This window comes from Peptoclostridium sp., from assembly GCF_009881055.1.
In the GTDB taxonomy this organism is placed as follows: Bacteria; Bacillota; Clostridia; order Peptostreptococcales; family Peptostreptococcaceae; genus Peptoclostridium_A.
Genome location: NZ_WXFG01000005.1, coordinates 1 through 57,671, shown reverse-complemented (window position 1 = coordinate 57,671; position 57,671 = coordinate 1). Strand labels below are relative to the sequence as shown.

53 protein-coding genes and 1 pseudogene (1 of these 54 running past the window's edge) are annotated in these 57,671 nt (G+C 45.8%); 45 read left to right on the top strand and 9 right to left on the bottom strand.

Features of this window, described 5'->3' with window-relative positions:
- The 3 genes from GT589_RS00955 to GT589_RS00945 form a co-directional block, all read left to right on the top strand.
- On the top strand, positions 1-392 hold the 3' portion of the coding sequence (locus GT589_RS00955; RefSeq protein WP_293394600.1) for a DEAD/DEAH box helicase. It extends 1,054 nt beyond the left edge of the window; only the last 392 of its 1,446 coding nucleotides appear in the window; its start codon lies off the left edge, out of view; it ends in the stop codon at positions 390-392.
- Positions 393-461: 69 nt separating this feature from the next.
- Positions 462-2,198, top strand: a complete 1,737-nt coding sequence (locus GT589_RS00950; protein ID WP_293394597.1) for an ATP-binding cassette domain-containing protein — start codon at positions 462-464, stop codon at positions 2,196-2,198.
- Positions 2,199-2,218: 20 nt separating this feature from the next.
- Complete coding sequence (locus tag GT589_RS00945) at positions 2,219-4,462, top strand: U32 family peptidase (RefSeq protein ID WP_293394595.1); 2,244 nt, start codon at positions 2,219-2,221, stop codon at positions 4,460-4,462.
- A 107-nt stretch (positions 4,463-4,569) separates the two neighbouring features.
- Here the strand turns inward: GT589_RS00945 and GT589_RS00940 are convergent, their stop codons facing one another.
- Together GT589_RS00940 and GT589_RS00935 are read right to left on the bottom strand one after the other, a co-directional pair.
- Complete coding sequence (locus tag GT589_RS00940) at positions 4,570-5,685, bottom strand: 4Fe-4S binding protein (RefSeq protein WP_293394592.1); 1,116 nt, start codon at positions 5,683-5,685, stop codon at positions 4,570-4,572.
- Between the two features lie 210 nt (positions 5,686-5,895).
- Positions 5,896-6,621 carry a serine/threonine protein kinase gene (locus tag GT589_RS00935; protein WP_293394589.1) on the bottom strand — a complete coding sequence of 242 codons (726 nt, stop codon included), beginning with the start codon at positions 6,619-6,621 and terminating at the stop codon, positions 5,896-5,898.
- Between the two features lie 445 nt (positions 6,622-7,066).
- On the opposite strand from GT589_RS00935, the gene GT589_RS00930 reads away from it, so the two are divergent.
- Together GT589_RS00930 and hcp are read left to right on the top strand one after the other, a co-directional pair.
- A complete protein-coding gene (locus GT589_RS00930; protein WP_293394586.1) occupies positions 7,067-7,846 on the top strand; it encodes a Mut7-C RNAse domain-containing protein in 780 nt (259 codons plus the stop codon).
- Positions 7,847-7,989: 143 nt separating this feature from the next.
- Positions 7,990-9,699 carry a hydroxylamine reductase gene (hcp, locus tag GT589_RS00925; RefSeq protein ID WP_293394583.1) on the top strand — a complete coding sequence of 570 codons (1,710 nt, stop codon included), beginning with the start codon at positions 7,990-7,992 and terminating at the stop codon, positions 9,697-9,699.
- 154 nt (positions 9,700-9,853) lie between these two features.
- On the opposite strand, the gene guaD is transcribed toward hcp, so the two are convergent.
- Positions 9,854-11,140 carry a guanine deaminase gene (gene guaD, locus GT589_RS00920; protein ID WP_293394580.1) on the bottom strand — a complete coding sequence of 429 codons (1,287 nt, stop codon included), beginning with the start codon at positions 11,138-11,140 and terminating at the stop codon, positions 9,854-9,856.
- Between the two features lie 237 nt (positions 11,141-11,377).
- Here guaD and GT589_RS00915 point away from each other — a divergent pair, with 237 nt between their 5' ends.
- The 4 genes from GT589_RS00915 to GT589_RS00900 are packed head-to-tail and all read left to right on the top strand — an operon-like array spanning position 11,378 to position 14,531.
- Positions 11,378-12,718, top strand: coding sequence for a GAF domain-containing SpoIIE family protein phosphatase (locus tag GT589_RS00915; protein WP_293394577.1), 1,341 nt, complete (start codon positions 11,378-11,380; stop codon positions 12,716-12,718).
- Between the two features lie 44 nt (positions 12,719-12,762).
- Positions 12,763-13,332: a SiaB family protein kinase gene (locus tag GT589_RS00910; RefSeq protein WP_293394574.1), complete on the top strand. Its 570-nt coding sequence runs from the start codon at positions 12,763-12,765 to the stop codon at positions 13,330-13,332.
- Positions 13,333-13,350: 18 nt separating this feature from the next.
- Positions 13,351-14,127 (top strand): GGDEF domain-containing protein, encoded by a 777-nt coding sequence (locus tag GT589_RS00905; protein ID WP_293394571.1) that lies wholly within the window; start codon positions 13,351-13,353, stop codon positions 14,125-14,127.
- 20 nt (positions 14,128-14,147) lie between these two features.
- A complete protein-coding gene (locus GT589_RS00900) occupies positions 14,148-14,531 on the top strand; it encodes a DUF1987 domain-containing protein (protein WP_293394568.1) in 384 nt (127 codons plus the stop codon).
- 90 nt (positions 14,532-14,621) lie between these two features.
- Here the strand turns inward: GT589_RS00900 and mprF are convergent, their stop codons facing one another.
- Both mprF and trhA read right to left on the bottom strand, forming a co-directional pair.
- Positions 14,622-17,195 (bottom strand): bifunctional lysylphosphatidylglycerol flippase/synthetase MprF, encoded by a 2,574-nt coding sequence (gene mprF / locus GT589_RS00895; RefSeq protein WP_293394565.1) that lies wholly within the window; start codon positions 17,193-17,195, stop codon positions 14,622-14,624.
- 25 nt (positions 17,196-17,220) lie between these two features.
- Positions 17,221-17,856, bottom strand: a complete 636-nt coding sequence (gene trhA / locus GT589_RS00890; protein WP_293394562.1) for a PAQR family membrane homeostasis protein TrhA — start codon at positions 17,854-17,856, stop codon at positions 17,221-17,223.
- Between the two features lie 253 nt (positions 17,857-18,109).
- Here trhA and GT589_RS00885 point away from each other — a divergent pair, with 253 nt between their 5' ends.
- From GT589_RS00885 to GT589_RS00860, 8 genes and pseudogenes are all read left to right on the top strand, one after another.
- Positions 18,110-19,546, top strand: coding sequence for a DEAD/DEAH box helicase (locus GT589_RS00885; protein WP_293394559.1), 1,437 nt, complete (start codon positions 18,110-18,112; stop codon positions 19,544-19,546).
- Between the two features lie 200 nt (positions 19,547-19,746).
- Positions 19,747-20,583 carry an amidohydrolase family protein gene (locus tag GT589_RS00880; protein WP_330582827.1) on the top strand — a complete coding sequence of 279 codons (837 nt, stop codon included), beginning with the start codon at positions 19,747-19,749 and terminating at the stop codon, positions 20,581-20,583.
- Positions 20,576-20,812, top strand: coding sequence for an adenine deaminase C-terminal domain-containing protein (locus GT589_RS10055; protein ID WP_330582826.1), 237 nt, complete (start codon positions 20,576-20,578; stop codon positions 20,810-20,812). The genes GT589_RS00880 and GT589_RS10055 overlap by 8 nt, the downstream gene beginning before the upstream one ends.
- A 101-nt stretch (positions 20,813-20,913) precedes the next feature.
- Positions 20,914-21,264: a DUF1622 domain-containing protein gene (locus GT589_RS00875; RefSeq protein ID WP_293394556.1), complete on the top strand. Its 351-nt coding sequence runs from the start codon at positions 20,914-20,916 to the stop codon at positions 21,262-21,264.
- Between the two features lie 262 nt (positions 21,265-21,526).
- Positions 21,527-22,429: pseudogene (locus tag GT589_RS10095) on the top strand ([Fe-Fe] hydrogenase large subunit C-terminal domain-containing protein); the annotation flags it as partial.
- A gap of 45 nt (positions 22,430-22,474) precedes the next feature.
- Positions 22,475-23,449 carry a methyl-accepting chemotaxis protein gene (locus tag GT589_RS10090; protein ID WP_442952073.1) on the top strand — a complete coding sequence of 325 codons (975 nt, stop codon included), beginning with the start codon at positions 22,475-22,477 and terminating at the stop codon, positions 23,447-23,449.
- A gap of 136 nt (positions 23,450-23,585) precedes the next feature.
- Complete coding sequence (locus GT589_RS00865) at positions 23,586-25,325, top strand: ABC transporter ATP-binding protein (protein WP_293394550.1); 1,740 nt, start codon at positions 23,586-23,588, stop codon at positions 25,323-25,325.
- Positions 25,315-27,126: an ABC transporter ATP-binding protein gene (locus GT589_RS00860; protein ID WP_293394547.1), complete on the top strand. Its 1,812-nt coding sequence runs from the start codon at positions 25,315-25,317 to the stop codon at positions 27,124-27,126. The genes GT589_RS00865 and GT589_RS00860 overlap by 11 nt, the downstream gene beginning before the upstream one ends.
- Positions 27,127-27,198: 72 nt before the next feature.
- Here the strand turns inward: GT589_RS00860 and mscL are convergent, their stop codons facing one another.
- A complete protein-coding gene (mscL, locus tag GT589_RS00855; protein WP_293394544.1) occupies positions 27,199-27,597 on the bottom strand; it encodes a large-conductance mechanosensitive channel protein MscL in 399 nt (132 codons plus the stop codon).
- Between the two features lie 188 nt (positions 27,598-27,785).
- Between mscL and GT589_RS00850 the strand changes: the two genes are divergently transcribed.
- The 13 genes from GT589_RS00850 to saoB all read left to right on the top strand — a co-directional run bounded on the left by GT589_RS00850 (position 27,786) and on the right by saoB (position 40,325).
- Positions 27,786-28,814 (top strand): LCP family protein, encoded by a 1,029-nt coding sequence (locus GT589_RS00850; RefSeq protein WP_293394541.1) that lies wholly within the window; start codon positions 27,786-27,788, stop codon positions 28,812-28,814.
- Positions 28,815-28,829: 15 nt separating this feature from the next.
- Complete coding sequence (locus GT589_RS00845; protein WP_293394538.1) at positions 28,830-29,696, top strand: hypothetical protein; 867 nt, start codon at positions 28,830-28,832, stop codon at positions 29,694-29,696.
- Positions 29,697-29,755: 59 nt separating this feature from the next.
- A complete protein-coding gene (locus GT589_RS00840) occupies positions 29,756-31,141 on the top strand; it encodes an NAD(P)/FAD-dependent oxidoreductase (RefSeq protein WP_293394535.1) in 1,386 nt (461 codons plus the stop codon).
- 4 nt (positions 31,142-31,145) lie between these two features.
- Positions 31,146-31,940: a hypothetical protein gene (locus tag GT589_RS00835; RefSeq protein ID WP_293394532.1), complete on the top strand. Its 795-nt coding sequence runs from the start codon at positions 31,146-31,148 to the stop codon at positions 31,938-31,940.
- Positions 31,937-33,199, top strand: coding sequence for an alkaline phosphatase family protein (locus GT589_RS00830; protein ID WP_293394529.1), 1,263 nt, complete (start codon positions 31,937-31,939; stop codon positions 33,197-33,199). Before GT589_RS00835 ends, GT589_RS00830 begins: the two co-directional genes overlap by 4 nt.
- Positions 33,200-33,719: 520 nt before the next feature.
- Positions 33,720-34,622: a phosphate ABC transporter substrate-binding protein gene (locus GT589_RS00825; RefSeq protein ID WP_293394526.1), complete on the top strand. Its 903-nt coding sequence runs from the start codon at positions 33,720-33,722 to the stop codon at positions 34,620-34,622.
- An 85-nt stretch (positions 34,623-34,707) separates the two neighbouring features.
- Positions 34,708-35,565: a phosphate ABC transporter permease subunit PstC gene (gene pstC, locus GT589_RS00820; protein ID WP_293394523.1), complete on the top strand. Its 858-nt coding sequence runs from the start codon at positions 34,708-34,710 to the stop codon at positions 35,563-35,565.
- Between the two features lie 18 nt (positions 35,566-35,583).
- On the top strand, positions 35,584-36,417 hold the full coding sequence (locus GT589_RS00815) for a PstA family ABC transporter permease (RefSeq protein ID WP_293394520.1): 834 nt from the start codon (positions 35,584-35,586) through the stop codon (positions 36,415-36,417).
- A 1-nt stretch (position 36,418) separates the two neighbouring features.
- Entirely contained in the window at positions 36,419-37,168 is a 750-nt protein-coding gene (locus tag GT589_RS00810; protein ID WP_293394517.1) for a phosphate ABC transporter ATP-binding protein, read from the top strand.
- Between the two features lie 519 nt (positions 37,169-37,687).
- A complete protein-coding gene (gene saoT / locus GT589_RS00805) occupies positions 37,688-37,942 on the top strand; it encodes a thioredoxin-like (seleno)protein SaoT (protein WP_293394515.1) in 255 nt (84 codons plus the stop codon).
- A gap of 6 nt (positions 37,943-37,948) precedes the next feature.
- Positions 37,949-39,046 (top strand): efflux transporter SaoE, encoded by a 1,098-nt coding sequence (gene saoE / locus GT589_RS00800; RefSeq protein ID WP_293394512.1) that lies wholly within the window; start codon positions 37,949-37,951, stop codon positions 39,044-39,046.
- A gap of 15 nt (positions 39,047-39,061) precedes the next feature.
- Positions 39,062-39,538 (top strand): Cys-Cys-COOH (seleno)protein SaoC, encoded by a 477-nt coding sequence (saoC, locus tag GT589_RS00795; protein ID WP_293394509.1) that lies wholly within the window; start codon positions 39,062-39,064, stop codon positions 39,536-39,538.
- Position 39,539: 1 nt separating this feature from the next.
- Positions 39,540-40,325, top strand: a complete 786-nt coding sequence (gene saoB, locus GT589_RS00790; RefSeq protein WP_442952072.1) for an ABC transporter substrate-binding (seleno)protein SaoB — start codon at positions 39,540-39,542, stop codon at positions 40,323-40,325.
- Positions 40,326-40,724: 399 nt separating this feature from the next.
- Here saoB and gap read toward each other — a convergent pair whose 3' ends face one another.
- Positions 40,725-41,741 carry a type I glyceraldehyde-3-phosphate dehydrogenase gene (gene gap / locus GT589_RS00785; RefSeq protein WP_293394503.1) on the bottom strand — a complete coding sequence of 339 codons (1,017 nt, stop codon included), beginning with the start codon at positions 41,739-41,741 and terminating at the stop codon, positions 40,725-40,727.
- Between the two features lie 326 nt (positions 41,742-42,067).
- Here gap and GT589_RS00780 point away from each other — a divergent pair, with 326 nt between their 5' ends.
- Positions 42,068-42,316, top strand: coding sequence for a hypothetical protein (locus GT589_RS00780; RefSeq protein ID WP_293394501.1), 249 nt, complete (start codon positions 42,068-42,070; stop codon positions 42,314-42,316).
- 87 nt (positions 42,317-42,403) lie between these two features.
- Here GT589_RS00780 and GT589_RS00775 read toward each other — a convergent pair whose 3' ends face one another.
- A complete protein-coding gene (locus tag GT589_RS00775) occupies positions 42,404-43,729 on the bottom strand; it encodes a L,D-transpeptidase family protein (protein ID WP_293394498.1) in 1,326 nt (441 codons plus the stop codon).
- 278 nt (positions 43,730-44,007) lie between these two features.
- Here GT589_RS00775 and GT589_RS00770 point away from each other — a divergent pair, with 278 nt between their 5' ends.
- Both GT589_RS00770 and GT589_RS00765 read left to right on the top strand, forming a co-directional pair.
- On the top strand, positions 44,008-44,433 hold the full coding sequence (locus tag GT589_RS00770) for a universal stress protein (RefSeq protein WP_293394495.1): 426 nt from the start codon (positions 44,008-44,010) through the stop codon (positions 44,431-44,433).
- 186 nt (positions 44,434-44,619) lie between these two features.
- Complete coding sequence (locus GT589_RS00765; protein WP_293394492.1) at positions 44,620-44,910, top strand: YkuS family protein; 291 nt, start codon at positions 44,620-44,622, stop codon at positions 44,908-44,910.
- A 66-nt stretch (positions 44,911-44,976) separates the two neighbouring features.
- Here the strand turns inward: GT589_RS00765 and trpS are convergent, their stop codons facing one another.
- Positions 44,977-45,972, bottom strand: a complete 996-nt coding sequence (trpS, locus tag GT589_RS00760) for a tryptophan--tRNA ligase (RefSeq protein WP_293394489.1) — start codon at positions 45,970-45,972, stop codon at positions 44,977-44,979.
- 355 nt (positions 45,973-46,327) lie between these two features.
- On the opposite strand from trpS, the gene GT589_RS00755 reads away from it, so the two are divergent.
- The 12 genes from GT589_RS00755 to GT589_RS00700 all read left to right on the top strand — a co-directional run bounded on the left by GT589_RS00755 (position 46,328) and on the right by GT589_RS00700 (position 57,505).
- On the top strand, positions 46,328-47,758 hold the full coding sequence (locus tag GT589_RS00755) for an aminotransferase class I/II-fold pyridoxal phosphate-dependent enzyme (RefSeq protein ID WP_293394486.1): 1,431 nt from the start codon (positions 46,328-46,330) through the stop codon (positions 47,756-47,758).
- A 38-nt stretch (positions 47,759-47,796) separates the two neighbouring features.
- Positions 47,797-48,651 (top strand): agmatinase, encoded by an 855-nt coding sequence (gene speB, locus GT589_RS00750; RefSeq protein WP_330582825.1) that lies wholly within the window; start codon positions 47,797-47,799, stop codon positions 48,649-48,651.
- Positions 48,652-48,784: 133 nt separating this feature from the next.
- Positions 48,785-49,324 (top strand): helix-turn-helix domain-containing protein, encoded by a 540-nt coding sequence (locus GT589_RS00745; RefSeq protein WP_293394480.1) that lies wholly within the window; start codon positions 48,785-48,787, stop codon positions 49,322-49,324.
- 31 nt (positions 49,325-49,355) lie between these two features.
- Complete coding sequence (locus tag GT589_RS00740; RefSeq protein ID WP_293394813.1) at positions 49,356-50,393, top strand: threonine aldolase family protein; 1,038 nt, start codon at positions 49,356-49,358, stop codon at positions 50,391-50,393.
- A 292-nt stretch (positions 50,394-50,685) separates the two neighbouring features.
- The gene (uvsE, locus tag GT589_RS00735; RefSeq protein ID WP_293394477.1) at positions 50,686-51,942 is read left to right on the top strand and encodes a UV DNA damage repair endonuclease UvsE; all 1,257 of its coding nucleotides are present in this window, start codon (positions 50,686-50,688) and stop codon (positions 51,940-51,942) included.
- 420 nt (positions 51,943-52,362) lie between these two features.
- Positions 52,363-53,574: an efflux RND transporter periplasmic adaptor subunit gene (locus GT589_RS00730; protein WP_293394474.1), complete on the top strand. Its 1,212-nt coding sequence runs from the start codon at positions 52,363-52,365 to the stop codon at positions 53,572-53,574.
- A gap of 2 nt (positions 53,575-53,576) precedes the next feature.
- A complete protein-coding gene (locus GT589_RS00725) occupies positions 53,577-54,785 on the top strand; it encodes an ABC transporter permease (protein ID WP_293394471.1) in 1,209 nt (402 codons plus the stop codon).
- The gene (locus GT589_RS00720; protein ID WP_293394468.1) at positions 54,778-55,566 is read left to right on the top strand and encodes an ABC transporter ATP-binding protein; all 789 of its coding nucleotides are present in this window, start codon (positions 54,778-54,780) and stop codon (positions 55,564-55,566) included. Before GT589_RS00725 ends, GT589_RS00720 begins: the two co-directional genes overlap by 8 nt.
- Positions 55,567-56,068: 502 nt before the next feature.
- Positions 56,069-56,209 (top strand): hypothetical protein, encoded by a 141-nt coding sequence (locus tag GT589_RS00715; RefSeq protein WP_293394466.1) that lies wholly within the window; start codon positions 56,069-56,071, stop codon positions 56,207-56,209.
- A gap of 38 nt (positions 56,210-56,247) precedes the next feature.
- Positions 56,248-56,721: a SixA phosphatase family protein gene (locus tag GT589_RS00710; RefSeq protein WP_293394463.1), complete on the top strand. Its 474-nt coding sequence runs from the start codon at positions 56,248-56,250 to the stop codon at positions 56,719-56,721.
- Positions 56,722-56,807: 86 nt separating this feature from the next.
- Entirely contained in the window at positions 56,808-57,053 is a 246-nt protein-coding gene (locus GT589_RS00705) for a DUF1292 domain-containing protein (protein WP_293394461.1), read from the top strand.
- An 11-nt stretch (positions 57,054-57,064) separates the two neighbouring features.
- The gene (locus GT589_RS00700) at positions 57,065-57,505 is read left to right on the top strand and encodes a DUF6762 family protein (RefSeq protein WP_293394458.1); all 441 of its coding nucleotides are present in this window, start codon (positions 57,065-57,067) and stop codon (positions 57,503-57,505) included.
- Positions 57,506-57,671 lie beyond the last annotated feature (166 nt).

Genomic DNA, 57,671 nt, shown 5'->3' with positions numbered 1-57,671 from the left:
AGTTTTTAAATGAAATCCACAGCTATATAGGCAGAGAGATCGCTTTGAAGGAGAGACCTCAACAGGAAGCCGTGGACAGCTCCAGGCATGAGTTTGAAAAGAAAGCGAGCGCCAGCCCTGAAATAAAGGAGACAAGAGGCGCGCAGGTGAGCAAAGAAATCATGAAGCTCCATGTCAATGCAGGCAAGAAAACTAAGATGAGGCCTGTAGACATTGTAGGCACGCTGTGCAACATAGAAGGCATGAGCGCACAGGACATAGGAATAATAAGCATACTTGATGTCTCCACATTTGTGGAGATACTCAACAACAAGGGCGAAATGGTGCTTGAAAAGCTCCAGAGCACCCCAATCAAGGGCAGGCTGCGCAACGTTAGTAGAGCTTGTAGATAGCAGTGTGAATTGTTATAATTCTACTGTGACAGATTTAGACAAATTTTTTTAGAATAGAGGATAACAAAAATGATTCAAATAGAAAAACTTTCCTATGGTTTTCCCGCAAAAGATTTATATAAAGAGGTTTCGTTTACATTGGAAATGGGGCAGCACGCTGCTTTTATTGGAAGCAATGGCGCTGGAAAATCAACTCTTGTTGATATGATTATTCATCCTGATAAGTATTGGTACGATGGAAAGATAATCAAAGATGAAAGTTGCCGTATTGGGTATGCCAGCCAGTTTGCTGTGAGAGATAAAGAGCAGGAATGCACTGTTTTTGAATATCTAAGTGAGAGATTCGTGCAAAATCAAAAGGCGACACTTGCTGTGTGTGACGAAATGGCAGTGGCTGAGGATGTGGAGCCCTTATTTGAGCAATATCAGGCTCTTGTAGACGCCTTTGAGGCCATGGACGGAGACAATTATGAAAACAATATCCATAAACAGCTATATGTAGCCGGTATGCGTGAATTAAAAGAAACAAAGCTATCGCAGCTTAGTGGCGGAGAGTATAAATTACTTCAGATTATGAAAGAAATGTTATTATCTCAAAATCTTCTTGTTTTGGACGAACCGGATGTATTTCTCGATTTTGGCAACTTAAATGGACTTTGTCAGCTGATTAATGGCTACAAGGGCACATTATTGGTTATTACACATAACAGATATTTATTGAATCATTGTTTCGATAAGATTTTACATTTGGAAAACGGTGATATTCAGGAATATGAGGGTAACTATGCTGAATATCGTTGTTCCCAGCTAAAGGAAAAATTAAAACTTAAACTGCAGAGTATTGAAGAACAGGAAGAAATTGAGCGTACCGAGAAAATGGTTGATAGTCTGCGCACAAGAGCTACGCTGGTTGCTAATCCTGTTATTGGAAGCGCCGTAAATGCAAAGCAAACACAACTGGACCGTTTACTTGCAAGACAAATTAAGGCACCTTTTATTGAACTTCGTGAGCCAAAGATTGAATTGCAGTCAATAGAAGTTGAAACAGGGCATACTGTTTTAAGCATTACAGATTATAATGTTTCATTTGATGAAAGCTTATTGGAAAATATCAATTTTGAATTACTATCTGGCGAAAAAGTAGCCATCGTTGGTGCAAATGGTACAGGAAAAACTACTTTGGTGCGCGATATCTTAAAAAATAACCATCCTTCCATCCATATAGATGAGAATACAAGCCATGCATGTTTGTCTCAGCTTAAGGACGAGAATATGGATGAAACAAAAACGCTATACGAGCTTATGGAAAACTTGGGTTTTGGGACAAGTGAAAGTATCCGTGAGTATCTCGGGAAATATTGTTTGGAAGGTGACACCTTAAAGCAGAAGGTAGGCCAGTTATCAGGCGGAGAAAAGAATTTGCTCCAAATTGCGATGATTGCAAATACAAATGCAGAATTTCTTATTCTTGATGAACCGACTAGCCATTTGGATATTTACGCACAAATGGCTCTGGAAAAAGCCATTTCCGAATATAAAGGGGCCGTACTCATGGTAAGCCATGATTTCTATCTTGTAGCTAATTGTGCGGATTATGTTTTACTTGTAGAAGACAATACGATTAGACGTATGCGTACACGTACTTTCCGTAAAATGGTGTATGATAAATATTTCGATCAGAAGTATTTAGAAATAGACAAGAAAAAACAAGAATTAGAATCCAATATCACATTAGCCTTTAAAAAAAATGAGCTGAAAACTGTAGAAAAACTTTGCAATCAGTTAGAAGTACTTAGCGTCAAGTAGCGAGTAGTATGGAGGGGAAAATGACTGAATTATTAGCTCCGGCAGGAAGTATGGAAGCTTTAAAAGCGGCAATTTCTAATGGCTGTGATGCCATATACCTGGGAATGCAAAAATTTGGTGCGCGTGCATACTCATCTAATTTTGATTTGGAATCGTTAAAAGAGGCTGTTAGGTATGCGCACCTGAGGAATGTCAAAATCTATGTTACAATGAATACCATCGTTTTCGAAAACGAAGTTGAAGAGATGAAAGAGCAGGTGGACGAATTAAATGAAATCGGTGTTGATGGAATTATAGTCCAGGATCTGGCTGCTTTCGATTATATAGTTAAAAACTTTCTTGATATGGAAGCACATTGTTCAACTCAAATGGGAATAGACGATTTAGACGGAACTTTATTATTTAAAGAACTTGGCGCTAAAAGAGTTGTTCTGTCCCGTGAGCTTGAGATTGAAAAAGTAAAAGAGATAAAAAGAATAGCCAAAATACCTTTGGAAATTTTTGTTCACGGCGCTTTATGTGTATCTTATTCCGGAAACTGTCTAATGTCTGGATTAATCGGCTATCGAAGCGGAAATCGTGGAAGATGTGTTGGTTCATGTCGTAAGGAGTATGAACTAATTGATAAGACAACAGATACATCTTTAGGGAAAAACTATATTCTATCTACCAAGGACTTAAACACAATCGATTATATCAATGATTTAAAAGAAATTGATTCTTTAAAAATAGAAGGTCGAATGAAAGAGCCTGCGTATGTTGCTAATGCTGTATCAAAATATCGCATGGCCTTAGATAATAAAATAACCGAAGAAGATAAAGAAAATCTGAGCAAAACATTCAACAGAACATTTACTAAGGGATATTTGTTTCACGAAGATATAAAAGATATTACAAACATCTTAAGACCTAATAACGCTGGTTATGAAATTGGTAGAATCAGCAAGACTGTTAAAGACATGTATGAAATAACACTTACACGTCCTTTAAATCAAAACGATATAATCAGAATAAGTCATAAAAATGAAGATGTTATTTTAACTGTTGTAAAACTCTACGATAAAGATGGCAATTTAATCAACAAAGCAGATAATGTCTGCTATATCAAAATCAAAGAAAAGCTGTCCAAGGGTGATTTAGTATATATAACGAAGGATTATTTCTATTACAAAGAGTTAGAATCATCACTGGAAAAAGAATTTAAACGCTTTAACCTAGATATTAGAGTGTATGCATATCCAGATTCAAAGCTTATCATAGATGCGGAGGGCCTAGGCTTTAATTATTTATATGAAAGCGAGGAAATACTAGGCGAAGCAATTAATAATCCAACTACAAAAGAACAGGTAATAAAGCAATTCTCAAGATTAAATGATACTATATTCGAACTTAAGCATGTAGATTTCAAGGAATGCAATGCATTTATTCCAGCCAAACTGTTAAATGCAGCAAGAAGAGATATTGTACAGGGCTTATATGACTTAAAGCTTAACAGCCAAAAGAAAAGAACCAAAGCTTTGAAAGCAAAAGAAAAAATAAGCTTTGCCCCGCAAAAACCATACCTTACAGTCTCTGTAACGACCAGGGAACAGTATGATGCTTGCGTGAGCTGTGGAATTAAGGAAATTTATTTTGAAAACGTGGTTAGAAGAAACCAGAACGATTATAAGGAAAAAGAAGGGCAGCTGTTAATCGGAGGATATGGCGGAATTTACCACTACAGAAAAACTAATCCTTTTGTTGCGGACTATTCTCTAAATGTTGTTAATTCTACTAGCTGCTATGAATTATATAGATTAGGCGCGAAACGAGTAACTTTATCTTATGAATTGAATAAGAGACAAATTGAAGATTTAATTAATGCCTATTATGAAGAAAATGACGGCTATCCTGCGCTGGAAATGATTGTATATGGCAAGGCTCCTTTGCTGTTTACAAAATATTGTCCGCTGAAAAAAATGAATCAGTGCGGTATTTGCAAAACGAAGAGCTATGAGTTAAAAGATGAGCACGGAACCTTCCCTATCATTTCTCATGATGATTGTACAACGACTATCCTTAATGGGAAGACGCTTAATCTTTTAGATGAGCTACAAAGCATAAAAGGAATAGAGGCATTCAGATTAAGCTTCACAATTGAATCAAAAGAGCAGGTTGTGAAAACCATTAATGAGGCCCTAAGCAAATTAAAGGGCGGAGTGAATAAAGCTGTCTTTAATCAGGACACAGACTCAAGAGGACATTTTAATAAAGAGATTTTGTAGGGAAATCCCAGTTCAAATCTGGGTGTCGCCTCCAAGGACAAAAACCCCCAAACTCATTGAAAATCAATGGGTTTGGGGGTTTTTCATGGCGGTTTCCAATGGAATGGCTACTGTCTTGCATTTTCAAGAGCATTTTTCACGGCATCTCTAATTCCAATTGAAGAATAGGTAGCCCCGCTCACAAGGTCTATGTCAGTGCTCTGGGCTTGTATTATACTATCGGGTATTGCCGAATTGGCTCTGTCAAACCACGGTTTATCATCACGGGTCTGTGTAACTTCAATAGATGTAATCATCTGATTTTTTACTGTCACTTGAGCCACAGTGGTACCTTTGAAGCCAACCCCTTCTCCGATATAGGTGCCGTCAGCGATTCCATGCGCATCGGAAAAAGCGTCACCGCCGCCTTGAACTGAATTAGACTCGCCTGCAGCCGGAGTAGTGACTTCCTCTGATACACCTTTTTTTCCGCCGAAAAAATTGTAAGCGGCAAAAGACCCAAACAGCACAAGTGCTGACAATGCAATTGCTATATATTTTCTCTTTTCCTTTTCATCGGTGCTCATAGGTCCAAATGATAGAGCCCCTTTGAAAGGACAGACTGAAATACACTGGAAGCAGTTTATGCACTGGGGTGATCGCAGATTTGTTGCTTTTGAAACTTTTATGTTCATAGGACATGCCTTATCGCACTTTTTGCAATTCACACATAAGGACTGGTCCCTTTTTATAGTGAATATTCTAAGGATTCCCCGCAGGCCGTATCGGGCACCTTCAGAGCAAAGGTAGTTGCAAAAAGGCCTTTCGAAAAGCAGTGAAACTATTAGAAAAAACGCTATGACTGATATTGCTGCAAATCCGGCAACGCTTCCAACTAGCATATTCAAGAAATTAGCATGTGGGTCAAAGGCCATCAAGCCGAATACAAAGTTGGAACCAATTAAGAGCACAAGGGCAAGCAGAACATATCTGCTAAAAACAAGAATCCTTTGAAGTGAAGATGGCATTTTTATCTTTTTAATTCCCAAAAGGCTTCCGAACTTGCCGAAAAGATCCTGCATGAAGCCATAGGGACATATCCAGCCGCAGTAAAAGACCCCGGCAAACACTGTTAGAACTGCAATGGCAATCATGGCGATTTTGAAGTTTATGAAGAATGAGGTGACGGTCAGAACAAGGCATATAGCCTGGACGGTAAAACGTAATTTTTGAATTTTTTCCAATGGGATACTCCTTTCATAATATATATATAGTGGCCGCTAAATTCAGTGTTGCTAAAAGTTTGTGGAGGATTCAAACATTAACAATAGCAGCAACTTATATATGATTATAATTTATAATTTATCACAAAATTGTTTTGAAAATGTGTTCAAATGGTGAAAAAAATTCAAACAAAAGAGCATGGAGAAAGCTCCATGCTCTTTTGTTTGTTTTTATATAGTTTTCAGGTCGATAAAATCATTTTCAACTTCGCAGATACTCTCATACTTTCCATCGATGCCCATCAGTTTTTTCAGAATAAGCATTTCCCTGTCAGGGAGTTCAAGTTCATCATACCAGGGCCTGCTTTTTTTGCCGGATGGCTTGAAGGAGGTATAGTGGAGGTGAATAAGGAAATCTCCCAGATATGAAAAATCTACATCAGCTGTGTACTTCCTGCCGTCAATGTGTCTTGCAAGCCCGAAGTCGACAAGGTAGACACGGCCTGCGCTGTATACAACGTTGGGAACTCTTATGTCCCTGTGCACTATGCCAAGACCGTGGAGATGCTTGAGTATGTCGATAAGCTGGAGGGCGATATCGTGAATTTCGCCGACGGAAAATACTCGTCCGTCAGCGAATATAATTTCCTCGAAGGTCTTGCCATCTATGAAATCCATGATGTATATGCTGGAATCGCATGTTTTTATATTCTGTATGAAGCGAGGTATTCTTTCATGGCTTACGCACGAGAGGATTTTCTCCTCGAACTCGGCTTTGTGGCCGATTTTTTTGAACATCTTCAGCTTAAGCTGCTTGAGTACGTATTTCTTGCCGTCCTTTTCGGCAATATAGCAAATCCCATAGCGTCCCTCTCCAAGAATGCTGAGTATCTCATAACCGAAGAGCTTATGATGTACGGGATACAGCTTGTCCTTCCTGAAAATATCTAGGACCATGAGCTGGAGTATCGTTTATGCCTTCTGTGAGAATGGTGCTCGTTGTGATGGTGGTGGCCGTGGTGCGAGTGAGAGCTGCGGGACATCAGCTTATTTACGAGGGCCCCGAGCAATCCCGAATGGTGCCTCTTGTAATAGCTGCTGCCTTGATTATGCTTGCGGTGATGGCCTTTGCTTGATGACCTGGAGAAAATTGAAAACAAACCCATTGAAAAACCTCCCGAAATATCAAAAGTGGTGTTATATGCCAACCTAATATCAATTGATAATGCATATGACATATTATACAGTTGTGGTTTGAACGGTTCAAGTAAATATGAAAAATAATAAATGAGAATTTGATGAGAAAATTGTGAGGGCATATTGAACATAAAAATATACATTTGGCAGATTTAAATTAGAAAATTAAAGCTATTTCGGGTATATAAATTATGAGGTGGTAGGCGTGAAAAGCCATGTGACGATAAGATTCTACGGTGAGTTAAATGACTTTCTGGATGCAAAGAGCAGGCAAAAGGAGCAGGACTGCTATTTCTATGGCATAAGGTCAGTAAAGGATCTAATAGAGAGTTTCAGCGTTCCGCATGTGGAAGTCGACCTCATTCTTGTAAACGGAGAATCCGCAGGGTTTGAGCATATAGTCGGTGACGGCGACAGAGTGAGTGTATATCCGGGATTTGGAGGCATTGAAATAGGCGAAGTAACGAAGATTCAAAGGAGCGAGCAGGGAGGAAGCCGATTTGTGCTTGATGTGCACCTTGGGACGCTTGCTCGATATCTCAGAATCATGGGTTTCGACGCTGACTACGACTCACAGCGCGACGATCCTGAGATAGCCAGGATTGCATATGAGGAAGATAGGATACTTCTTACACGTGACAGGAGGCTTCTGATGAGAAACAGCGTTGAGCGAGGACGTATAATAAGGAACAAAGATCCATTGCTCCAGGCCTCCGAGGTGCTCGAACGGTTTGGACTTTGCGGAAATATTAACCCCTTTACTCGCTGCATACAGTGCAACGGAACCATTGAATCGGTTCCATTTGATTCACAGGAATACAAGGAGCTTCAAGAACATATTCCGCCTGGAGTAAAGTCCTGGTGCAGCGAGTACCAGCGTTGCATAAGGTGCGGAAAGATATACTGGAGAGGAAGCCACTACGACAACATGGAAAAGCTCATAGACAGAATAATGGAGGTATGCGCAGAGAGCCGCAAAATCTGAAAAGATTTTTGCGGCTTTTGTTATTATATTCCCAAAACCGTAACTCAAGTTACAACTCGAAGGCCGGCCTGATAATATAATTAACTCACAAGTTGAAAATAACATTTAAAAAATAAAACAAATAAAACGCGGAGGTATATATTATGGGTATGTTTTGTTATCAGTGCCAGGAAGCTGCTGGCTGCAAAGGCTGTACATCAAGAGGAGTATGCGGAAAGACAGAGGACGTGGCAAAGGCTCAGGACCTGCTTGTATATGTGGCCAAGGGAGTGGCGGTATACAGTGACATGGCAAGAAAAGCCGGCATAGTAGACAAGGCGGCTGACAAATACGTAATGAACAGCCTGTTTGCCACAATAACAAATGCGAATTTCGATAGGGAAGGCATAATAAACAGAGTAAGAGAAGGGCTTGCGCTCAAAGAGTCTCTAAGAAGCAAGCTCGAGGTTGCAGGCAAGCTTCCGTCGTCTAATGCAGATGGTATTTTCGACAAGCTCAAAAGACTTGTTGGAATGGAGGCTCAGGGAGTTTCGCTTCCTGATGCGGCGGTATGGTTTGCTTCAAGCGTGGCTGATTTCGACAGCAAGGCTGAAAAGGTAGGCGTGCTTGCGACTGAAAACGAAGACATAAGATCGCTAAGAGAGCTTCTTGTATACGGAATAAAGGGAATGGCTGCCTACATGCACCATGCCATGAACCTAGGACACGACAGCGACGAGATACACGGCTTCATGCACAAGGCTCTTGCGGCAACGCTTGACGATACGCTTTCTGCAGACGACCTTGTAGGTATAATAATGGAGGCTGGAAAGTTCGGCGTGGACGCGATGGCTCTGCTTGATTCGGCCAACACATCGACATACGGCAATCCTGAAATAACAAAGGTAAACATAGGCACAAGAAACAATCCAGGAATACTCGTGAGCGGACACGATCTCAAAGATTTCGAGGAGCTGCTCAAGCAGACAGCAGGTACAGGCGTGGACGTATATACTCACAGTGAAATGCTTCCTGCAAACTATTATCCTGCATTCAAGAAATACGACCACTTTGTAGGAAACTACGGAAACGCATGGTGGAAGCAGGACAGCGAGTTCGAAAGCTTCAACGGACCTATACTTATGACTACAAACTGTATAGTGCCTCCGAAGGATTCATACAAGGGCAGACTATACACTACAGGCGTTACAGGCTTTAGCGGCGTAAAACATATTGAAGACGGCAAGAGTGGCCAGCCTAAGGACTTCTCGGCTCTGATAGAGCAGGCGAAGAAATGCTCTCCTCCTGTTGAAATAGAAAAGGGAGAGATAATAGGGGGATTCGCCCACAACCAGGTAATGGCCCTTGCAGACAAGGTGGTTGACGCCGTGAAATCGGGCGCAATAAAGAGATTCTTCGTAATGGCGGGCTGCGACGGAAGAGCTAAGAGCAGAAACTACTATACAGAATTTGCGGAAAAGCTTCCAAAGGATGCAGTGATACTGACAGCAGGCTGCGCAAAGTACAAGTACAACAAGCTTAATCTGGGGGACATAGGCGGAATACCAAGAGTTCTGGATGCAGGACAGTGCAACGACTCTTATTCGCTGGCAGTAATAGCGCTTAAACTGAAAGAGGCATTTGGACTTGAGGACATCAACGAACTTCCTATATCATACAATATAGCATGGTACGAGCAGAAGGCTGTAATAGTGCTCTTGGCCCTGCTTCACCTTGGCGTGAAAAACATACACCTTGGACCTACACTTCCAGCTTTCCTTTCGCCAAACGTAGCCAACATACTTGTTGAGACTTTCGGCATAGGCGGAATAGGCAGCGTGGACGAAGACATAAAGATGTTCATGGGAGAATAACGAGATAACGAGTAAATATAATCCCTTTTGAAAATCATATAAATGGCCCCCGGCAAAATACAAATGCCGGGGGCCATTGTAATACTCAGATTTAACAGGATTTAAAAATGTACTAATGCTGCCTGGCAGATTGCAGGTCAAATTGGCGTATTGCTTATATGGCAGGCTCTTCTATCAGTTTGCCCTGCACATACCTGTGGAGTATGTGCCTGTCATCGCCTACATATATGAATCTTTCGAGCCTCTGCTCAAGTGTGTAGCCAAATCTGTTCAGCTCGGAATCGTCTATTATGAGGGCATCGAAATCATATCCCTTCTCAAAGCTCCCCACCATGCCAAAGAAGCTACCTCCGCCCTTTGTGGCCATGTAGAACGCCTCAGAATTCGAAAGAAATGCCGTCTGTTTTCCGGAATCAGCCCACAGCAGCTTCGAAATCTGTATCGCATATACCATAGTCTTGAATATTGAGCATGTGTGTCCTCCGCTTATGTCTGAGCCAAGGGCCACTCGTATGCCGGCATCCAGAAAATTTCTAACAGGCATCATGCCGCTGCCCACATTCATATTCGAGGTAGGGCAATGGACAGCAATGACGCCCCTCGAACGCATGAGAGACATCTCCTGCTCGTCTGAATAGACGCAGTGGGCCATGAGCGTAGGAGTCTGGCCGAAAAGCCCGTACCTGTCGTAAACTTCCCCGTAGAAGCTTGAATCCGCATGCAGCTCTTTTACCCACTCGATTTCGCCCCTGTTCTCTGAAAGGTGCGACTGCACGGGAGTGCCGTATTGTGTGGCCAGCTTGCCAAGCCCATCAAGCAAATGATCGCTGCAGCTTGGTACAAAGCGGGGCGTTATTATAGGCTTTACAAGGCTGTCTTTGTTGGCCATGGCTTCAAGCAGCTCCCGGGTGTCTGCGAGCGAGCCTTCGGCAGATTCACGTATGGAATCAGGGCAGTTGCGGTCCATATTGACCTTGCCCACGTATGCGCCAAGGCCCGCATTCTCGAAGAGTTCCATAAGCTGCAGGGCTGCGCTCTTGTGGACTGTAGAATACACTGCTATTCTTGTTGTGCCCTGCTTCCATATCTCGCGTACGAATTCTGAATAGACGCTGTGGGCGTATTCCTCATCTTTGAACCTTGACTCCTCAGGGAATGTATAATTGTCAAGCCAGGGAAGCAGCTCCTTGTCCATTGCCATGCCAAGATTTCTAAACTGTGGGGCATGGCAGTGAAGGTCATTCATGCCGGGAATTATGAGTTTGTCGCTGTAGTCGGTTATTTCAATTCCTGAGTACATACTTGGAAGCGACTTGTATACGCCCTCCACACAGCCGTCTTGTATCACTATGAATCCCTGCTCTGTTATCATAAATTCCTCGGGGGTTGGCGTGAATATTATGTTGCCTTTAATTATTTTTATTGAATTTGATGTAGTCATCGAAATTTCTCCTTTAAACTTTAGCTGAAGATTACAATGCTGCTTGATAGGGTATAAATTTAAGGTTTGTATTTATATAAATAATATACCACAGAATCGATATTAACCTTCACATTGTGAAAAAACATGAAAAATTGCATAAAAAAAATAAATGGTATGGTATTATTTTATATGATAGTACAATTCTGTCAAAGTTAGTACATATGAGTGACTGAAAACACTTGAAAAAGCTGTGATTTGAGCATAAAGGAAGGGCTTGCGATGGATATCGATTTGAAATACATAGAGGAGCTTCAGGAACAGAAGGCCATGACCTGGCTTTTGGGAGAGGTCATAAAAATTTCTTCCAGCCTGGATTCGTTCATAGGTCTCATGGAGGTCACAACAGACATGTTAATGGGTGTCATGGGTCTTGACACGTGCACAATCTGGATGAAAAGCGACGACGGCTTTAAGTCATACTCAAGGGGCATACAAAATGAGAATAGATTTTTAGCTGAAGAATCGAGCGATTTCCCAACGCATATAATACACGTCAAAGACACCTGCGTATTCGACAGCAACGGCGAGAGTCATTGGTTCATACAGGGCAGGAATACAAAGTCAGTGCTCATTTCGCCGCTGAATGACTTCAAGAACAAAGAAAGGGTGGGAGTCATAATAGCGGAGCACAGCTCGGAAGACTATTTTACGAATTCCAAAATAGACTTTTTCGGCTCGCTCTCAATTCAAATATCAATAGCGTCTGAGAATGCAAAGCACTTTGAAGAAGAGAGAAGGAAAGCTCAGGAAGAAGTGAGGCAGAAGAACGAGCAGATAGTGGAAAGCGTCCAATATGCAAGCGTGATACAAAACTCACTGCTGCCTGATGTGTCTTTCATAAAAAAACATGCAGCCGACGCTTTTGCTATATGGAAGCCCAAGGACATAGTGGGTGGCGACTTTTACTGGTTTGCGCCGACACAAAAGGGCTTTTGCACTGCAGTCATGGACTGCACAGGACACGGAGTTGCAGGAGCCTTTATGACAATAGCCCTGAACCAGATGCTTTCAGGAGCTTTCGAGGATTCAAGCCACGAGAGCGCAAGCGAAATACTCGACAAAATCAATACAATGGTAAAGGACACATTTTACAAATTCAACAAGTTTGACGGTTTTCATGCAGGGCTCGACATGGGGCTGTGTATATTCGACCAGGATTCAAGGCGGCTTGTATACTCAGGGGCTCGCATGTCTCTTTTCACACACAGCCAGGGAGTCACAAGGGAGCTCAGGGGAGCAAGCAAAAGCCTTGGTTATAGCGATGAAAGAAGGAAAAAATGTCACGCGTTCGAGGATAAGGTGATTGAATATCTGCCGGGAGACTCATTTTACATAACAACAGACGGCTTTTTAGACCAGAACGGCTATGAAGACATATATCCATTTGGCGCCGAGAGATTCGCTGAAGCGATAGACACCGTGGCAAAATACGACTTTGAAAAGCAAAGAAGTGAGCTTATAAAGCGTTTTTCAGCGCACAAGGGCAGCGTAGAGCAGCGTGATGATGTAACGGTGCTGGCAGTAAAGCCATTATAACAAGCGCGGGATACGCTCGAAATACTATTGGAGGAGCATAACTTATGATAAAAGAAAAGATGAACTCAATGGTCAAGGAACTGAGTGAAAGTGGAGTAGTCATAAGCTTTAACGGCTCATTCACCCAGAATATAATCGAAGACATAGGCGAAGCCATAAAAAAATACATAGAAAAAGACATGAGCGGGCAGGAAGATAATGAAAGTGTCAGCTACAACGTATTTTCAATATATATTGAGCAGTCTCAAAACATCAAAAATTACATACAAAAAAAATTAGAGTGCGAAAGCAACTTGGAATTTTTCAAGGCGGCTTTTGAAAGCATAATCGTAATAGGCAAGGAGGAGGGTGGCTACTATGTATGCTCTGGTAATGTGCTGAGCAACGAGGACAGAAACATGTTAAAGGACAGCATAGACCATATCAATTCCCTTGATAAATCGGAACTCAAAAAGCTATACAAGGAAAAACTGAGATCCGAAAACTGTGACGGCTCGGGAGCAGGACTAGGACTTATAGAGATGGCGAGAAGATCAAGCAGCAAGCTCGAATATATGTTCATAGAAAGGGACGAAAAATATTCTTTCTTTACGTTGAAGGCGGTAGTGTCATAGGAGATGTGAAAAATAGATATGAAGGTGAATAATATGAGTGAAAGCACAAGAGCCCTTTTCAGGGAAGAGCTTGAAAAGCTGGAAACGGCGAAAAAAATCTGCAGCGACCATAAAAACCGTAAAAATGAGCTGATAGAGGAGTTCGAGGAGCTGGTTGCCGTTTTCGAGCGCAACCTCAAGACCACCATAAAGCTCACAAGCATAAGTGACGGACAGCAGGTTTATCTGAAAGAAGTTCAATCGGAGCTGGCGAGGGAGATAGACGAGCGAAGGCGCCAGCAGGAGCTGCTTGAATATTACGCATTCACAGACATGATGACTGGAGTGCCCAACAGAAGAACAGGGTTCATGGCTCTTGACAGAGAGCTCAAGAGACTGCAAAATAATGAGGACACATATTTTTCGATATGCTTCATAGACATAGACGGGCTCAAGACTATAAATGACGGCTATGGGCATGTCGAAGGTGACTTCATAATAAAGACGATTGCAGATATAATACGGGATTCCATAGAAGCATCCGATGTTGTAAGCAGAATAGGGGGCGACGAGTTTTTGCTCCTTATGCCCGAGCGCACAGAGCAGGATGTAGAAGCTGTGATGAAGCAGATATTGAAAAAAATCGAGAGCTTTAAAAACAGCCAGACAAAACCATACGCTGTAGATTTCAGCTATGGAATAATGGAGATTAACCGGGAACTTGGCATGGACTGCATGGACAAGATTATAAGCGCAGCCGACAGCCTTATGTATAAAAACAAGACCCTCAAGAGGGAAATCGGCTTGTGCGAATAAAACTATAAGCGGAGGAATATATGTTTGACATTTGCATAGAAAAAACAAAGTCATCGCCTGAAGTGAGCTTTGAGAGTGAACTAAACAGGTTGAATATAAAGGGAGAATCATATCCTGAGAATGCATTCAAATTCTATGAGCCGCTATTTGGCTGGATGGATGAATATTTCAAATCTGAATCCAGAAAACTTCAGGTGGACATAGGACTTGTATACCTCAACACGAGCAGCATAAAATGTATAATGGACTTAATATACAGGCTTGAGCAGGAATCCTGCAAGGGACATGACATAGCGGTCAACTGGCATTACGACAAAAGAAACAGGAACATAAAGGAGTGCGGAATTGAGCTGCAGGAAGACCTCGAATCTGATATGACATTCAACATAATAGAGCAGGCATAGCCTAGGCATAATAATGCCTTTTTATATAATGCCGTTACTGGCTCTTGAGGAATTAAAGCCGCACCAAATACGGCTTTAATTCCTCAAGAGCTATTTGTTTTTGAAAAGATTTATCCCCGAGATAAGCATGAATATCTCGGCAAGCAGAATATAAATATTGAGCCCGGAAGGATATGCAAGGTATTTTGGCTGCCATTCAGGGCCGAATTTCTCTTTGTATTTTCTGAGTCCGGAGAACCTGTAAATGCTGCCGCCGTATCTGTATGCGAAGCTTGCAAGTCTCTCCTCGCGCATTGAATAAGGGCTTTGGCCCACGTTGGAAAGCGGCGACATGCCAAGATTGAACTGGCGGTAGCCGTTTTGTCTTGCCCAGTCCATTGTGCTGACAAAAAGCATGTCCATTATGCCGTTGGGAGCATCACCACCAAAGCGCATCAGATCAACAGAAATAGCGGATTTGTCATACAGCGGCATTATGCTTGCAAATGCCAGAGTCCTTCCGCTTGCATCCTTTATTGTGGCAATAGGACTGAGGCTGAGATAGTGCTCATCAAACCAGCCAAGGGAGAATTTCTTTTCCCTTTTCCCGGCGAGCCATTGCTTGCTTATGAGATCTAGCTCTTTTATTAAAGCCTTGTCAAAAGGAGGATGCATGATTTCAAAGTTCAGCCCATCCTTTTCAAATCTATTCATGGCGAGGCGCAAATCGTGTTTTTTCTTGCCTGATAGGCTAAAGTTGACTATGTCTATAACCGCCTCCTCACCCATCTTGAAAAATGTGTATCCATAGTCGTGATATACGTGCAGGAATTCATGCGAGACCTCGTAGAATACCACCTTGAGTCCATACACATCCATGAAACTCATGAACTCGAGCAGGGCGCCCCCAAAACGGCTCCTTTCGCCTATCGGATCGCCAAGTACTATCACCTTGTCTCGTATCCGTGAGTAGCCGATTACTACACTTTCCTCCTGAGCAAAGAAGAGTTTCTTGTCTCCAAGGAAAAAGAGATGGGTCATGATATTTCCAGGATGTATTTCCAAGAATTTACGGAGGCGCTCATAGTCGCCTTCTGATGGACTTTCAATGGGGAGCTTTTCAAAGTATACAAGCTGCAGCATGCCAAGTATTAGCCACGATGACATAAATCCGTAGGCTATATTTTGCCAGAATGCATTGGAGCTAGTATACAGGAGATTGCCAACGCCCAGATATCTAGCAAAACCCGTATGGACAAGAGCACCTGACTCGCCGTAGAAAAGAGCTATACAAAGCGTGATTACAAATGTCTCCGTCAGTGATTTTATGCTGAATGTGGCGTTCTTCCTGAAAAATGCGTTCTTTGAAACAACCGTAAGCACAGTTATCACTACTAGTATAAATGCCTCCTCGTAGTCAAATCCTTTGATAAACGTGGATATGGCTCCAAGCACAAGGCAAGCCACGGTTATCTTCCATGAAGCTCTTGTCCTGTTTCGTATCCCAAAGGAAAGCACTATCAGCATGAAGCCGAAGACAAGGGATATCCTATTTGACATTTGTAGGACTGGCAGTGAAAGCAAATCCTTCATCAGTCTCAATCTCTCGACGACCGGTGGAGTGTGTGAGGATACGATAAGTACCAAACCGGAGAAAAATACGAGTGCTGCAAGCGAATGTACACCGAGTTCTTCTATGAATGGAGGAAGCTTGATTTTAAGCTTCGACTGCTTTATCAGGAATTCGTCGACTGCAATAAAGCCAGATATAACCCACGGTATTATATAATAAAATATTCGGTATACTATGAGGGCGGCGCTTGCGCTGTCTATATCCATGCCCATGGTTTTGAGTCCAAATAGGACTACCATGTCAAAGGAGCCAAGCCCGCCAGGGACCATGCTCGCAATGCCCACGGAAACGCCAATGGCGTATACAGCTATTATCGCAGAGTAGGAAGGCGCCGACTGGAAGTGGCCTATTACAAAAACAAAAAAAAGTGCGGCGGCTGACCATTCCACAAACGACGCGGCAAGCAGCTGCAGCCTGAATTTCATATGATCGCTGTCATCTCCCGAAGCATTCAGGATTTTCCTCACGGCCCTGAAGCGGGGCACAAATAGGTATGCAGGAAGATATAGGGCGAAGCCATAGACTATAGCACTGTATACCAGACCCTGCCTTGTCCAAAAGCCTACATCGTATCCTCCGAAAAGGCCTATAACAAATAGGCACGAAAGACCGGTGACATTTGCAATGGCAAGCACAAGAGAGCCGCTGAGTATCTTCGAATTGTCAACGCTCGCATTCCTGAAAAAAAGATTCCTTAGGCCGACACCCACTGCGCCTCCAAATCCTATGAAGTTGTTCATGCAATTTGTTATCCATGAAAGCTTAAAGAGCCTCAAGGGTTTTATGTCAGCCTGCAGATGGCTTCTCAGCGTGAAGTCGTAAAGCGTCGTGAATGAAACGGCTGCAAGACCAAGCATAAAGAAGGCCAGAATCTGCGCCGAAGGTATGCTTCTAAACAGGAGCACTGTTTTGGCATAGTCTATGCTTGCTATCTCACTTTTTAGCTTTGTAAAAAGTACTGCAACGAAGACAACTGAAATAATATATTTAAGATACTTGCGGTATTGTGTGTTCCAGAAGCCGTTTGTTTTTTTACTGCTAGTATCCAGCATGCATAACCTCCGTGAAAATCAATTATTAAACCAGGTATTTAAACAATCCTATAAAATGAAGCGTGCTGCCTGCGAGCACAAAGGAGTGCCAAATGGCGTGGCTGTAAGGTATCCTCTTGGCCGCATAAAAAATCGTGCCCAGGGTGTATACAATTCCGCCGGCCAGCAGCCATTTGAAAAAGCCAACCGGTACTGTCTGCAGCATTGGTTTTACTGCTATTACGACAATCCACCCCATGGCTATGTATATGGCCAGCGAAACCACCTTGAGGCGGTCCATTTTTTTATATGTGCAAATCTTGAATACAATCCCCAAAACAGCTATTATCCATACGCTTGACAGTATTCCGATTCGCCAAGCGCCCTCGAGCGTAAGCAGCGCTACAGGAGTGTATGTGCCTGCTATGAACAGGTATATCGAAGAGTGGTCGAACACCCTGAAAAGCCGCTTTAGTTTCTCTTTCCGGAAGCTGTGGTAAAGCGTTGACGAGAGGTAAAGCAGTATTGAGCATAAGCCGTATATGCTGAATGCGACTATCGAAACCGCGCTCTTTTGCCATATGGAGTATATGAGAAGTATGGTGAGGGCGACAACGCTAAATAGCACTCCTATTCCGTGCGTGATGCTGTTTGCTATTTCCTCTCTTGTGGAGTAATCCATAATATCACCTCATTCACAAATTTTTTTCCCTATACTATTAATGATATCAGATATTTTTGGATAATGCAGGCGAATATATTACTGGTATCTGCAGACTAGATACGAATAATAGTTTACTCTTCATGATTTTTTTGTGATACAATAGATTAGTTGACCGCATAATATGCGATAAGTGTGCAGGAATCGGCGCACGTTTGTTATATTTTGAAAGAGAACAAGGTCGAAATAACATATAAAAGAGGTAATTAAAATAATGAAATTGGATTTTAAAGCGCTTGGCATAGGTGCCGAGCTTAATGAAGCACTTTTGCAAAATGGAATCACAGAGCCCATGCCTGTTCAGGAACAGGCAATACCGGCAATACTACAAAGCGACGACGTTATAGCGCAGGCGCAGACAGGAACAGGAAAGACGCTTGCATTTTTGCTGCCAATAATGGAGATGACAGACACGCAAAGCCATGATGTGCAATCTCTTATAGTTGCGCCAACACGTGAGCTTGCAATACAGATAACAGCAGAGGCAAAGAAGCTGGCGGAGGCCAGAGGGGTAAGCATACTTTCCGTTTACGGAGGGCAAGACGTCGAGCAGCAGCTTAGAAAGCTCAAAAATGGGGTCCACATGGTGATAGCAACTCCAGGAAGACTGCTTGACCACATAAGAAGGAAAAGCATAAATCTTAAAAAGCTCAGGATGCTTGTGCTCGACGAGGCGGATGAGATGCTCAACATGGGATTCCTAAGCGACGTTGAAGCAGTCATTCACCAGACGCCAAAGGACAGGCAGACGCTTCTTTTCTCAGCTACAATGCCAAAGGACATACGTGCTCTAGCTTCTAGATATATGAACTCTCCGGCTCACATAAAGGTCCAGGGAAGCGGAGTGACACTTGATGGAATAACGCAGCTTGTAGTCGAGACTACAGACAGAGGCAAGCAGGAGGCGCTGTTGAGGATAATCGACGAGCACAAGCCTTTTATGTCGATAATATTCTGCCGCACAAAGCACCGAGCAAAGGCGCTCAACGAGCTGCTCAGCAGCAAAGGCTTCAGCTGCGATGAGCTGCACGGAGACATAACCCAGGCCAAGCGTGAGAAGGTAATGAAAGAGTTCAGGAAAACAAGGCTTCAATTCCTTGTTGCCACGGATGTGGCCGCAAGAGGTCTGGATGTCGAGGGCATGACACATGTATTCAACTACGATATGCCTTTTGACGCCGAAAACTACATCCACAGAATAGGGCGTACTGGCCGTGCGGGACAGACTGGAGTAGCAGTAACGTTTGCAACGCCAAGGGACGCTCAGACACTTGCTCTTATCGAAAACGAGATAAAAATGGTCATCAAAAAGCGCAGAATGACTGACGATAAAGATATGAATTCGAAGAAAAAGGGTTCAGGCGCAAGGGGCGAAGCTTTTGTAAAGCGCGAAGGCCATAAGGAAAGGCACGGCGAATCAGGCCCGAGGGGTGGCAGAAGAGGCGGCCAGGGTGAGTCGTCCAGATTCGGCAAACCGGCAAAGAAAGAAGGCGGCTTCAATGCGAGAAGCGCTTCAGGCAAAAGCGGTGCTAATCCAAGGGGAGCAAATGCTTCGAGAGAAGCAGGACCTTCAAGAGGAGCAAGCTCGTCAAGAGGACAGGGCTCTTCAAGAGGCAGACAAGGTTCTTCAAGAGGAAGACAGGGCAGGTAACAATTGCAATGTGGACTCAAAAATCCGCAGAGTACGCAGAGTAAGTAAAGGAATTTAATATATGAACATTTCGAGGCTCCTTTAGCAAACCGGAACAAATGCCGGATGCGTAAGGAGCCTTTTGCTATATAATCTATAAAACGATTGTTTCCATTGCTGGAGTGGGTATCATATCCAAAAGCGAATTAAAGGAGACATGTATGACAATGGAACTCAGAAAAACAATAGATATAGCTTGCGCAAGGGAGAAGGCGCAGCTGGTGCTCAAAAACTGCAAAATAGTATGCGTGTTTACGGGGGATATAATAGAAGGCGACATAGCAGTTGAAAACGGATATATCGCAGGTGTTGGAACCTATGAAGGCAGCAAGGAGCTTGACATGAAGGGCATGTACGTATCGCCCGGCCTGATAGACAGTCATGTGCACATAGATAAGCCAATTGACGGCCACAGCCCGGGACTGACCGGCAACGCTCTGAGCGCATATGCAGCGGCCGGGGTAAGGACTGACCACGAGTGCTCAAGCACAGACGAGATGAGAGAAAGGCTCAGGCTGGGAATGTATGTCCACATAAGGGAGGGCTCCGCGGCCAGGAACCTCGAGGCGCTTCTAGAGGGTGTAACACTGCGCAACAGCTCAAGATGCACCTTCTGTACGGACGACAAGCACCCGCATGAGCTGCTCGAAGAAGGTCACATAGACAGCATAATAAGAAAAGCTGTGAAACGGGGGTTGGATGTCGTGGACGCGATAAGGATGGCCACAATAAATCCAGCCCTGTGCTATGGCCTTAAGAATACGGGTGCGATAGCCCCCGGCTATAAGGCAGATATGGTGGTATTTGCTGATTTGAAGGATTTCAGGCCGAACATGGTATTCAAGGATGGAAGGCTTGCAGCAAGGGACGGCGTGCCGCTGTTTGAAGTCAAGCCTGGAACAAGTGAGTGCATGAAGGCTAGGATGGACATAAAGGCCTTTACCCCCGAAGACATGCAGCGGAGGCTTGACAATCTGCTCGGGAGGAAGGGTGATTAAGACTCTTCCCCTTCCAGTTGCAGGCTTGATGTCAGACAGAGGAATACGCGAAGTCGCAGCTGACCTTAGAGAGATGCTTAAGATTTGCAGGGAGCACGGCGTGCAAGAGGGCATGGATCCGTTCATGACGCTTTCATTTCTGTCGCTGCCCGTAATACCGGAGCTTAAGCTTACAGCAAGAGGCCTCTTTGACGTGTCGAGATTTGAATTCACATCAGTTGAAGACTAAGCCGCGAACTCTTGTGACTTTAGTAATTAAAGCTACCATATTTGACAATCTCAAAAGCTTTTGCCATGTAGAGGCTTTTCGACCAGCAATGAATTTTTGGGATGATTAGAAAGGCAGGGATTGGATTGAGAGAAATACTTGAAAATATTTCATCTGTAATAGGCCTGACAGCCATGGCCATAATAATCTGGGGAGTAGTAGTTGCAGTGTCAGGATTTTTGAAAAATGAAATCGCCAGAAATACACCCGAGGACAATTTCAAAACAAGAAAGGAGATACGCCAGAACCTGGGAGGCTATCTGCTGCTGGGCCTTGAGGTGCTAATAGCTGCCGACATCATAGAGACCGTAGCAAATCCTACGACACAGGAAGTCCTCATACTTGCAAGCATAGTAGTAATGAGGACATTCATAAGCTACTTCCTTGATAAGGAAATAAAAGAATTGAAATAATTTTTACTCATAAATATTCACCGCAGATGTATAACTCAGACACACAACCATTGGGGATGCATTGCTGTATGCATATATACATGTTTAAAATGACATTATATTCATAATTCAATTGCGTCAAGTGGCAGGACGTCAATAAATGTAAACATAAGTATGTAAAATTGTTAAAAAATTTGATATCATTAAACTGAGGGAAATCGTTAAAAAAATAGCTATACATGACAAGAACAGGGATGAAAATACCTTAAAACGAGGTGGAAAAATGATTCAGGAGACTATGTACATAGTAGAAGAAAAGTGCACAGGCTGCAACAAATGCATAGCCGTATGCCCGGTGCATGAAGCCAACATAGCATATTTTGACGAAAATCATCAAAACAAGGTCAAAGTGAATCAGGAACAGTGCATCAACTGCGGCTCATGCATGAAGGCATGTACACACGATGCGAGGGTGTATGACGACGATACGGAAAGATTCTTCAGCGATCTCAAGGCAGGCAAGCCAATATCAGTAATGGTTGCACCGGCCATAAGGGTCAACATGCCGGAGTACAGGCAAACGTTTGCATGGCTAAAAAGCCTGGGAGCCAGGGGAATATACGATGTAAGCTTCGGCGCTGACATAACCTCTTATGTGCATCTTAAGCTCTACACGGAAAAAAACGTAAAGACACTTCTATCGCAGCCATGCCCCGCAATAGTCAATTTCATAGAAAAGCACCACCACGAGCTGCTGGAACATCTGTCGCCTGTACACAGCCCTATGAGCTGTATGGCGATATACCTTAAAAAATATAGAAGCTGCAGCGACAGGATTGCATTTTTAAGCCCCTGCATTGCAAAAATAAATGAAATACGCGACTCCAGGGGTCTCATAGAATACAACGTAACCTTCGGCAGGCTGGCTGAATACATAAAGCGCAACAACATAAACATCGGAAGATATGAAAAGAAGGATTGGGACAACGTCTCGCCTTCGCTGGGCGTTCTCTACTCCATGCAGGGAGGCCTAAGGGAGAACATAGAGGCGGAGGTAGAGGACGCCTGGATAAAGCAGATAGAGGGAATAGGACACGTTTATGGCTATCTGAAGGACTACTGCAGGAACATAAAGCTGGGCCGACCGGTGCCTTTGCTTGTGGACGCGCTCAACTGCGAATACGGCTGCAACAAGGGAACTGCAACAGACAATGAGCTCACACTTGACGAGATGGACTACATATTCAAGGAATTAAAGCGCAGCAAGATGAAGGCTGTCAAAAAGAGCCCGGGGCTGTTTGGCAAAGGGAAATTCAAAAATCCACTCTATAACGGCTTTGAAAAGGAGCTTTCGTATCAGGATTTCCTTAGGACATACAGCAAGAAATCTGTAAGGATATACGGCGAGCCATCAGCTGAAGAGTACGACAGAGCATACGAACTCATGCTAAAGGACGGCGAAGCCGACAGAAAGATTGACTGCAATGCCTGCGGCTACGGAAAATGCCGTGAGATGGCAAAGGCCGTGCATTACGGACTAAATGTACCTCAAAACTGCATATCCTTCAACAAGAGGGCAGTAGACCTCGAAAAAGAGCTGAACCACAAGCAGGATGAGCTCCTGGCGACAATGACAGAAATAGAGCAGCTAAACATTGAAAAGGAGGCCAGCTACAATAGCCTCAAAGAGAATGTTAATTTTATAATTGACTCTATAAACGAGGTTTACAAGGGCAATGAAGACATATCGGAGAATGTTGAGACAATCTCGCTCAAGATAAAGGAGCTGCTTGATTCCGCGAGAATACTCACTTCAGACATGGGCACAATACAGGACAAGATACATGAGTTCATACAAAGCTCCATACAGATAGTAAAGCTTGCTGACCAGACCAACATTGTGGCGCTTAATGCCGCAATTGAGGCCGCCCGCGCAGGCGAGCAAGGCAGAGGGTTTGCTGTCGTGGCAGACGAGGTAAGAAATCTGGCGGGCAGCTCCAAAAAAATAGCATATCAGACTCAAAACGAAGAGAATATAATACTCGAGCATATAGAGGCTGTAAACAAGGTTTCGCAAGAGCTTGAGAGCAAGACGGACATGATAAACAGCGCAGTGCTCAACATAAGCGCGGCGCTTGAGGAGCTTGCAGCCAAGAACCAGGAGATTGCAGACACTGCATCGGCTCTTGTGGAAAAAACTGAATAGAGCAACAGTAGGGAATAAAAAAAAGCGCATGCCATTTGCATATTTACAAGGCATGTGCTTTTTCACATTGAAAGTGGGATATATAATATATCTAAGCAGCTGCTTTGGTGAATATAGGCTTATTTTGGAGGAAAACATGGTCAAGCTTTTAAAATATATAAAGCCCTACTGGAAATCAGCCCTGCTGGCGCCGCTGCTCATGCTTGTCGAGGTGGTGGCAGACCTTTTGCAGCCAAGGCTCCTGGCAAGCATAGTAGACAAAGGGATAGCATCAGGCGACGTGGATTTGATAATCAGAACAGGTGCAGTAATGATAGGGATTGCCATTTTGGGCTTCCTCGGAGGATTGGGCTGCATAGCGGCTTCAAGCCATGCGAGTTTGAATTTTGGAACAGACCTGCGCTCGGCGCTTTACAGGAAGATACAGAGCTTTTCATTTGAAAACATAGACAGCTTCCAGACAGCGACGCTCATAACGAGGCTTACAAACGATGTCACACAGATGCAGAACGTAGTGATGATGTCGCTGAGGATACTTGTCAGGGCACCTCTGCTTGCAGTAGGAGGCCTTGTAATGGCAATAGGCATAAATCCAGGACTCGCTCTCATAATGGGGGTGTCAATTCCGGTGCTGATAATGGCGCTTTCGGCCGTAATAAGAAAGGGTTTTCCGCTGTTTGCAAAGCTTCAGCAGAAGCTGGACAATGTCAACCTCGTTACAAGAGAGAATCTGGTGGGAGTCAGGGTGGTAAAGGCCTTTGTAAGAGGGGCATTTGAGAGAGATAGATTTGCAAATGCAAACGAGGAGCTCGTCGATGTGACGGTAAGGGCATTGAGGCTTATGGCGCTGACCATGCCTCTGATGATGCTCATAATGAACCTCAGCATCGCCGCTGTGCTTTGGTTTGGCGGAATACAGGTAAGGGGCGGAGCAATAAAGGTAGGGGAGATAATGGCTTTCATAAACTACATGACCCTCATACTGTTTTCCCTGTTAATGGTAACCTTCGTGCTCATGATGTTTTCAAGGGCGAAGGCCTCGGCACAGAGAATAAGCGAAGTGCTCGAAACGAGGCAGGACATAGCTGAGATTGAAGGTGCAAGCAACGAGCCGGTATCGGGAGGGGATATAGTTTTTGAAAACGTATCATTCAGGTACGAAGGAGCCAGCGGAGACATGGTACTAAAGAACATATCCTTCGAAATAAAGTCCGGAGAGACGGTGGCAATACTCGGTTCGACAGGCTCGGGCAAGTCCACGCTTGTGAGTCTTATACCGAGGCTTTATGACGTGACGGAGGGCAGTGTTATTGTGGACGGCAGGGACGTGCGCAGCATGCGGCTCGCAGCTCTGCGAGGAGGAATAAGCCTCGTCCTCCAGGAGTCGATACTGTTTTCGGGCACTGTGGAGGAAAATATACGCTGGGGCAGGCGGGATGCCAGCATGGGTGAGGTGATTGAGGCTGCAAAGGCTGCTCAGGCTCACGATTTCATAATGAATTTTGAAAACGGCTATGATACGCTGCTAGGGCAAAGAGGCGTCAACATATCAGGCGGCCAGAAGCAGCGCATATCCATTGCAAGAGCTCTGCTAAAAAAAGCGCCAATACTAATACTCGATGACAGCACAAGCGCCATCGACATGGGGACTGAAGCAAGGCTCCAAAACGCGCTGAGAGCAATGCTCAAGGACACCACCACCATAATAATAGCTCAGAGGGTGAGCTCGGTTATCGACGCCGACAATATATTGCTGCTCGAGGACGGTGAGATAGCTGATCAGGGTACGCATTCCCAGCTTCTTTCAAAGAGCGCCATATATCAGGATATATGCAAGTCTCAGCTTGGCGGGGAGGCGTGCGCAAATGGAGAATAGGCCAATGCAAAGACAGCAGCCAAGATTCGGAGGAGCTCACGGAGCCAGGATTCCGGGAGAAAAGCCAAGGGACAGGAAGGCCGTCATAAAGAGGCTCTGGCCTTACATGTCAAGAAAAAAGGGGGCGCTTGCGGTTTCGGCGCTGCTTGTCGCGCTAAGCTCGTCCTTAATGCTTGCCGGACCCCTCCTGATAGGCATAGCAATCGACAAGTACATAATACCGGGAGACTACGGGGGCCTTCTTGGCATAACATTGCTAATGGCTATGCTATACATCCTGGGAGCGGCAGCAACATGGCTTCAGAACTACGTAATAATAGGCATGGCTCAGGACGCAGTCCGAAATATAAGACTAGATGTCTTTGTCAGGCTTCAGGAGCTGCCGCTGAAATTCTTTGACAGCAGACAGCATGGAGATGTGATGAGCAGGCTGACCAACGATGTTGAAAATATAAGCAGCACACTCAACACGAGCATAACGCAGATAGCATCAAGCGTGCTGATGCTGGCAGGAACAGTAGCCATGATGCTTTATCTGAGCCCCTTGCTGACATTGCTGACACTGACCATAGTGCCGCTGATGCTTTATACGACTGATGCCATAGCCAAAGCGACTAAGGAGCGCTTCCTCGAGCAGCAAAGGGCTATAGGGGAGCTCAACGGCTACATAGAGGAGAGCATATCCGGCATAAAGGCAGTGAAGGTGTTCACACGCGAGAGAGAAGGTCTTGAAGCATTTGAAAAAGGGAACATCAGGCTCAGAGACTGCGCCATACCTGCTCAGATATTCTCAGGAGTAATTCCACCGCTTATGAACCTTCTGAACAATATGGGTTTCGCCATAGTTGCGGGAGCAGGAGGCTACCTGGCGGTGAAGGGAACAATAACCGTGGGAGTCATAGCCAGCTTCATAAACTACTCAAGGCAGTTTTCCAGGCCTCTAAACGAGCTTGCCAATCAGTTCAACACATTCCAGACAGCAATAGCGGGGGCGGAGAGGGTGTTTGAAATAGCGGATGAGCAGCCGGAGCCCGAGGACGCTCCGGACGCAATAAAGCTCGAGCGCGTAAGGGGCGAGGTGACACTCGAGGGGGTGGCGTTTGGATATGAGGAGGGGCAAAGCGTGCTGAGGAACATAAGCATGCACGTGCCGCCAGGGCACTCGGTGGCGCTGGTAGGTCCGACAGGAGCAGGAAAGACGACCATAGTAAACCTGCTAACCCGCTTTTACGATGTCAGCGAGGGCAGAATACTAATAGACGGAATTGACATTAGAAATATAAGCCGCGACAGCCTCAGGTCGTCTCTTGGAATAGTGCTGCAGGACACCTATTTGTTTTCAGGCACGGTAATGGACAACATAAGGTATGGAAGGCTTGATGCGACAGACAAGGAAGTCGAGCTGGCAGCAAGGCTCTCAAACGCTCATTGCTTTATAAGAAGGCTGCCTCAGCGCTATGACACCATCCTCTCGGAGGATGGAAGCAACCTGAGCCAGGGACAAAAGCAGCTCATAGCCATAGCAAGGGCTGTGCTGGCAGACCCGGCAATACTCATACTGGATGAGGCTACAAGCAGCGTGGATACGCGCACGGAGATGCACATACAAGAGGCCATGCTTAAGCTAATGAAGAACAGGACGAGCTTTGTAATAGCCCACAGACTGGGTACAATAAAGAATGCTGACACCATACTAGTGATAAACGGAGGAGAAATAATAGAAAGAGGCAGCCACGAGGAGCTTCTCAGAAAAGGCGGGTTTTATCACGACCTTTACAATAGTCAGTTCAGAAGAGAATAGCAAAATTTGAAAATCAACACAAAACCGAGTGAAGAGGAGTGGTAAAGCGCCTCGGCACTCGGTTTTTAAATGTTATCTTTGTTCCTTGAGTATGTCCCTTATCTCACCAAGCAGAACCTCCTCTTTGCTTGGTTCAGGAGGAGCGGCAGGAGCTTCCTCCTGTTTCTTTTTCATTCTGGAGAGCATTTTTATGAACATGAAAATGGAGAACGCAATTATCAGGAAGTCAATAATGGACTGCATGAAAGCCCCGTACCGAAGCGCGAGCTCCGGGATATCCCCCTGTGCGGCCTTGAATACATACTTAAGATCTGCAAAATTAACGCCGCCTATTACGAGGCCCAAAAGTGGCATAAGCACATCATTCACAAAAGATGCAACTATCTTGCCGAAAGCGCCGCCTATAACAAAACCGACTGCAAGATCTATTACATTACCTCGGAGCGCAAAATCTTTGAATTCCTTGAGCATAAAAGCCACCTCCGAAAAATATATTGTATGAGATATTTCTACCCCGAAAAAATGTGAAGGCAACAAAATTGAAATTGAAATAGTTCCGAATGACTGCACCGGCAGTTTCAAATGCCCGCTTTGAGTGTATAAACTCTATAAGAAAACTGAAAGGAGGCTGGCAGGGTTTTGCTTGCCGGACATATGGCATGGAAAAGGCGAAAGGGAAAAACACCAGACGAAAATTTGCACCGCTGCTTATAGCAGCTATACTTTTGGCCATCACAGCATACATTTTTTTGCAGTGGAAGCCTCTCGAGGAGAGCCGGGCCATACAAAAGCCGGAGCCCACTAAGAAGGAAAAGCTGATGGCTAAGGCAAACAAGGACATCCAGCTGCCTGCGCAGAGCGGTAAAACCATAAACATACTGCTACTGGGGATTGACGACAGAGGCATGGAGTTCAAGGGAAGAACCGACTCCATAATGGTAGTCACGCTTGATTTCAAAAACAAAACCACGAGGCTTACTTCAATAATGAGGGATTTGTATGTAGACATACCCGGCAAGGGATATTCCAAAATAAATGCAGCCTATACATACGGCGGACCCGAGCTCCTGATGAGGGCACTCAAGTACAATTTCAACATAGACATAGGGCACTATGCGGTCATAGATTTTTACGGCTTCCAGAAGGTAGTAGACATGCTCGAGGGAGTCATAGTCGATGTCAAGCCGTATGAGGTGGACGAGCTCAACAACTACATCAAGCAGGGGCCGCAGAACTATCTGAGCGGACCAGGCGTGTATAATCTCAACGGAGACCAGACGCTTGCATACACGAGCATAAGATTTGTTGGAAACGGAGATTATGAGCGGACTGAGCGCCAAAGAAGGGTCATAGCCCTTATAATAGACAAGGTCAAAGGCTTGGGATTAAAGGACGGGGCGGAAATGGCAAAGCAGATTTACCCTTATTTAAGGAGCGACATAAGCATCGGGGACATGCTTGCATTCGGCTACAGCTACACGCAGGCGGAAGGCATGAAAATCGAAAGCCTGAGGCTTCCCGCCAACGGTGACTATGCCACAGGCAAGATAAACAAGCAGTGGGTAATGGTCCCAAGGCTCAAGGAGACGTCAGCCAAGTTTCACCAGTTCGCATATCCGGGAATGGACGCCTCGCAGGTGGCTGTTCCCGACAACAGCTCGGCCTTCAAGAAGCTGGGCACCAACTAAGACGGGGGGATGAACATGAGAAGACTTATAGTTACACTACTAGCCGTCATAGCCGTTGCTATTGCAGGATGCTCGACAAAAACGCCGGAGGATGTCGCGAAGGGCCTGATGCAGAGCTTTGAGAAGATGGTGGCAGCAGAGCATGATGAAAAGAGTGTGCTTGACTTTGCCAAGGAGAACATGAGCAAGCTTTCGCCTGTAAATGCCTCAAGAGTGATTGCGGAGCTTGAAAAAACACAAAAAGAGCTCGTAGAACAGAGAATTTCAGAGGCATTTGAAGGGGATCTGCAGCAGAGGCTCATAGAGCAGTCAGGAATGGCGGCCAAGATAGACAGCAAAGACCAGGTGCAGGACCAGGACCTAAAAGAATTCGTGGAGACAACGAGGCAAAGGGGCTACACACTTATATCGCTTGAAGGCAACTTCTATCCCTATATAGACTACAGCATGTACAAGGAGTATTCGAAGTATGTCACAGAAGACTGGAAATCGTATATAGAGATAATGAACGCCGAATACAGCGAATTTGCAATGGTGGACGGCCATGCTGCAATATCAATGGAGGAGTTTCTTGGAAGAATACTGGCAGCAGAAAAGTTCATGGAAGAATTCCCGGAGTCGCAGAAGGTGGCTGACATAAAAGAGCTGTATATGTTTTATATTGCGGCGTATCTGAACTGGGCCGTATTCGAGCAGCCGGGCAACACGCTCTCGCAGGAGGCCATGGATGGCTACAGGAAGGCGATAGCTATGGAGGAGGACAGCCGGTTCCTCGAGCTTTTCAAGCAGTACTATAAAGTGCTGGAGGCTGAGGGCTTTAAGCTGACACCTACGGTTCAAAACGAGATAAACAAGCTTACGCAGACGCTTAAGGAGCAATAGTAAAAGAAGATTTAGGGTATGAGATTAAAATATCTCAACAACTGACGGGGGTGGAGTATTTGAAAACTGTAAACATTGTAGGGGCGGGCGCCAGCGGCCTATTCGCAGCATATGAGCTGCACAAGCTCCTGGGCGACAAGCTGGAGATAAACGTGTTCGAGCAGGGACAGAGCATATACGACAGGAAGTGTCCTATACTCGAGGGCAAGACAAGAAACTGCATAAACTGCAAGCCATGCGCCATAATGAGCGGCTTTGGGGGAGCGGGTGCCTTTTCGGATGGCAAGTACAACATAACAACAGAGTACGGAGGCTGGCTCACAGACTATATAGACGACAAGGACGCGCTCAGCCTTATGGAATATGTGGACCAGGTCATACTTGAGACGTCCGATGAGGAGCTCGAGGAGGTCTACGAGCCAAAGAGCGGCTACAAGAAGGAGGCCCTAAAGCACGACCTTCACCTGCTTGAAGGCAGGGTCAGGCACCTTGGGACAGAGAAGAATCTTCGCATACTAAAGCATATGTACGAGCAGCTTAAGTCCAGCGGTGTAAAGTTCCACTTCAGGACGAGGATAAAAAATGTCAATGCATATGAGGATTCAAGGCACAGGTTCGAGCTTGAAAGCGACGAGGACATATTCAAGAGCGACTACCTGATAATAGCAGTCGGAAGAAGCGGCGCCGAGTGGTTTGCCAAGCAGTGCAGGGAGAACCTGGGGCTGCATCTTATAAACAACCAGGTGGACGTGGGTGTAAGGGTGGAGGTGCCCTCGCAGGTGCTTGAGGATATAACGAGCGAGATATATGAGGCGAAGATAAAGTACAGGACAAAGGCTTACGGCGACATAGTAAGGACCTTCTGCATGAATCCTAATGGCTACGTGGTTACCGAGAACACGGACGGCATAATAACTGTAAACGGGCACAGCTTTTCCGACAAGAGCCTAGGCAGCGAGAACACCAACTTTGCCCTGCTGGTAAGCAGCCGCTTTACAGAGCCCTTCGACGACCCATACGCATACGGCAAGCGGATAGCGTCGTTTTCAAATCTGCTTGGCGGAGGCGTGCTGGTGCAGCGCTTTGGGGATCTGATAGGAGGAAGAAGGACGAACCACCACAGGCTCACGCAGAGCTTCACAAGGCCTACGCTGGAAGCCACTCCGGGAGATCTCAGCCTGGTACTGCCAAAGAGGCAGCTGGATGATATAATAGAGATGATATTCCAGCTCGACAAGATGTTCCCCGGAATGGCAAACGAGGACACGCTCCTTTACGGCGTAGAGGTCAAATTCTACAGCTCAAGGCTCGAACTCAATGAAGACCTTGAGACGGAGATAGAGGGCATGTATGCCATAGGAGACGGAAGCGGCACTACAAGGTCGCTCTCTCAGGCGAGTGCAAGCGGAGTACACGTAGCCAGAGTAATAAGCTCAAAGGAGTGATAGCGTGATATATTTCAACACGGAAAACGACAAGATAGAAAGCATAATAAATTCCCTTCCAAAAGACACAGCCATAGGCGAGTTCTCGGGAAGGGACAGCGCAGCAGCTATAATAAAGGCAATGGAAAGGGACGACATAAACGACGTGCTTCCTGTGGCAAGCTTTGCCGGCACTGAATACGGCAATCTGGACGCCATAAGGGAAAATCATGCCCTGCTGGTTGAGCAGATAGACAGAATGTATGGCGGCAGGAAGAAGGTGCACGAACTCGTGGTATACAGCAATCCACAGCTGTGGAGCGTCATAAACGGCAGGTTCGCAACAATGCTGATTGAAAAATTCGGCTTCTACAATCCATGCATAGGCTGCCATGCGTATTTCCACATACTAAGGATTCCAATGGCTCTAAGGCTTGGCAGGAAGATAATAGCCGGAGAAAGGGAATACCACGACAACAGGATAAAGGTCAACCAGCTTCCAAGGAGCCTGGACACATACAAGAGGATAGTCGAGAGCTTCGGAGTGGAGCTTGTCGAGCCGCTAAGGAAGATATACGCAGGCAATGAAATATCTGAAATAATAGGCTGGGACTGGGCAGAAAGCTCAAAGCACCCGGAGTGCGTATATAGCGGAAACTACAACGATGCATCGGGCAAGGCGATATTCGATGAGGCGCAGCTTGACCGATTCCTTGAAGAGTACCTGTATCCCGTGTGCGCAAGACTTACAGAGGTGATAATAAAAGACGAGCATGCAGGCAAGAAGGAAATGATGAAAGCTGTAGAGGGCTTGCTATGAAGACTATAATACTGCTTCTGGACGGCGTAGGAGACAGAACCTTCGCCGAGCTCGGCGGCAAGACGCCGCTCGAGTACGCCAGGACTCCAAAGCTCGACGCCATCTGCAAGAGGGCCGAAACCGGGATAATGGTGCCCTGGAGACAGGGCGTGCCCCTTGGCACTGAGATGGCACACTTCATACTCTTTGGCTACAATCCAGACAAGTACCCGGGCAGGACAGTAATAGATGCCCAGGGTGAAGGCCTGATCATAGAAAAGGGCAGAGTCTACATGAGGACCTCCTGGGCGTGGACTGAGAAGCTGGATGGCGGTTTCATGCTGCGTGATCGGTTCACTCAGGAGCTTTCAAAGGACGAGGCCATGGAGCTTTCAAGGGCGCTTCCCAAGGAATTCGAAGGCTGCAGCTTCGAGTGGGTGTTTTCATACGACAGCCACGGCTTTTTGGTTGTGGAAGGAGAAGGCCTAAGCAGCATGATATCCGATGCAGATCCCTTCTACAAGGACCAGCATGTAATGAAGATAGAGCCTTTTGAAACAGACGATGAAAGGGCCGTGCGCACAGCCGGCATAATGAATAGATACCTTCTGGAGTGCTCAAGGAGACTCTACGCCCATGAGATAAACGCCAGGAGGATGGCGGCGGGCATGCAGCCTGCCAACTTCCTTATGATAAAATGGGCAGCTGAGCACAGCGTTTTGACGCCGTTTCACGTGCAAAACGGCATGAGAGGGGCCGTGCTCGGGCAGAGCAGGCTCATGAGAGGGCTTGCACAGCTGTTGGGCATGGACTACATAAAATACGACACGCTCGAGAACGCCATAGAAACTGCCATAGAGGGCGACTGGGACTTTGTGCACATGCACACCAAGGCTCCCGACGAGGCGGCGCACACCAAGAATCCGTTCAACAAGGTCAAGGCAATAGAGGACATAGACAATAGAATCGGAAAACTTGTCGAAGGACTTGAGGATACACTGCTCATAGTGACGGGCGACCACTCGACACCAAGTGGCGGAGCTCTAATACATTCGGGGGAGCCTGTTCCCATAATGTTCATAGGGGAAGGCCTTAGGGTGGATGATGTGGAAACCTTCGGAGAGAGGAGCTGCGCAAAGGGCAGCATAAGGATGAATGGCACAGACCTCATCCCTATGATACTCAACATGACAGACAGGGCTAAGCTCTGCCACCTGCGCTCCGGACCAAGGGACATACTCTACACACCTCAGCAGGTGAACAAGCTGGAAGCTGAATAAGCAAAAAGACAAGGGGACGGTTCTCTTGTCTTTTTGTATGTCTGGTTATAGATGAATCCAAAGGAATAATTGGCCTTTAAATTTCATTTTGTGATTTCCAATTGGCTTATCCATTCTGAAATCTGTGATTTCGAGAACTCGCTTCGCTCAGACACTCAAAATCACGACGATTTCATTCATGCATTTTGCCAGGAAATCATTCAAAACTCATTAAATCAGGCCTGCTTGATTCCATTTGGATTCTTGCTCAGATATAATCAAACAAATTTCGGCGCTAGACAGTGTAAATTCGATATAAGACCGGCTTTTTCAGCGGATTTGCGCTGCATCAAGCATACAAATTGTACAAAAGACTTTGCTAATGCAGGGCGGGGGGGATAGGACGAAATACCATTGAAAAACATTATATAGAAATGGCATATGATAAGAATATTCGATTATACGTGGGATTTCATCTCTGATACAATTTAATATTGTAAAGTATGTAAAAAATATGTTAAGAGATGAAAGGGGAATTTGGATGAAGAGATTTTGGAGTCTTATAGTAGCTTCAATGATGATTCTTTCACTGGCGCTTACAGGATGTTCTCAGCAGCCGGCGGAGGAAGCGTCAAAGGATGAGTTCAAGTCGCAAATATTCTTCAAGGGCTCGTCTACGCTTGCACCTGTTGTATCCCAGATAGCTACCGATTTTATTGACGCTAACGAGACCTGGAACAAGGTTAGTGCTGATTTTCCTGAAAAGAGCATAGACCTCTTCGTATCAGCGGGAGGCTCGAGTGCCGGCGTTAAGTCTGTAATAGACGGTACAAGCGATTTTGGAATGGTTTCAAGGGAAGTAAAGGACGAGGAGAAAGAGCAGATAAAGGACTACAAGGAATTCAGACTCGGTCTTGACGTACTTACAATATCGGTAAACCCTGAAAACCCTATACTTGATGTAAAAAAGAACCTCACTACAGAAGAGGTTATGAAGATATTCTCAGGTGAGTATAAGTACTGGGATGAGGTTGCACCAGGACTTCCTCACAACGAGATAGTTGTAGTTACAAGAGACATAGGCGGCGGTGCTCACCAGGTTTTCCAGGACAAGGTCATGGGAGATGCTCAGGTTAAAGCCGAGGCTATACAGGAGCCTTCAATGGGAGCACTCGTTACTAAGATAATGGAGAACAAGGATGCGATAGGCTATGCATCTTACGGTCTTGTGAATCAAAATGCAGGAAAGATAACGCCTCTTGAAGTTGATGGCGTGGCACCTGTAAAGGAAAACATAATAAGCGGAGCATACAAGATATCAAGACCCCTTATAGTAATAAAAAGCGGGGAACTTCTGCCTCAGGAGCGGATTTTCGTAGACCTTATGCTTTCTGAGGAAGGCATGAAAACCGTTGAAAAGATGGGTTTTGTCCCTGCAAAGTAGTAAAATAAAATACGTGAGTCCAGAACAAAATCCAGAAGGTTTATCTTCTGGATTTTCTTGTCGACTCTACATGAAAGGGGAGTATATGAAAAGGGATAAGGTTTTTGAGTTTATAATAAAGGCGTTCACGCTTGTTTCGGTTGCTATACTTGGCTTCATAATATTCTTTATAGGGGCTGAGAGCCTCCCGGCCTTCAGGCATTCGGGAGTGGCTGGATTTTTTACAAATGAAAGGTGGCACCCCATGGGGACGGATCCCGTGCTTTCGATACTGCCTATGGTGTTTGCCACTGTATACGTTTCATTTCTCGCGGTTGTAATAGCGCTTCCGATAGGTGTCGGTACGGCAGTATTCCTGTCGTGCGTTGCGGGGGAAGCGGCAAGGAGGCTGCTAAAGCCGTTCATTGATCTCATGGCGGGATTGCCTTCTGTTGTATTTGGCTTCATGGGGCTCATGGTGGTCGTTGGATATTTTGAGAGACACTTTTCAATGTCGTCCGGAGAGAGTGCGCTTGCGGGCGGAATGGTGCTTGCGATAATGATTTTGCCGTACATTATATCAACATGCGACACAACAATGGTTGGCATAATGAAGTCGTACAAGACCTCGTCTGACAGCCTTGGAGTTTCTAAATGGCACATGGTAAGGTATCTTGTGCTGCCGGCAGCGAGCAGAAGCGTGCTTGCAGGCGCGGTGCTTGCGCTTGCAAGGGGCATGGGCGAGACGATGGCTGTAATGATGGTCATAGGCAACAGCCCGATATTTCCAAGGCTGCTTGGAAAATGCGAGACAATACCGGCTCTAATAGCGCTCGAGATGGGTGGTGCGCCTGTCGGCAGCCTGCACTATCATGCGCTCTTTGCGGCGGGTTTCATACTGATAATTATGAGGTTCGCAGTCAGTATGCTGGTGTCGCACATAAAAAAAGGTGCAGACTTATAACGTTATGGGAGAATCCAAATGGACAAAAAAAGCAAATACAATAGATTTCTGATATGGAGCGTGCTCAGCGCGGCGCTCACATTTGCTGTAGCATTTTTCATATTAGGCTATATACTCCTAAAAGGGGGCGGGATGGTAAGTACAGAGTTTCTACTGGATTCGCCAAAGGGCTTTCCTCTGGGCTCAAGCGGAGGCATATACCCCGCCATAATAGGCAGCTTGGCATTTACAGGAGTTGCCTGTGCAGTAGCATCTCTACTTGCAATTTCAACGGCAGTATACCTCAAGTTTTACTGCGGCAGCAGAAGGCTCTACAGCATAGTAAGGCTGGTCATAGAATCTACTGCCGGGATGCCTTCAATAGTTCTTGGACTTTTCGGCTACACACTCTTTGTTCTCAAGATGGGTTTTGGCGTGTCGGTTCTCTCTGGAGGACTTGTACTTGGCATAATGATTTTTCCCTTTATTGAGGTTAGGGTTGAAAAAAGGCTGGGCGAGATTGAGCAGGATATGCTGCTGTCATCGTATGCGCTTGGCGTTTCAAGGTACTATACCATAAAAAGGCTTGTGCTGCGCAAGGCGCTTCCAGACATTATCAGCGCTGTGGCGCTTGCAGGAGGCTTTGCAATGGGAGCCACAGCGCCAATAATATTTACAGGTGCGGTAATATACGCAAAGGCTCCGGAAAGCATTATGTCTCCGGCCATGGCGCTTTCTTACCATCTTTATGTGCTCATTGGAGAAGGAGCTCCTACAGAATACGTATATGGAACGGCTACTGTGCTCATGCTTTTGATACTTGCGATAAACGGAGCGGCGATGCTCTTTGGAAAAGTGAACAGAGGAGAATGACATGGATAGAATAATGCAAATAAAAGGAATGTGCGCAACTTATGCGAGCAAAATCGTTCTAAGTGACATAAACGTCGACATATACAAAAACTCAATCACAGCATTAATAGGCCCTTCTGGCTGCGGCAAGACCACGTTCATAAAGAGTCTCAACCTTCTTGTCGAGGACGAGAAGGACGGCTCCGTAAAGGGCAGCATACTGCTTGAGGGCAAGGATGCAAGGAACATTCCGAGAGAAAAGCTAAGAAGCAAGCTGGGCATGGTTTTTCAAAATCCGGCGCCGTTTCCCCTAAGCATAAAGGATAACATGACTTATGCTCCAAGGTACCACGGCATAAGGGACAAGGAGCGTCTTGGCCAGATTGCAAGGGAAAAGCTCCAGGTTGCTGGCCTATACGACGAGGTGTCGCACTGCCTGGACATGCCGGCAAGGAAGCTGTCAGGAGGACAGCAGCAGAGGCTTTGCATAGCAAGAGCGCTCACTGTTGAGCCTTCAGTGCTCCTGCTCGACGAGCCCTGCTCGGCCCTTGACATCCAGAACACGGCCAAGATAGAAGCCATGCTAAAAGAGCTTTCAAGAGACTACGCAATAGTAATAGTAACCCACAACCTTGCGCAGGCAAGAAGGATAGCCGACTACACGATGTTCATGATGTCAGGCGAGCTTGTTGAATTTGGAAGGACCTCGGAGGTGTTTTCAAATCCGAAGGACGAGAGGACAAGGCAGTATATCGAAGGGATTTTTGGGTAGATGTGTTAGCGCAATCCGGTGAAATAATTGGCCTTTAAAACACACCAGCCAGAGGTGGCTATTATCGATGAAAAAGCCGGTCTTATGTCTCGTTTTGGAGGTTGCAAAGGCTAGCATATTTCAAAGCTCTGGAATTTTGAGAACTCGCTGCGCTCAAACACTCAAAATTCTGCGACTTTGTACACATGCATCGCCTGCAACCTCATCAAAACGAGCCTCAAAAAGACCTGGCTTTTTTTCATCGGTTTTGCGCCCTGTAAAGTAAAGCTCATTAAATTAAGGCTGATTTATTCCGTTTGGATTCAGCGATATGAATATGAATTGATGAACTCTGCTTTTACTTGAATAAAAAGGTGCGCAAAATCATTAGAGTTATTAATAATAAAACACTGTACAATAAAATATTCGAATAATAGTCCGAAACATGAGAGAAAACCTGTATTATATATTTTGAAGTCGAGGCACTAGTATATATAATTAGGGCTAAGACGAAAGATAAAAATAAGGAAGGAGTACGTTATGGGAAAAATACTGATTGAGTTCATAAACACCTGCGCTTGATGTGACAAATATGGAGCTTTCGTAGAAAGCTTGGCAAAGCAGCATGAAGACAAGCTGGAGCTGGTCATTTACAGGGCTGGGAAGGATTTTGGATACATAAAAAAATACGGTATGGTCACAAAGAGCATGATAGTAATAGGTGAAAAGAAGAAAATTCAGAACCTGTCTGAAAAAAGCATAACTGAGGCCATTGAAGAGGCCGTGAAAGGATAGATAAACATGTTAGGATTTATTGAAAGAATGGTACTTGCAGGCTTTAACATATTAAACAGCGCATCGGCCTGGCTTGTTTTCAGCTTCATACTGGCAGGGGTGCTTCATGACATAATGTCGCCCGACAAGTTCCAGAGGATGCTGGGAAACAAGAAGCTGTCTTCGCTTCTAAAGAGCACGATATCAGGAATGCTCCTTCCTATATGCAGCTGCGGCGTAATACCTCTTGGGATAAGCCTATACTACTCAGGTGCGTATCTTGGACCTGTGCTTGCTTTTATGACAGCAACGCCTATAATCAACCCGATAGCAGTTATACTCTGCTATGGCCTCCTGGGTCCGGAGATAACCATAATATACGTAATAGCGGGCTTTACAGTGCCTATGCTGATAGGCATTATAGGCAATATGTTCGCAGGTCCTGAGCTTGTGGCTCCAGGAGTGGAGGAGAATATACAGGCCAGGATGCTTGAGCTGGAGGAGGGCACAAGGCCGGTTCTTGCCGAAAGAATAAAATCGGGACTCAACTGGGCAATAAACGACCTTGCGCTTGCGGTAAGCAAGTATGTGATACCGGGAATGCTGTTCGCCGGCTTTCTGCTTACGGCAGTTCCTCAGGATTACATACAAAGCTTCCTTGGCAATCCCAACATGTTGTCGCTTGGAAGCATAGCTGTTCTTGCTACAATAATGTATGTGTGTGCAGTTGGCCACATACCATTTATAGCCGCGCTTATTGCAAGCGGCGCAGCGCCAGGAGTGGGCATAACATTTCTGATGGCGGGAGCCGCCACGAATTTCCCCGAGCTCATAAGCATGCTTAACCTCATGGGAAAAAGGACGGCAATCATATACAGCACAGTAATAACGCTTACGGCGCTTGCATTCGGGTATGTTGCCAATCTGCTGCTCATGCCGGGCTTTGAGCCTGCGATGAACTTTGACAGGACATCCAATTCGATAAAGGCGGCAAACACGCTGCTCATAGATTTTCCAAAGCCTGTAGAGTATATGTGCTCATTCATAATATTTGTTTTTTTTATTCGCGCAGTTATGCCAGGAATAAAGACTGCCATGGCGTCAATATCGAAAAAAGCGGCGTAAGGAGGGAGCAGAAAAATGATAAGAAAAATTTCATGCATCATGGCAATTATGATGGTCATAGCAGGATTAAGTGGTTGCAGCAGCAAACCAGCGAGTGAAAACAAAACAGCAGACCTTGGAGTCTCAGCAGACAACCAGCTGCTTGCATATTTCAAGACCCAGCATCCTGACAGAGAGCCCGTAAAATGCGCATACGACGATATAACAAACGATGGCGGCAAGGATTTGATAGTTATATTCGATAACGAAAAGGGCAAAAAGCAAATGTGTGCAGTCATCGCAAAAGAAAATGAAAAGCACCAGTTGACAGAACCCATACCAGCGCCAGCGGAGAACCAGAAAATTCAATTCAAGGACATAGACGAAAAGGACGAGCTTGAGTTCATAGTGTCAGGCTCCAAAAACGGAAGCGTAGGCTATGCAATATACAGAATTGTAGACAACCAGATAATAAACCTGTTCGGAGAAGGCATGGAAGACTGCTGTGATTAACATGGGATTCCTAAAAAAAGCCGTGTTAATGGTAGCCTTAGCAATTGCAGTCTTCACGTTCATGCCAAAGGAGAGTCTCAGCAGCAATGTCAGAGTAGGAGCATCCACTGAAAGCTCTGGGCTGCTTCTAGACTACATCTCGAGCAGCACAGAAGCCGCGGGCAAGGTAGAAGGCCGCGAGCTGGAAGCATATATAATAGGCGACTGCTGAAGCGCATCGGCTCAATGGGCATTGAGCTCGGATGTGATGGACATGGCATTTCTGTGTCCCGACGCTGCCAGGGAGTTTGTAAAAACTAACAGGGAATTTGAAATAATAGGCGATGTAATGCAAAACACAAGCATGTTCGTATTCAAAGACAGGGAAAATCCAGGCATAACGGGAGTGCCACAGAACAGACCGCATCTGGACAACATAGTGCTTGAGAACCTTGGCAAGAACGCGCAAATGAAAAAATTGATGGGTACGGCCCTGCCGTATGCGCTTGAAAACGGACAGGTAGACTCGGTACTTGCCGACTTCACAAGCGGATTTTTTCTCGCGGGACAAAAAGAAAGCGCGGCCATCAAAGCCGACCACATAACCTGCGTGCTTGTAGTAAACAAGGAATTCAAAAAAAGCGAAGGCTTCCGCGAATTCATAAAACTCTACAACCATTGCGCCAAAGAACTCTCAGACACAAACGTCCTGGCAAAGCAGCTGGAAAAATACAAGGACATGGAGTTTTCGCCCGCAGACAGACACACACTCGGAGAATTGCGGGTTAAGTTCCTGCAGCTTGACTAATAAAAAAGACCTGGCTTTGTTTCATCGGATTTACGCTGCGCTTATCTGGATTATCGCGGCGATTGAATACAAGAAAAACAGGCAAGGTCTTATTGGAGTCTGCTTTTGCAGATTTCCCGGCAAAATGCGATGCTGCGGCAGCAGAATTTTGAGTGTCTGAGCGCAGCGAGTTCTCAAAATTCAAGAGCTGCAGTGAGCATGAGCTGCACGGAAATCCAAAAGCGGAGTCTAAGACCGACTGTTTCTTGTATTCGAGCATAAGCCAAATGGAAATCACAAAACGAAATTTAAAGGCCAATTATTCCTTGGATTAGCTTTTCACGCGAGCCAGAAGAATTTTATTTCGTCTTTTTTCAAAACAAAAAGGGATGCCCTCGGGCATCCCTTCATTTTTTATCCTTACTTCATCTTCTCCGCAACCATATTAACCATATCAACAACCCTTACAGAATAGCCCCACTCATTGTCATACCATGCAGCAAGCTTAACCATGTTGCCGCCCATAACCTTAGTAAGAAGAGAGTCAACTATAGAAGAGTGCTCGTCACCAACATAGTCTACAGACACAAGCGGCTCGTCACTGAAGCCAAGTATGCCCTTTAGATAAGTTTCAGAAGCCTCTTTAAGAGCTGCATTCACCTCTTCAGCAGTAGCGTTCTTTTCAAGCTCGCAAACAAGGTCAGTTATAGAGCCAGTTGGCACTGGAACTCTTAGCGCATAGCCGTCAAGCTTGCCCTTGAGGTTTGGAAGCACAAGGCCAACAGCCTTAGCCGCGCCGGTAGTAGTAGGTATTATAGACTCAGCAGCAGCCCTTGCCCTTCTAAGATCCTTGTGGCTCTTGTCAAGTATTCTCTGGTCGTTAGTATACGCGTGAACAGTAGTCATGAAGCCTCTAACTATTCCGAATTTCTCGTCAAGCACCTTCGCAACTGGAGCAAGGCAGTTTGTAGTACAAGAAGCGTTAGATATTATATTGTGGACTGCGTGGTCGTACATATCGTCGTTCACGCCCATAACCATAGTTATATCTTCTCCGTCCTTAGCAGGCGCTGTAAGTATTACTTTCTTGGCTCCGGCAGTTATGTGTCCTTCAAGCTGGTCTCTTTTTACGAAAACACCAGTAGACTCCACAACTATGTCAACTCCAAGGTCCTTCCAAGGAATGTCCTTAGGCTCTTTAGCCTGGATTACCTTTATCTCTTTGCCGTTTATTATTAGAGCGTTCTCGGCAGTTTTCACATCGTCCTTTGCTCTTCCAAAGCAAGAGTCATATTTGTAAAGATGCGCAAGAGTAGCCACGTCAGCCCTGGCGTTTAGAGCAACAACCTCGATATCGCCTGCAAGCTTAGTCTGGGCTATTCTTAGGAAAAGCCTTCCGATCCTTCCAAATCCGTTAATACCAACTTTTATTGCCATAAAAAACCCCCCTCTATGTAATTGAGTTACAAAATCAATGTGACATACTTTATATAAAATATTACATATTATTTATACATTTACTACGTCGGTTTGTCAAGGTTAGCGGGACTATAAAATTTCCGTATAAATTTGCCGTCAACTATAAATATACCCCAACAGTTACGAACTAAGCAGGCTATGTTGCAGCATGCATACAGAAGTTTTCGAAAAACGCAACATCCTTAAAAGGGTCCCTGACCGGGCTGTTATTTAAAAAACACAGGGATATATGTTTAAAGCTGCTTTTAAGAAGGTATATACTTATTATCTTTTTTAAACGGCGTATGCCGGCCAAAGAACAGGTGACAGACAGAGGGGGGCCAACATTGGAGAACACGGTGAGAATAACAGAGGACGAAATAAAGGAAATAGCGAGTCTGCTGACAGGACTCAGGCTTACAAAGCCGAGCGCTTTTATGTTCAATGACATAAGGACTATAAACAGCTTTTACATAAAAGCCACAGGCAGAGATCTTTTTTCAGAGGACAATATATCCAATCTCGAGAGAGCTTTGGAATATAAACATATATAGATTACAAAAGTAAAGAATATCCCGAATCAGCGCCTCATAGAAATATGCTGATCCGGGATTTTTGATTTTTTGAATGCTATGCTAAGGCTATTCTATTACTATTACGGAAGTCTGACCAATCTTTACCCAGTCATACAGAAACTTCGCGTGTGACGTATAGTTCCTGACGCACTTGTGGGATCTGGGGACTGTTCCCAGAGTATATAGGGTCTCCTTCTGGCCCGGATCGACAAGCTGGCCGTTTTTCTTTATATAGTCCACCGGCACGCCGTGCACATAGGCCCCACCGGAGAAGCGTATGGCATAAGGTGCGTAGCCGGCAATCTCTTTAGTTATATCGTCAAGATACAGGAATTTGGACTTTCTTTCAATCGCCATGAAATAGCCGAGCGGAGTTTCAAACCTGTACTTGTCCTGCGCTCCGGTGGTTGCAAACGTATAGGAAATCATCTGCCATGAGCTGCCTGTCCATTCGAATACTGCCTCATTCTGGTTCTTTCTGTCGACTACTATAACCTGGCCCAGAGAAGAAGGAGCATTTTTTGTGTATACGTACTTCTTGGGTACAAGGTAGCTGCCTGGACGTTCAAGTGACTCAACCTTGTAGTATGAATCCTGTTCGCCGACTATCCTAAGGAGCTTGCCGTCGTCAAAGTAAATAAGCTCTGACTTGTTGCCGAGGCTCGCGTATGCCGGGGCGCTCTGGTCTCGGAGTGTGCCGTATTTGTCGCTTGTGGAACCCTTATAAAGAGGAGGAAGACCGTTCCTGTTCTTGTAGTTGTTAACATAGCCCATCTTTCCGCTGGATATCTGAGTGCGCAGATTTTCAAGCGAGGATGCCATCTTGTCGAACTGGAAACCTCGTTTTTCGACAAGAGAAGAGAACATGTAGCCAGACCGTATTGTCCCATTTTGATACCAGAACACCTTGTACCATTTGCTGGAGTTGTACTTGGAGAGAAACTCTCCTGTCACAGCCTCTGTCACATTGACTTTCTCAAAATACCCGGCTGTCCTTACCACTTTCGAGCCTGTATTAGGAGCTTCCCTTATATTGACAGAACCCTTGGAAAGCAGCACATAGTCATAGGCGGGTAGGTATTTGTCGTATTTGAGATTAAGGGCTATCGAAGCTGGAAGCACAGTGTTGTATGTCTCAATGACATTGCTGGCAGGAGCCACGGCTGCAGGCTCAGAAGGCTGCTGCTGAATCTCCTGCTGGGCAGGTACCTCCTCCTGAGGCACGAGCGTATCAGCTTCTCCCTGAACGGCCAGTTTCTCGTCTTCGGAAATATCCTGAGCGTTCACGTTCTCCTCAAGAGTATAATTCGCCACATCCGCCGTATCCATGACCCCCTGCGTCATCAAGGAATTCAACTGCGCTGCAGTAGCCGAGGCAGTAATAGATGTCACATCGGGATTGGTAGAAATGGGCGCTGTGCTCATTAGGGAAACAATTACAGTTTTTATTAACAGTTCTTTCATAATTCGAATCACCATCCTGGATTTTTTAGAAGAAAAAGTGACGGTATCAGAGTGTATATATTTATATACCCCGTTGATGTATATTTAATTAGGTTTGCAGGAAATGTTTGAGGGTATACAAAAAATGTACATCATGGATATTCCAAATGGGATTAGAAAATCTGAATAAGCGTATAAATAAATATCAAATTGTGGAGGGGATTTTAATGAAGAAGATACTATTGCCGGTCGACGGCTCGGATTTTTGCCTAAAGGCGTATGATATTGCTATAAGCTTTGCGGAAAAGTTCGGTGCAGAAATAATAGTGCTGAATGTGGCAGACATAGAACCGGGATTTACCCAGACTTTTATAACGCAAAATTTTCAGACGATGGATGAATATCTCAAGGCGAGAGCTGAAACAATAATAGAAGGAGCAAAATCCAAATTCGAAGGCAGTGACATAAAGGTTACATTCCACATAGCAACAGGCGACCCGGCTGCAGAGATAATCGACATGGCCGAAAGGGAAGAATGTGACATGATAATAATATGCACACATGGAATGAGTGGAGCAAAGAGATTCCTGATCGGTTCTGTGGCCAGCAAGGTAGTCCACCATGCGTCTATGCCCGTGTTCGTAATAAGGTGATGAGAAATATCCACTATAAAATATAAATTAATTCAAAAGCTTAATCAGCAATACAAAAGAAGGCCTTAGGGGGAACGCGGTGACAAAACAATAACAAAAATCAAAACTCTGAATAAACCTGTAGGATTTGGGAATATACTATGGCAAGCAGTGAGAATAATTAAAACATATAAAGGGGGAAGAGTGATGGCGGAAAATGTAAAAATAACAATTCAGACTGGTTTGAATGAGGTCGCAGACTATCTTAGAGAGAACGGCTATGATGTTTGTGTAATGGGTAACTGCAAAGGCGGCGCAGATATATCTATAGTGGACGTACCGGATTCGGACTGGGAAGAGATGGGCTCTGCCGAATGCAGGATTGACGGAGAAAATGAAATGCTCGTAATAAATGCTGCCAAGTATACTAAGGAAGAAATACTGAATCTAGTCAAGAACAACATGTGCAAAAAGCCAGCCAACTGGTTTGAGGGTTAAGCCTTAAATTTGAATAGAAATCGGGAATCTAAAAGGAGCGCCATGGGCGCTCCTTTTTATTTCTCCCTATCTTGGAATAAGGCCTATTTTCTTTTGCATTTTCCTGAGCATCTTGGAAGCTGTGTAGTTGGCTTTTTCAGCGCCCAGCTTGTATATCCTCTCGAGCTCAGCCTTGTCTGAGAGAAGCTGGCGTACTTTTTCCTGTATCGGAGAGAGCTCGGCTACAACAAGCTCTGCCACGTCCGACTTGAGCTGTGCATAGCCGCAGCCACTGTATCTTTCAACTATAGTCTCAGGCGAGTCTCCGCTTATGGCGCTGGCAATGTTTATAAGGTTCTTGATTCCCGGCTGCTCGTCGTTGTAAGCGATTACTCCCACGGTATCCGTTACAGCCCTTGAGATTTTCTTTCTTATGTCGTCAGGCGTATCGAGTATCATTATGAAAGAGTTCTTGTTCTCGTCGGACTTTGACATCTTCTTGAGGGGCTCCTGGAGGCTCATTATCTTTGCACCCTCTTTTGGTATGTACCCTTCAGGTATCTTGAACGTAGGGCTGTAGGAGTTGTTGAACCTCTCGGCCAGGTCCCTTGAGAACTCAAGGTGCTGCATCTGATCCTTGCCGACAGGCACAAGGTCCGCATTGTAAAGGAGTATGTCGGCGGCCATGAGTACGGGATACGTGAAAAGGCCTACAGGAATGCTCTCGCCTGCCCTCTGGCTCTTGTCCTTGAACTGCGTCATCCTGGAGAGCTCTCCCATATAGGTGTAGCAGTTGAGCAGCCACTGAGCCTCGCTGTGCGCCGGCACGTGCGACTGTATGAACAGCGTCGTCTTCTCCGGATCAAGCCCAGAGGCCATATATATTGCAAGCACCTCGAGCGTTTTTTCTCGAAGGCTCTTTGGCTCTTGTCTTACAGTTATTGCGTGCAGGTCTACAACGCAAAAATAAGAATCATATTCATCCTGAAGCTTGACCCAGTTTTTTATGGCACCCAGATAGTTGCCGAGGGTCAGCCCGCCGGAAGGCTGTATGCCGCTAAAAATTACTTTCCTCTCTTCCATGTATATCTCCTCCAATAACTAGTCATACTAATATGATAAGTTTTTTTTTGATTATAGGCAACACAATAAATCCAAGTGCCAAATAAGCCCGATGAATCCAGGCGAAAACCCGGACAAACCCTGGCGAAAAAGGACAAAAAAATCTGTTGATTTTTCATTTTCAAATTAGTATAATTATAAAAGTGTTCGTTTAGTAGACATAAACAAAATGTTTAGTATTCTTGACTTGGATATCAATGGGAATCTGGATGGGCTCGTGCCTTGTAACGAATTGAGGCGGGTTCGGCCAGATTATTTTGATTGACACTATATAAAGAGAAAGGCGGGGAGTCCCATAAAAAAAGATCAACACAGCATGCCTCTTTTTGAGGCGCTTAAAAAATACCATGAAAAAAAAGTTACGCCATTCGATGTGCCGGGGCACAAGCATGGCAAGGGCCTCCCCGAGCTGGCCGATTTTCTGGGAGAAAAGGTCCTGCAGGTGGATGTAAACTCAATGAAGCCGCTGGATTTTCTAAATGATCCATCTGGCGTTATAAAGGAAGCTCAGGAGCTGGCAGCCCAGGCTTTTTCGGCAGATCACTGTTTTTTCCTTGTGAACGGAACCACAAGCGCGGTTCAGGCGATGATAATGAGCACCTGTAATCCTGGCGAGAAGGTCATACTTCCAAGGAACGCCCACAAGTCGGCTATAAACGGCCTAATACTCAGCGGAGCGCAGCCTGTGTATATACAGCCTCAGATAAATCCGCAGCTTGGGATTGCAATGGGAGTGACAGTTGAAAGCGTTGAACTGGCAATTGCGGAGAACCCTGACGCAAAGGCAGTGTTCATAATAAATCCGACATACTACGGCTATACGGGCAACATAAGGGAGATAGTAAAGCTTGCCCACAGGCACGGCATGGCTGTGCTTGTAGACGAGGCCCACGGGGCGCATTTTGGCTTCAGCGAGGGACTGCCTCAGGACGCAATGAGCGCGGGGGCAGACATGAGCTCTGTAAGCCTACACAAAACCGGAGGCTCGCTAACGCAAAGCTCTCTGCTGCTAATGAGAGAGGGCCTAATAGACCCGGGAAAGGTAAGATCGATTATAAACCTCACCCAGACAACAAGCGCGTCGTATCTGCTCATGAGCAGCCTTGACGTTGCCAGAAAGAGCCTAGCCACAGGCGGGAGCGAATCTCTGCAGGAGATACTCAAGGTATCCAGCTGGGCAAGGGAGAGCATAAACGCCATAGAAGGGCTGTATGCCTTCGGCAAGGAGCTGCTCGACGGCAAGGGCGTTTACAACTTTGACGAGACAAAGCTCGGAGTAAATGTAACGGGAATAGGAATGACCGGCTTTGAGGCGTACGACCTGCTCAGGGACGAATACAACATACAAGTCGAGCTTGGCGATGCGACCAACATACTCGCCATAATAAGCCTTGGAGACGCCATGGATTCGGTTTCAAAGCTCGTAGGCGCATTAAGGGACATGGCAGCGAGATTCGGCAAGGAAAAGATAAAAATAAAGACTCCTCCGCTTAAAAACCCAGAGGTTATAGTCTCGCCAAGGAATGCGTTCTACGGCATGAAAAGGACAGTAAAGCTCTCGGAGGCAAAGGGAATGATATGCGCCGAGTCGGTTATGGCCTATCCGCCGGGGATACCTATAGTTGCAATGGGCGAGAAGATAAGCGAGGAAATGATTGAATATATAGGCTTCATAAAGAGCCAGAAGACGACGCTTTCAGGCACGAAGGACCCGAATGTAGAATACATAGAGGTGCTCGGATACTAGGCAGATTGAATATTTGAATAGAAGGGAGATGCTTGAGCATGAACAAGAACATCCACACGTTTTTAGGCTTTGAAAGCCCGTACGACGAGGCTGACATAGTTGTTTACGGAAGCCCCTTTGACGGGACTACTTCATTCAGACCCGGCACAAGATTCGCGCCAGCCATAATGAGACAGGAATCATACGGACTTGAGACGTACAGCCCATACCTTGACATGGACATAATAGAGGACGCGGCAATATTCGACGGAGGCGACCTTGACCTTCCCTTTGGAAACACAGAAAGAGTCCTCGATATGATACACGAATACGCTCAAAGAGTCGTAAGCGACGAGAAGGTGCCCGTCATGATAGGCGGAGAGCACCTTGTAAGCTACCCTGCAATCAAAGCCGTATTTGAAAAATATCCGGACCTTCATATAATTCACTTCGATGCCCACACGGACCTGCGTGAGGACTACATGGGCGAGAGGCTCTCACACGCCACAGTCATAAGAAGAGTATGGGAGTTTGTAGGCGACGGCAGGATATACCAGTTCGGCATAAGATCAGGCGAAAAGGTCGAGTTCGAATGGGCCAAAGCTCACACGAGCCTTACTAAGTTCGACTGCACAGGGCTTGAAAAGGCTGTCGAGAGCCTAAAAGGCAAGCCTGTATACGTTACTATAGACCTGGACATACTGGATCCTTCGGTATTCCCCGGAACTGGCACGATAGAGCCGGGAGGAATCACCTTCAAGGAGATGATGGCTGCCATAGGCACGCTCAAGGGGCTCAACATAGTAGGAGCTGACGTGGTGGAGCTATCTCCTCACTATGACCAGAGCGGCACATCCACAGCGGTAGCCTGCAAGGTTCTAAGGGAGCTGCTGCTTGCGATAGCGTACAAATAGAATAGAATCAAACCACAGACCAGACCCTGCACAGCAATGCGGGGTTTTTCTGCATTGTTTTTCAAATGCCTGCTCGGTTATAATAAATAATTATAGGATAAAATAAAATTAGACACTCTGTGAGGGGATATATATGAATATAGGTAAAAAAATAAAGGAGCTGCGGATGGCCAAGGCCCTTACCCAGGAAGAGCTTGCCAGCAGGTGCGACCTTTCCAAGGGCTTCATTTCCCAGGTGGAGAGGGATCTGACGTCGCCTTCCATATCGACGCTTGTGGACATACTTGAGAGCCTGGGGACGAATCTGAAGGATTTTTTCAACGAATACGAGGATGAGAAGATTGTATTCACAGGGGACGACGTTTTCGAAACAGCCGACGAGGAGCTGGGCTATACGCTCGAATGGATAGTGCCCAACGCCCAGAAGAACGATATGGAGCCCATACTGCTAACGCTAGAGCCGGGCGGAAGGTACAAGGAGGAGGAGCCTCACGAAGGCGAGGAATTCGGATACGTCCTGAGCGGCAACGTTGAGGTGCACCTTGGAAGTAGAAAGCACAAGGCCAAGAAAGGAGAATGCTTCTACTACAAGGCCAAGGCAAGTCACTTCATATCTAATCCAGGAAAGGTCCAGGCCAAGGTTATATGGATAAGCACGCCGCCGTATTTTTAACCATTTGAAGGGGGATGAGCCTTTGAGCAAGATGTTCGCCAGCGACAACAATTCGGGAGTGCATCCAAGGATAATGGATGCACTTATAAGGGCAAACCAGGGACATGCGCTGTCTTACGGGGACGACGAGTACACAAATCGGGCCAAGGAGATATTCAAGGGTATATTCGGCGAGGACACAGAGGTATTCTTCGTATACAACGGCACAGGCGCAAACGTGCTGGGTATATCGGCACTAGTAAACTCCTACAACAGCGTCATATGCCCTTCAACTGCCCACATAACTGTAGACGAGTGCGGAGCGCCTGAGAATTTCTGCGGCGTAAAGCTTGAGGTTACCGACCACAGCGGCGGCAAGATTGGAATAGAGCACATAAAAGGCAAGCTCCACATGCTGGGCTTTCAGCACCATTCCCAGCCCAGGGCCGTCTCAATAACCCAGTGTACAGAGCTTGGCGAGGTGTATACTGTCGAGGAGACAAGGCGCATATGCGACTTCGCACACGAGCATGGACTGCTCGTACATATGGACGGAGCGAGGCTTGCCAACGCCGCCGCGTCGCTTGGAGCAGGCCTGTGTGAGATGACTAGGGACGCGGGTGTTGACGTGCTTTCATTCGGAGGAACCAAAAACGGAATGATGTTCGGGGAAGCCGTAGTGTTTTTCAACACCTCGCTGTGCTCGGACTTCAAGTATGTAAGAAAACAGGGCATGCAGCTGCACTCAAAGATGAGGTACATAGCGGCCCAGTTCGAGGAGCTGCTCAAGGACGATCTTTGGCTGGAGAACGCCAGAAATGCCAATGAAATGGCACGGCTCTTGGCGCAGAAGGCTTCCAAAATCGACGGAGTCAATGTGGACCACGAAGTACAGACGAATGCAGTGTTTGCAGTGCTGCCGCCCAAGGTGATAGAGGAGCTGCAGAAGAAGTACTTTTTCTTCATATGGGACGAGGAGAAAAGCGAAGTCAGATGGGTGACGTCGTTTGACACGACAAGAGAGGACGTAGAAAGCTTCGTAAGAGAGCTTGAAGCGGCCGTGAGTACATGTAACAAAACCCTTGAGTAACAATTAAAGTATAGGACTAGTATACAGAGCTGCAGACAGCTGGGCGCAATCAATGCAATCCGGCGGTCGGCAGCTTTTTTTGTCAGCTTGGCATGCACTGTATAGTATAATTGCTCTTGGATAGTTTTTGATCTGTATGGATTTCCGCTTGCGAGAGTATTTTGTTTAATTTGACTGCTTTGTCCAAAATCCGCACCTCTGTTCAAATTATTTTGATGGATATAATCTGCTAGCATTGGCTGTTGTGGGTATATAAATAGTTAGAAACAGATATATAGGAGAAATATTAGAAATGGAGATGGTCAATATTAGAATAGGATATGCCTGCATAAATCTTTCAATAGACGCGCCAACAAGCAAGGGCTGCCTCCTGAAAAACGCGACTCCGGAGAGGCTGCGGGAGCTCATAGAGACGAATCTTGCAGGGTTGCGGAAGATACTCGAATATAACAGTGAAAAAAGGATAAGGCTCTTTAGAATAAGCTCAGACTTGATACCCTTCGGATCGCATGAGGTCAACAAGCTGGAGTGGCATCGAGAGTTCGAAGAGGAACTCGGTTGTATCGCCGACATAATAAAGGGCGAGGGCATGAGGGTTTCAATGCATCCAGGGCAGTACACGGTGCTCAACTCCAACAGGGAGGAAGTGGTAAGGAGCGCCGTAAGGGAGCTTGAATACCACGCCAGAGTCCTGGACTCCATAACATCGTCTGCCGAGCATAAGATAGTGCTCCACATAGGCGGAGTATACGGGGACAAGGAGGCGGCATCAAACAGATTCATAGAGAACTACAAAAAACTGCCTGACAGCGTAAAAAGAAGGCTGGTAATAGAAAATGACGAGAAAAACTACAACGCATGCGAGGTTCTCCAGATAAGCGATGCTACGGGAGCGCCTGTCATATTCGACAACCTTCACAACTCCATAAATTCCTGCGGCGAAGCTGAAGCGACCCTTGTGAGGGAGTGCGCAAGGACATGGAAAAGCATAGACGGGCAGCCAAAGCTCCACTATTCTCAGCAGGACCGTGGAAAAAGGAGCGGAGCGCATTCGCAGACGATCGAGGCTGCCCCGTTTTTCGGATTTCTAGAGGAGCTGGGCGGCACGGACGCCGACATAATGCTCGAGGTCAAGGACAAGAACATATCGGCCGAGCGGATTATAGGGCTTCTTGGAGGCTCAAGGGGGGAACTGCAGAGGGAGTGGGCCCGTTACAAATACGCTGTCATGGAAAGATCGTATGCAGCCTACAAAGAGATAGGCGTGACAGTAGCCCAAGGGGCGACAGGAGCTGCGTATATATTCGGAATGATAAACAGGGCTCTGGAGATGGAGCTGCACGCAGGCGAGGCTGCAAATGCCGCAGAGCACGTATGGGGATACTTCAAGAAACGGGCTGGGAGTGAAGAAAAGGAAGAATTCAAAAGGCTGGTTGAGGGCTTCAGATGCGGTGAAATTGGCCTGGATTATGTTAAGAACTTCCTTTCGGAGCTTCGCGGCAAATATCCAGCGCCATACCTTGGCGACTCATACTACTTTAACAACTAAAACAAAAAGACAAGGGGACGGTTCTCGTGGCTTGTATAGGTGTTAGTGTGCTGGAATACAAGAAACATGCGGTCTTTGATGCTGCTTTTTGATTTCCAGACGGCTCATGCTCACCACGGCTCTTGAATTTTGAGAACTCGCTGCGCTCAGACACTCAAAATTCTGCGGCCATGGCATCGCATTTTGCCGGGAAATCTGCAAAAGCAGCCTCTAATCAGACCTTTCCTGTTTTCTTGTATTCAACCGTCGACAAGCTACAGATACAGTCAAAACAGCATATCGAAGTGTGAATCCAAATGAATAAGCCAATTGGAAATCACAAAACGAAATTTAAAGGGCAATTATTCATTTGGATTCACATTCAAAGTGAGACACTGTTATCATGTCCTGTATCAACTCTATGGAATCGAGGTGAGGCACATGAAGAGTTATTTTGAGGGGAAAATAAAAATCTACTTGATCGGCGCCGTGCTGCTGGCGGTGGCAGCAGCGTTTTTTTTATTATCGCGCCCTGCAAAGGTTGACTATATAGATGCAAAGGCTAAGGACTACGCCAGGACTCTGCTCAGTACAGGCAGGGTGGCGCTTGAGGAAACGGCTGAAATAAGGGCCAAGGTTTCGGGAACCCTGACGGAAATCAAAAAAAGTGAAGGTGAGCGCATATCTTCTGGAGAGGTGCTTGCAGTGCTCGACTCGAGTGAGAGACAGCTGGAGCTTGCTAAGGCGCAGTCAGATCTCGCATTGGCAAGGGCAGGCTATGAAAACCTGATAAACAGCGACTATCCTCTGGCCGCAAAGGACTACGAGAAGGCCAGCCTTGAATATTCGGCTGCATATGATGCACACGAGAGGGTCAAATCGCTATATGAGATGGGTGGTATTTCAAAGCAGGAGCTAGACAATTCCAAGAGCAGACTTGATATACTAGCAGCCGAGCTCGAAAAGGCGAGAATACGAATTGGAGCCCTGTCAGATGGCGGAAGCCTCAGGAAGGAAAAGCTTTCCCAGGTGCAAAGGAGCACATCCGACATTGCGCAGCTGAGAAGGCAAATCGAAGACTATACCCTCGCCACGCCTATTGAGGGGACAATAATAGATGCTCAGGCAGAAAACGGCGAATTCGCCCAGGCCGGCCAGCTGCTTTTCACAGTGGGCAATACGCAGAGCAATTATGTGAGCATAAGGATAGACGAGCAGGACCTAGGTCTTTTGAAAGTCGGGCAGGAGGCTGTAATATCGCCGAAGGCATATCCGGAAAAAAGGATAAACGGAAGACTTGAATACATCAGCCCGTCGGTTGAAAGCGAAACAGGCACGGTCGAAATAAGAATAAAGCCACTTGAAGAAGATGAAACCCTAATTAGGGACCTCACTGTTGATGCTGATATCAAAATCGGTGAGTACAAGGCTGTCATAGCCCTTCCAAGCGAATACGTCATATCAGATGGAGGCAGGAGCTATGCATTCGTATACAGGTCTGGCAAGGCTATAAAGACTGAAATCCAGATGAGCAAGGATTCGTCTCAAGGCGAGTTTATAGTTGAAAAAGGAATAGCCCAGGGCGACAAGGTGCTAATTCCTAAAGGTCTTCGGGATGGCCAGAGAGTAAGCCTTGGAAGGCAGGTGGACTAGACATGCTAGAGCTCAAAATAGGGATAAGATTCCTTAAAGAGGGCAGGATGCAGACTATTCTCATACTTCTTGGAATATCTGCGGGAGTCGCAGTCCAAGTGTTCCTGGGATCGCTGATAACAAGCCTCCAGGAGGACCTTATAAACAGGACTATAGGTACAAGTCCGCACATAACTATAGCAGGAGCCAAGCATGGACAGGCGTCTCTGCGCGACGGCATATCGATATCGACAAGCGGGAACATACCGTTGGAAAGAGCCAGGCTCAGGAATTATCAGCAGATAGTTGAACAGCTCGACAAGAACGACAGCCTCACAGCCGTATCACCGGTAGTTTCAGGAAGCGGATTTGTGACAAAATCAGGCGATAACACACCGGTAACAATAAGGGGCGTATCCATAGAAAGAGCCGACAGGATATACGACATAAAAAACAGAATAAGCGAAGGACGATTCGATGTGAGCGGCAGTAACGTGCTTATAGGCACATCGCTTGCAAAGGAATACGGACTCGAGGCCGGAGGCAGTGTGACAATCAGGCTTCCCTCCGGCGTGAGCTCTGACTTTATTATATCAGGCATTTTCGACCTTGAGAGCGAGGCGCTAAATGAAGGGCTTGTCTTTATGGACATAAAAAGAGCCCAAAGCCTCTTTGAATCGATAAACTATGTTTCGCAGATAGAGCTGCAAGTTAAGGACGTGTTTGCAGCTGACGCGATAGCCCTGGACATATCAGCGTCGTTGCCAGACACAAGCGTCAATAACTGGAAGGACGAGAACGCGTCGCTGCTTACTGCGCTAAGGAGCCAAAGCTCTTCGTCCTACACAATACAGGCCTTCGTAGTTGCGGCTGTGGCTCTAGGCATTTCGAGTGTGCTTGCGGTGTCGGTCGTTCAAAAATCAAAGGAGATAGGCATACTAAAGGCCATGGGCATGAGGCCAAGGAGCATAGCCCGTGTATTCCTGCTTCAGGGAGCGCTGCTTGGAACAGTGGGATCGGCGATAGGCATAGTCCTGGGCATTATTCTTATAGAGGGCTTCATATTTGGAACCTCACTTCAAAGCGGAGAGCCGACCTTTGCCATAAGAATAAGACCCTTGGCAATCACGGGGATAGCGGCAATAGCATTAGTCACAGGTACGCTGTCAGCCCTTATACCTGCAAGGCGCTCGGCGGGGCTGGAACCGATAGAGGTGATAAGGAATGGATAACAAAACACCTGTCGAAATAATGCTGAAGGCAAGTAAAATAACTAAGGTCTATGGCAAGACAATTAGAAACCAGGTGCTGTTTGACATAGACCTGGAGATAAAAAAAGGCGAGTTCATGTCTATAATAGGCCCATCCGGCTCGGGCAAGAGCACGCTCCTGAACATAATAGGGGCCCTCGACCGCCCGACGTCGGGAGAGCTCACGATAGACGGCAAGGAGACAACGCGGCTAAACGAAGTAGAGCTTTCAGACTTCAGGAACAGGAGCCTGGGCTTCATATTCCAGTTCCACTATCTCCTGCCGGCCTTTACAGCGCTTGAAAACGTGCTAATGCCCTCATGGATAATGAACAAAAGCCCTTCGCCAAAGCTTAAAGGGCGGGCAAAGGAGCTCCTTTCAATGGTAGGGCTTTCAGAAAAGATGGACAGCAAGCCCGCGGAGCTTTCGGGTGGCCAGCAGCAGAGGGTGGCAATAGCGCGCTCGCTTATAAACACTCCGCCGATAGTGCTCGCCGACGAGCCCACGGGCAACCTCGACACTGAATCCACAAGCCAGGTATACGAGCTGCTAAGAGAGATAAACAGGGAGCTGCATACGACGTTCATAGTCGTAACCCACGACAGGAGGATAGCCTCCAAATCAGACAGGATAGTCGAGATAGTGGACGGCCGAGTGCAAAAGGATTACCCGACGGATGCCATAAACGACGAGGGCTTCTGGCAGGAGGCATACCCCATATACTGCAAGTACTGCAAGAAATACGAGGAAAAGCGCAAGTAAAACAGAAGCAAAAAAGGAACCGGAGACAATCTTAAGCTATCTCCTGTTCCTTTTTTATGAGTCTGTCCGCGTATTTTTCAATGTCTATGCATATGTTGAGCTCCATAGTATCACTCCCTGTAAAAGTTTGTCCCTCATCTTTATTGTACCCAGCGTTTGTCAGAAACGACGGTTAAAAGAGGGTTAAGCAGCATTAACTTTAGGTAAACATGCTTGAACGCCGAGTTTTTTTAGGTTAATCTCGTGTTGAGGGGATATGCAGAGGCCCTTTTTACCATTTCAACACAGATTTTGTAAAAACGCTGAGATATTTAGAATGGATTGGGTATAAAAAGAGTATAGTCCTCGAGATAAATATAAATAAGCTAAACGCCAGCTCGACTTTTCAAAGATGCCATAAATAAATTGGTAATCTGATGATGATAAAGAGCTACAGGCAGCAATGGCTGTTCGAGGATATATATACAACACTAGGGGTTATGGGGCGCAGGAGGTAGTATAAATGGGGAATTCGATAATAGAGCTTATAGAGAGGCTGCAGGGTGAGAGGGAAACCGAAAATACATACGACAATATGAGGAATAAAATAGACAAACAGATAATAGAGTACACTAACCTCATAAAAGAAAAAAAGCCTGTCTAGGCTTTTTTTATTGTTCGACAGATATAGAATGCAAGGGATTGGAGGCGGTTGCTATTAAGATAATACTAGTAAGGCATGCAAAAGCCCAAGAGAGAGGAAGCGCAGAGGACGATTCAAAGAGAAATCTTGTGGAGAAGGGCTACAAACAGGCGGAAAAGGCTGCAAGGCAGCTGAAAGTCATAACAGAGCACTGCGGCAACACCTACATATGGTCAAGCCCATATGCGAGGGCATGGCAGACTGCCCTGGTGCTCGAGGAAGAGCTCAGGATTAAATATGTGCAGCAGATGGATTTTATAGCCGATGGCACGGCGCAGGACCTAATAGCTAACATAAAGGTGGCTGGGAGCACGGACTGCCTCATAATAGTTGGGCATGAGCCTTATCTTGGTGAATGGGTCAAGGCGATAACGGGAGAGAGCGTCGAGTTCAAAAAATGCCAGATAGCAGTTTTGGAATTCAGGGAGGGCTCTTACTTGGAAGGCTCATTCAAGCTGCTCGAGCGGGAGTAGAATTATATTGCAATGGACATTGGGCCATATAATGGCTATAATCGACTTGAGGCTTTTAATACGAAAGCGAGAAAGGAGAATTTAAAATGACAGACGCGGAACTAATAAAGGTGCAGGATGAGGAAGGAAACGACATAGAGCTGGAGCTTATAGAGACTATAGAACTTGACGGCAACGAGTATGTGATACTCGCGCCAGTGGGCCAGGAGGAAGACGCCTACGTTTATAAGGTGATAGACTCTCCAGATGGAAAAAAATACGTGGCTATAGAAGACGAGGATGAATTCGAAAGAGTAGTCGAAGAATACGAATCGTACTTCGACGAGGAATAAAGGAGATAGACATGGAGCCATTCAGAATTATAGTCATGGAGAAGGACCTGGAGTCCGGAATGCTCACAAACGAGATAACAAGCTACAAGATTGACAAAGGCGGAGAGCTCATAGGAGCAGTGCATGCCGAGAAAACTGCAGATGGCTATGTCATAGACATAAAGCTAACAACAGACAGAGATCTTGAGGATTGGGAGTATTCTGCGGTTTTTGACTACTACGACATTGAAGCTCTGGGCGAAGACATAGTGAGCGCGGAGGAAGATACGTCATTTTTCAATCCTGTGTGGGCGGTTAGGCTAAAAATGGACGATGATGACGAAAAGATGGAAGCCATCATACAGAGCCTCACAGAGCGCCACATGGCAGAGCTCGAGAGCGTATATGAAGAAATAAAGGACAAGAGGGAAGACTACAGGGAATTCGACGAAACCCCTCACGTGCTTGACTAATACTGTAAAACCAAAAACCATGGGGACGGTTCTCTTGTCTGAGTGTGTAAAATAAAGTGTGTATCTTCCTTAGAATTGATATAATCAAACTATCATTCAAGGAGGTACGCACTTTTTCTATGGGAATTTTAAGTAAAGACCAAATCAGACAAATGATAAAGCATTA

Coding starts and splice junctions, on each gene's coding strand:
- GT589_RS00950 (WP_293394597.1), top strand. CDS start 462: ATGATTCAAATAGAAAAACTTTCCTATGGTTTTCCCGCAAAAGATTTA.
- GT589_RS00945 (WP_293394595.1), top strand. CDS start 2,219: ATGACTGAATTATTAGCTCCGGCAGGAAGTATGGAAGCTTTAAAAGCG.
- GT589_RS00935 (WP_293394589.1), bottom strand. CDS start 6,621: ATGGTCCTAGATATTTTCAGGAAGGACAAGCTGTATCCCGTACATCAT.
- hcp (WP_293394583.1), top strand. CDS start 7,990: ATGGGTATGTTTTGTTATCAGTGCCAGGAAGCTGCTGGCTGCAAAGGC.
- guaD (WP_293394580.1), bottom strand. CDS start 11,140: ATGACTACATCAAATTCAATAAAAATAATTAAAGGCAACATAATATTC.
- GT589_RS00910 (WP_293394574.1), top strand. CDS start 12,763: ATGATAAAAGAAAAGATGAACTCAATGGTCAAGGAACTGAGTGAAAGT.
- GT589_RS00905 (WP_293394571.1), top strand. CDS start 13,351: ATGAAGGTGAATAATATGAGTGAAAGCACAAGAGCCCTTTTCAGGGAA.
- GT589_RS00900 (WP_293394568.1), top strand. CDS start 14,148: ATGTTTGACATTTGCATAGAAAAAACAAAGTCATCGCCTGAAGTGAGC.
- mprF (WP_293394565.1), bottom strand. CDS start 17,195: ATGCTGGATACTAGCAGTAAAAAAACAAACGGCTTCTGGAACACACAA.
- trhA (WP_293394562.1), bottom strand. CDS start 17,856: ATGGATTACTCCACAAGAGAGGAAATAGCAAACAGCATCACGCACGGA.
- GT589_RS00885 (WP_293394559.1), top strand. CDS start 18,110: ATGAAATTGGATTTTAAAGCGCTTGGCATAGGTGCCGAGCTTAATGAA.
- GT589_RS00880 (WP_330582827.1), top strand. CDS start 19,747: ATGACAATGGAACTCAGAAAAACAATAGATATAGCTTGCGCAAGGGAG.
- GT589_RS00875 (WP_293394556.1), top strand. CDS start 20,914: ATGATTAGAAAGGCAGGGATTGGATTGAGAGAAATACTTGAAAATATT.
- GT589_RS10090 (WP_442952073.1), top strand. CDS start 22,475: ATGGACTACATATTCAAGGAATTAAAGCGCAGCAAGATGAAGGCTGTC.
- GT589_RS00865 (WP_293394550.1), top strand. CDS start 23,586: ATGGTCAAGCTTTTAAAATATATAAAGCCCTACTGGAAATCAGCCCTG.
- GT589_RS00860 (WP_293394547.1), top strand. CDS start 25,315: ATGGAGAATAGGCCAATGCAAAGACAGCAGCCAAGATTCGGAGGAGCT.
- mscL (WP_293394544.1), bottom strand. CDS start 27,597: ATGCTCAAGGAATTCAAAGATTTTGCGCTCCGAGGTAATGTAATAGAT.
- GT589_RS00850 (WP_293394541.1), top strand. CDS start 27,786: ATGGAAAAGGCGAAAGGGAAAAACACCAGACGAAAATTTGCACCGCTG.
- GT589_RS00845 (WP_293394538.1), top strand. CDS start 28,830: ATGAGAAGACTTATAGTTACACTACTAGCCGTCATAGCCGTTGCTATT.
- GT589_RS00830 (WP_293394529.1), top strand. CDS start 31,937: ATGAAGACTATAATACTGCTTCTGGACGGCGTAGGAGACAGAACCTTC.
- GT589_RS00825 (WP_293394526.1), top strand. CDS start 33,720: ATGAAGAGATTTTGGAGTCTTATAGTAGCTTCAATGATGATTCTTTCA.
- pstC (WP_293394523.1), top strand. CDS start 34,708: ATGAAAAGGGATAAGGTTTTTGAGTTTATAATAAAGGCGTTCACGCTT.
- GT589_RS00815 (WP_293394520.1), top strand. CDS start 35,584: ATGGACAAAAAAAGCAAATACAATAGATTTCTGATATGGAGCGTGCTC.
- GT589_RS00810 (WP_293394517.1), top strand. CDS start 36,419: ATGGATAGAATAATGCAAATAAAAGGAATGTGCGCAACTTATGCGAGC.
- saoE (WP_293394512.1), top strand. CDS start 37,949: ATGTTAGGATTTATTGAAAGAATGGTACTTGCAGGCTTTAACATATTA.
- saoC (WP_293394509.1), top strand. CDS start 39,062: ATGATAAGAAAAATTTCATGCATCATGGCAATTATGATGGTCATAGCA.
- gap (WP_293394503.1), bottom strand. CDS start 41,741: ATGGCAATAAAAGTTGGTATTAACGGATTTGGAAGGATCGGAAGGCTT.
- GT589_RS00780 (WP_293394501.1), top strand. CDS start 42,068: ATGCCGGCCAAAGAACAGGTGACAGACAGAGGGGGGCCAACATTGGAG.
- GT589_RS00770 (WP_293394495.1), top strand. CDS start 44,008: ATGAAGAAGATACTATTGCCGGTCGACGGCTCGGATTTTTGCCTAAAG.
- GT589_RS00765 (WP_293394492.1), top strand. CDS start 44,620: ATGGCGGAAAATGTAAAAATAACAATTCAGACTGGTTTGAATGAGGTC.
- trpS (WP_293394489.1), bottom strand. CDS start 45,972: ATGGAAGAGAGGAAAGTAATTTTTAGCGGCATACAGCCTTCCGGCGGG.
- GT589_RS00755 (WP_293394486.1), top strand. CDS start 46,328: ATGCCTCTTTTTGAGGCGCTTAAAAAATACCATGAAAAAAAAGTTACG.
- speB (WP_330582825.1), top strand. CDS start 47,797: ATGAACAAGAACATCCACACGTTTTTAGGCTTTGAAAGCCCGTACGAC.
- GT589_RS00745 (WP_293394480.1), top strand. CDS start 48,785: ATGAATATAGGTAAAAAAATAAAGGAGCTGCGGATGGCCAAGGCCCTT.
- GT589_RS00740 (WP_293394813.1), top strand. CDS start 49,356: ATGTTCGCCAGCGACAACAATTCGGGAGTGCATCCAAGGATAATGGAT.
- uvsE (WP_293394477.1), top strand. CDS start 50,686: ATGGAGATGGTCAATATTAGAATAGGATATGCCTGCATAAATCTTTCA.
- GT589_RS00730 (WP_293394474.1), top strand. CDS start 52,363: ATGAAGAGTTATTTTGAGGGGAAAATAAAAATCTACTTGATCGGCGCC.
- GT589_RS00725 (WP_293394471.1), top strand. CDS start 53,577: ATGCTAGAGCTCAAAATAGGGATAAGATTCCTTAAAGAGGGCAGGATG.
- GT589_RS00720 (WP_293394468.1), top strand. CDS start 54,778: ATGGATAACAAAACACCTGTCGAAATAATGCTGAAGGCAAGTAAAATA.
- GT589_RS00715 (WP_293394466.1), top strand. CDS start 56,069: ATGGGGAATTCGATAATAGAGCTTATAGAGAGGCTGCAGGGTGAGAGG.
- GT589_RS00705 (WP_293394461.1), top strand. CDS start 56,808: ATGACAGACGCGGAACTAATAAAGGTGCAGGATGAGGAAGGAAACGAC.
- GT589_RS00700 (WP_293394458.1), top strand. CDS start 57,065: ATGGAGCCATTCAGAATTATAGTCATGGAGAAGGACCTGGAGTCCGGA.